A 41,768-nucleotide genomic window follows, 5' to 3' on the forward strand; every position below is an offset into this window, starting at 1 on the left:
GCATATGAATTATCTACTACGTTAAAGATGTCCCTTGTCTATAAGACGCTTGAAAAGTTAAAAACACATCTAGACGGCAATCTCCATCCGGAAGCGATGATTCACTCGGACCAAGGTATTCATTATACACACCCAGAATATCAGCAGCGTGTAAAAGAAATGGGACTTCTCCAGTCAATGTCCCGCAGAGGAAATTGTCTTGATAATGCGCCAATAGAATCGTTCTTCGGTCATTTCAAAGATGAAGTAGATTATAAACAAGCAGAAAGTTTGGCAGAATTACACACAATAGTGATGGATTATATGGACCATTATAATCACACACGAAAGCAATGGACATTAAAAAAGATGGCTCCGGCAACTTACCGAAGCCATCTCATTGCGGCTTAACTTACAACTACATCCCTTTTTATTAAACTGTCTACAAAATAGGGTTCAGTTCAAATTGTCAAAACACACTTTTTTATTTCTTACATATTATAAGTTTTGATGATTCCAATAATAGGATAAAATGAAAGGAAGAGGCATGGATTAGCAAATGGAGGAATGCAATGATGGAAAATGAAAAAAGCTCAATTTGGATTGACGCAAGTATTGCAACAGTTTGGCGGGCTGTTACAGAGGAGGAGCAATTATCGCAATGGTACGCTCCAGATTCAACTTGGGAAATCCTTAAATTAGAGGCTGGAGAAGAGATTGTTTTCACGTTACTGCCGAATGAACAGAATCAGCTTGCAGAGAAATTACCGATGGTGTTGACAATCAAACATGTAACGCCAAATCGAGAGTTTTCGTTTTACTTAGGTATAGAAGAATCACTAATCTCTATTTTATTAGAGGAAGAACAAAATGGCACCACGGTCACTATTAATACGAGCGGTTACGAGGCTTCTCTCGCTAACTTAAAAGCTTTAGTAGAGTGATATCCTTTATCATATAAGTTTCATGAAGAATTTTATTTTTCATGAAACTTTTTTATTGTTCAGCAGTCTAACTGTAAATGCTTTTATGGGGGCGAGCAACATGTTAAAAGAACAGAAGGACGCTCACTTAGCTAGAGCTATGACAATGTACGGAGATTATTTGCTGCGAGTATGCTATACATATGTTCAAGATTGGACAGTGGCAGAGGATTTGGTTCAAGACACATTTGTAAAATATTACGAGAAAATGGAGCAATTTCGTGAAGAAGCTTCCGTCAAAACCTACTTATATCGCATTGCCATTAACAAGTGTCATAGTTATCTTTCAAGCTGGCGCTATAAAAAAATACAAGTTATTGATTATTGGAGCAAATTAAAAAGCCTATCCGAAAATCCTGAAGAGGAAGTATTGATGGGAGAAGCGGATGCACTGCTAGTAGCATCGATTGAAAAACTTCCAACGAAATACAAAGACGTACTACTTCTATTTCATTTTGCAGAGTTTTCCTTAAAGGACGTTGCAGATTTGCTAAAGCTACCAGTAAATACGGTGAAAACCCGATTAAGGCGAGCGCGTCAAATGGTTGGCTTCACGCTATTGGAGGAGGGATTCGAATATGGATCAGATTCGTAATGCCATCAACAAAATGTATAAGGAAGGTAAATTCTCTGACGAAAGCCAAGTAAAAACGTTTCAAAAAATTAATCAAAAAACGACAAAGCGAACACCATTCATTCCGATTATCCTAACAGTAGTCGTAACAGCTTGTCTGATCATTGGCTTAAAGATGATGCTCTTCCAACATGATAGCCAACCAATGACGACGGTGCTTACAGATTCAAATCTTTATCCAGAAAAGTCTGGAAGAGTGAAAGACTATAGCTCATTAGCACGGCCCTGGATGGTAGTAGGATTAGTAAGTGCTGTCTTTTTATTTATTTTCGCCATATTTGCCTTCATGAAAAATTGGTTTTGGCGTGTATTACTATGTATCATCATTATTATTGCTATTTTAGGGAATATGTCTGAACGAATCGGTTATCGTGTTTACGTACAGAATGAAGCAGACATTCAAAATGCTATAAAATGGGGTCCTATTACTAGTATGAAATTAAATGACATATTAACGATCCGTCAATATAGAATGGGCTATTTTTCAAATGAGCATTATCAATGTATTTCAATTTTCAAGAATGATGGAAAAGGCTATGCATTAGAATTCTACTTAATGAGTGAAGAAAATAAAATGAATGATGCTGTTTATTTAAAAGACATTGACCAAATTGTTATTCCATTACTAAACAATCATAACATTGAAAAATTAATAATAGACACTGGAGACGAGCGTATTGAGAAAGCAGTCGATTCGAATGATGCGCAATTAATATCAGTCCCTCTTCAATCAGAAATAGTGGTAATACATGCATTGGATCATGAAGGAAATACGTATATTCTTTATAATGCTTCACAAATTTTTACCTATCCATATTCAAAATACTAGTTCACTTTTTTGGAAAGGTGACATATCCATTATATAAATACTCATCTACGTCTTAGGTCTTAGAGTAATTTAAAGCGGAGGGTCGTTTTTATATATGACAGTTCCTATATAATGAATTTATTGGAATATTATATAGTAGGAGGAAAAACCATTGAAAAAATTTATGGGACTTGGTTTGGTTATAAGCGCCTCATTAATTGCGTTATCGGGGTGTAACTCAGTCGTACCAGGCAAAACCAAAGATGAAACGATCCTAGTGGAAAAGGATAAAGCGGAGAAGTTAGATGTTGATTTACAACTTGGTATTGGAGAAATAACAGTTAAAAAGGGTGCCAACGATTGGGTTGAAGGTACTGCTCAATACAATATTGATAAACTTGCACCAAAAGTAAAATATGATTTACGCGGCCAGACAGGAAAAGTAACGATTGAACATAAAGGTTCTACTAACTTGCGTTTAGGGAAAATAAAAAATATATGGGATATCGAACTGAATGATGATATTCCTATGGATCTCTCAATCGAAACGGGAGCATCGGATGCAGAGCTAGATTTACAAGGGTTGCAGCTGGAAAAATTAAATATTGAAACAGGCGTTGGCGATCTCGATGTGAATTTAGGAGGCGATTGGAAAAAAAGCTTCGAAGCGGATATTGAAACAGGTGTTGGGGACACTACTGTCATATTACCGTCAAAAGTTGGGGTAAAGCTTACGACGGAAAAAGGTATCGGTACATCAAATATAGAAGGTTTCATTTCCAAAGGCAAAGGGGTTTATGTAAACGAAGCGTATGAGAAAGCAGATGTAAAAATAGAAGTTAACTCGGAAATCGGAGTTGGCGACATTACTTTTAAATTGGATAAATAAAGAAAATTTTAGTAGGCTACTTTATATGAAGTAGTCTATTTTTTTTTTTCGTGGATACATAGGGACGGATAGAAAGATTAAAGAGCGAGATGTAAGGGGCAAAGTCGTGGATAGAACGAGCAAAATCGTGGATAGAACAGGCAAAGTCGTGGATAGAGCGATCAAAAACGTAGATAGAGCGGATAAAATGCACGATAGAAGAGCCGAAGTGACGGCGCCCGCTTGGAGTCACTTATTTTATTTAAAAAATTTTATCAAAGTGAAACCTTTTCATAGAGTTATTGACTCTAAGTATTGAAAGGAGGGAGCAGCGTGGAACATGACTTATCAATCGTCAAACAGGCTATTGCAGGGAATAAAGAGGCTTTTGAGCAGCTACTTATTCTAGAGGAAGAAAAATTATTTTATACTGCGCTTTCTTATGCTGGTCAAAAAGAGGATGCTTTGGATGCGATTCAAGAAGCAGCGTGTAAAGCCTTTCTAACAGTTCATCAGCTAAAGCATCCAGAATTTTTTTCTACATGGTTGTTTCGGATTTTAATACATGAGTGCTACCGGTTACTAAAAAAAGGGAATAAAATCATCCCCTATGAAGAAAGTGAATTATTAAATCGTTTACAGGAGCAAGAAAATGTTATTGCGAATCCAATCGATTTATCGGAATCCATACAGCGATTGAAACATTCTCAGCAAATGGCCATCATTTTATTTTATTATCACGATTTACCGATTAAAGAGATAGCAGAAGTAATGGAAAAGCCAGTTAGCACTATTAAAACGTATTTGCATCGCGGAAAAAAACAATTAAAGCGAGAATTAGAAAGGAGTGCAACGTTGAGTGAAAAAGCTATTTAATGAAAACGGTAGCCTTCCGGAATTCCCAAGAGATGAGGTACGAGCAGCAATTAGCAAAGGAATCCAACAAGCAGAGGAGCAAACAAATATGAGTCAAGCCCCTATTCAAATGAAAAGAAAAAGTAAACGTAAACCATTATTATATATAGCAAGTGCGGCAGCGGCGTTAAGTATTATGGTAGGTTCAGCCGCTTATGTATCACCAACATTCGCGAGTACATTATCACAGCTACCAATCGTCGGTTCGGTATTCAGTAACTCTGGCTTTCTTGGGCTAAAACAGGCAAGTGAACAAGGGTTAACAAGCACTATTGGAGAAAAACATACAATTAACGGTATTTCCGTAACGGTAGACGAAGTCCTTTATGACGCGTCTAATATTACAGTAGGACTTACAATTGATTCTGAAAAGGAATTAAGTGCTGAGTACTTCGGGGCAGGGTTTGACTTTACTATTAATGGTGAAAGTCCTGAAACGGGTTCTGGAAGCTATGGAGAAAAAGTTATAAGTCCAACGGTTCGTACAGGTATCGCCAGATTTGATGTGAAGGAGAACATGCCTGATTCTTTTGAACTGGGCTTATCGTTAAATGGTAAAGGAGGGGAAGAGTGGAAATTTGAAGTTCCTGTTAAAAAGATTTCTGATACCATTTATGTTCCTATCAACCATCAGCAACAAGCAGAGGGCATTCAACTAGATGTGTCCAAAATTTCATTCAGCCCATCAGGTATAGCACTAGACTTTAAAGCTACTGAAAAGGGAACAATTGATAATTCTCAAGTAGGCGCATCGTTTATAGAATTCCGTATTACCGATCAGAATGGCAAGGAGATTACATCGCATTCAGGTGGGGGAGAAGGTCATTTCGATAATGGTGTATGGAACTTTAGTAGCATCAAGTCCTTTGACCCGATTTCAGACGGTGTTCAAAAATTAACGATTACCCCTTATTTATCGCTTCCTTCAGGCGGAGGTGGTGTTGAAATTGATAAGGATGGTGCAGAAACAGAAATACCATTTGATCAGTCATCACTAAAAGAAGTGAAGTTCCAACCATTTACCGTAGAAGTACCAAAGGAAACTAAATAAATAGTTAAGCGCCAAATACAACCTTTGTATTTGGCGTTTATTTTATCGGTTTTCCACAAGAAGACTCCTTCCTCAATCACGTGCAGGGCGTAACCCAGTGATAGGTGGGAGATGAATTGTGGTTGGCGTTAGCTAAAAGTATTTAAACACATCATGCCTTATAGTATAATCAGGCGTATCAGAGGAAGGCGTGATTAAACCCAAAGACCATGCTCACATTTTGTTTAAAGCACAACCTAATACAGAATTATCCAAGTTCATCAATGCGTATAAGAGTGCTAGTTCCCGACTGATAAAACGTGACTTCCTATTAGTTGTTTGCCCATTCATGTGGTTAGAAAATACATCGAAAACCAAGGAATGAAGTGAGGTGAAAGCATTGTTAGTTAAAAAAGCTTATAAGTTCAGAATCTACCCAAATAAAGAGCAGGAAATACTGGTTGCGAAAACAATCGGTTGTTCTCGTTTTGTTTTTAATCACTCAAGTGTAATGAAGGAGCGAATATATTGAAGATTTATACATACAAACAACCTGCGGCAATAGAATCAACAGAGTTAGTAGCAATCGTTAATGAAGCGGGGGAAGTATCGTCTACTGTTCAGCGTGTTTATTCCAACGGATTGAAAAAGGCGTTTGACCGCACGATGGACTATCGTTATTTTGTACGTTTTGATGTGAGCGATGTCGCTGGCAAGACTCTTTTTACATGTAAGAAGAGGTCGCGACGTGGGCGAGTTCATTTTCGAGGGAAGGATTTCGTTACAGGCAAAGATTATATGATTGCCTATGATGGCTGGCAAATTATGATTCCTGATTTAATCATCACGGATGGCGCCCAACAAATAAAACTGAACAAGGAAATGGAAGACTGGTCAGTATTTACTGTTGATGATCAACCGATTGCTCGTTGGCAGGCTATTTTTTGTGAGACACATTTTGAGATTACGCTGCAAATTGAAGACAACAGTCCTATACAGCATGAAGCCTTTTTTATTGCGATTGGACAGGCCGTATTGTTTGTAGGAGCGTAATTGTTGATAGATGTCGATAAATTTGAAAAAGTGTCCGATAAACTGAAATAGTTGGGTGATAAAATGAGAAAGTTGGGCGATAAATTCAAAAAGTTAGGCGATAAATCTAAAATATTACGCGATAATTTAAAAAAAGCCCTGAATAAAGTTTGATTAACTTGATATGAGGACATATATAAAGAGCGTGTTTTGATTAATAAAAACACGCTCTTTATTACAGTATGTAGCTCTCAGGTCATTTCGATTTGAAGTGCCAACAGCTGCTCCAGCCCATCTTTTAATGGGGGTAGTGCCTCTCGGGCTGCCTCTTCAAGTTCCGCTATGCTACCGAAAATCCGGCATATTACCATTTCACATTCATAAATCTCTTTGCCTTTCAGCGCCTCGAATAGTGCCTGGGAAAGCTCAAGACTATCAATGGTTAGATTTTTGACTAGCGTAGCTTCATCAATCCCTCCAAGCAAAATGGATACAATTACCGGCATATGCTCCGCCTTTACGCCATGCGCCTCAATAAACGCCTCTGAATAGCCATCATGTGCTAACTGATGCTCTGTATCTACCATTTCCATATAGCGACAGACCAACGGAAAATAAGCCTTGCTGTACAAGCCTAGTCCCAATACCGCATAAGTGCCTGGCATGACCGATTCCTCACTAGGCTCCACATCCCCATACCATGCGAACTCTTCCATAGCAGTTTCCACATATTCTGCAAGCTTCGGAAACAAAGTAGGGTAGCTAAGTGCATTCGCAAAAAATTGATGTAGCTCGGACTTCGCCAGTTCCGTCATAGGAAGGAAGTTCTTTTGGCTACTCTCCAGTTTTAGCAGATAACTTTTGGAAAAACCTTGCTTCAAAAGATTGATAATGTAATCTAGCGCTTCTTTATATGCTAGTTCTTCTTCGGAGAGAATTAGGATTTCGATTGTTTGTGTAATATCGTTGTTTCTGCCTTCTATCAGCTCTCCACGATATGTACGAACAAATTTTCCACTGCCTTCTTTTAAATAAATAGCAGCCTCCTTGGAGCCCAGTTGGACTGCCAATTCCATATATTTTTGCCGAATATCTGGCTCAGTGAAGCCAATCTGTAATGCTGTATAAAGAAAGAACTTCATCTCGCTGATGTCTACGGAAGGACGATCTTCTTTCAAAGTCCAAATCATTCCATAATGACCGGATCGGGTAAAATGCTGCAGTAAAAAGTAATCTAACGCCCAATTTTTTAACGCATAAGTATACCGACTGATCCAGTCATTTTTGAGCTCATGTTCATGATCTAACTTGTCGGATAGACGACGAATTAACGGATCAATTACTTCCACTTCCTGTTTCATCAAATCAGGGTTGAGCAAATGATTGGCGAAAAAGAAAATGTCAATCTTTACAGGCAACACGGGCAGATCAGAAAGAATCATTGTTTGAATAAAATGATCCAGCTTCTTTTGTAGTTGAATCAACTTGGCCTCATTCAACAGCTGTTTGTTAAGCGTTAATTTCGAATTCTCCCATTCAAACTCAAACACAACTTCAAACTTGTAATCAAAGAAATCGTGTCCTTGTTCCTCCGAGCGGAACAATTCGTCTACAAGCCTGCACAAGGCAGGAAAGAACTCCTTAGTTAGAAGTTCATCGGTTAACTCCATGATGTAAGTATCCGCTCTAAATTTATTCGAGCTGGATAAAAATTTGGAGAAATCGATATAAATTTGACCTTTAGACCAAGTAAACTTGCCTTTTCTCCACGCCACCCGGAGGTAGTTGTGAACGCCAGCTTGCAACGTTCTTTGATCATTAAACTCATTGATTCTTTTACTTTCTTGTTTGTACATTGTAGTGATTTCCTGCCATACCTTATTTAGAAAAGCTTCTACAGCCTGATTCAACGGTGTCTCCTCCTAATATTGCAATCTACTTTCTCAGTGAGATAAAAGATGTAATATTTCTTTATAGTATTGCTCTAAAATACATTTTACAAAATTTAACACGGAAAGCGAACATCTTTTTTAATAAATCTACCTTGCTCGTTAGTTGAATTATAAAAATTCCCCGAAAAAAATATCATACCTCTAAGAAATCTATAGAGGTATGATATTTCAAATAGAATCTTTTAAAGAGGGTCTGAAGTCATTCAAATATCAATCATTTCATTCGCTAATTTCTTCCGACTAATCCAGTATCCTTGCAGCGTAAAGACAATGAGTGTCGCGGCTAAAAAGACGATACTCGCCATACTTAATGTGAAGAAGTCATAGTACGTCGGAGCCCCTTCGTCAATAAAGCTCAACATTCTCGTTAACGCTAATCCAAGAATTGTTCCAACTACTAGCCCGTATAACACAAATGATATCACTTGCGTTAAAATCAGCTTCATTAATCCGCTAGGGGAAAGACCAATTAGTCGTTGAATCGCATAATCGCTGCGTTTTGAATAAATGGAGTGAAGCAATGTTTGCAATACGCCAAGGCAAGTAGCGGTAATCAAAATAACGAAGACGCCAACAAAAAGGCTCCAGCGTTGGAAGATCATTTCATCGTTTTGCTCGATAAATGTCTCTTTATCAGTAATTTTTAATGCAGGCCAGCGCTTCTGTAAGAATGCGAGGTCTGCTAATGCCTGCTCTGTATCATCTGTTTCCACCATGATGTCTGTAATTATAGTTGAATCTGATACTATAAAAGAGGACCAATCGACAAACAAATCTATATATTCTTTATAAGAATCAAGGGCTATATCAACGACTATTAATTCACCAATTGGCACTTCTTGCTGAAGTGTTTCATCAAATGTCCCTGCCATTATATAATCACCAACAGCTAATTGATGTTTTTTGGCAAGTCGTTCTGTAATGATCACCCCATTTTTAAAATCTCCTTTAAAAGCATCAAGCTTTTCTAATTGGACGTATTTTTCAACATCAATGGCCTCGAAATTACTACCTTCCCAGCCGTTGTCACCTTCAAGCACAATATAAGGTGCGTTACTTCGTGCATAGGCATAGGACACGCTCGGCAATGCCTCAATTTCTTTAATCAAATCTGTTGTAATAGTTGGATCTTCTAATTCATTATCAATTTTTATAGATGTTTCATATTGAGAGTTTATATATCTATATGAGTTTTCCTGATTCGTTTTAAATAAAGAGCTACCGAATATTAAAATGACCATTAAACCAACAATACTAAGTACAATGGGCATATTTTTTCGCACCTGTGGCATGAGTTGCTGACACGCTAAGTAAGCTTCTTTGCCAAGTACAGCACGAATGGGCTTCAAGGAAATTTTGAATAGTACTGTAAAGAGATACGGCATGATATAGAGTAAAATCCCACAGACGAGTAATGTGCCGATTAAAATCATGAGTGCCCCTTTGCCATTACTTGTCCCGACTTGATAAGCATTCGCAAATAAGAATAGGGATATGAATGCAACGATTCCCATAACAATCGTTTTCCATTTTGTCCAGCGTAAATTTAAATTTTCATTTTCTGTGGCGATTTGTAAAGGTAATAAACTAGCGCTTTTATGAACTTGCCATTGTGTAATTAGTTGCAGCAATAAAAAACTTGCAATAGCAATCACGATAACAAAGATCATTGGTAAGTCAGTTTTTGCGTCGGGCATTTTCATCAAGGTAATTAGCTTTGGTAGCCAACTTTTTATCACTAATAAACTGACCGATGTCCCTAACAATACGCCAAAGCCAATGATGATAGATAATTGCAATTGTACTATGCGTCTTACTTGCTTAGTGGATGCGCCAAGTGCACGTAATACCATAAGCTGTTCTTTAATTTTGTAAAATAATAGCTGGAACGTTGATAGAAGTAAGACACTAGAAATAAGTAAAATAAAGAATGACAATACAATTATAAAAATGATTAATGCTTGTAAATTTCTCTTAATTTCATCGTAGTCGCTCATGATATCGACACGTAATGTGTCATCTAGCTGTTTCAAATCCGCACCAACTGCGGTTGTAATATTGTCGTTTTCCGTTTTAATGAGTGCAAACATCCCTGCAGTTTGTGCATCACTATTATCCATCCACGTTTTCAACACATCATTTTGGATCAGGATTATATTAGGACTATCTGTGCCCTTTAGAGGTGGAAGGATTTCTTGGATTGTAAAGGTACCTGTTTCTGCTTCAGCGGAGTTTCCGACTGTTTTATTGAACGTAACGTTTAATGTATCTCCGACATCCTTGTGGAAGAGACGGGCCATATTTTCAGTAATTACAACATCTTTCGGTTCAAGATTAACATTAAAATGATAGCGGCTTTTCACTAAGTCATCGTTTTCAACACCAACAGTATAAAATGATGTGTTTTTTTCATTTTCAACATTTGTATGAGCTAATGACACACTAGAAACTTTTGTGATTCCAGGCATTGATTCGAAATTTTCGATTTGCTGTGAAGTTAGCAGCCTATGTTGATCAGGTTATACCCTACCAGCAAATCCATTTCGCCATATAATGCTTGTATTTCTTCCTTCATTTGACTATTAGCATTCAATATGTAAACACTCATTGTCATGACAAGGCAAATAGAAATGGTAATAATACTTATACTCGTTAATACATTTGCCCACGCTGCACGAAATAGCTTCAGAGCAATGGTACGCATCGTAAACATTACACATCACCTCTAGTAATCAGCTTGAACTTTGATAAAATGCAATCTAAATCCTCAGCTGTTTGCTTATTTTGATAGGAATCCACAATGGCACCATCGTGGAAAAATAATACACGGTTTGCATAAGTAGCGACATAAGGGTCATGTGTCACGAGTAAAATTGTTTGATTCATATTGTTTTGCAAGTTTACTAACAGCTCTAAAATTTCATCTGTCGTATTCACATCCAATGCACCAGTTGGTTCATCGGCCAGTAAAATTGGCGGGTTTGCAATAATTGCGCGTGCTATAGCTACTCGTTGCTTTTGCCCACCAGAAAGCTCATTCGGTCGATGCTTCGCCCATGCGGCAATATTGAGCTTTTCCATCATTTGCTGTACACGCACTTTAATTTCTTTACTTGGCACATCATTAAGGATAAGGGGGAGCGCAATATTATCTTCAACTGATAAATCCTTCAACAGATGGAATGATTGAAAGATAAAGCCGATATTCTCTTTCCGGAATTTCGATGCTTTTGGCTCTTTATAAATATCATGTGCCTCCTGTCCAAATAAGAATAATGCACCTTCAGTTGGTTCATCGATGGCACTAATCATATTTAGTAGTGTACTTTTACCAGAACCGCTTGTCCCCATAATGGCCACCATTTCACCTTGATAAATCGTACAATGGATATTTTTCAATGCATTGACCGTATGATGCTTTTGTTGAAAGATTTTTGACATCCCTTCAATGCGTAACACTTCTGTTAAACGTCCTTCTGGGATTGGAATCGTATTAATAACTTCTTTCAACGGATTGAACCCATTCATCTATATATGCCCCCTTTAATTGTTGTCGTAAAGCTTGTAAGCCTCGGCGAATATGAGTTTTCACTGTGCCCTCAGGACATTGTAAAATCACGGCAATATCTTTTACCGAGTAGTCTTGATAAAAACGTAATAGTAAAACCGTTTTATATTTTTCCTCTAGCTTGCAGAGTGCATGCCATAAATCTAGTTCTTCTTCGATATATGTAGGTGATGTACTTTTGAGATCCTCTAATGTATGTGGTTCGACAAGCTGTACAGAGTTTTTCTTGGCAAGATAGGTTTTACAGCAATTAATAATAATGCGCGTTAGCCATGTTGAAAAATATTGAGGGTCCTTTAATTGAGGTAGGCCCTCATACGCACGGATAATGGTCTGTTGAAAAACTTCTACGGCGTCATTTTCATTTTGGACATAAACATAAGCCATTCGATATAGCTTATGTTGCTCTTGTTCAATAAGCTGATAGAAAGCTTGCTCATCTCCGTTTTGTGCTAACTGTACTAATGATTGTTGCTTTGTAGTAATGAAAATCGCCTCCTTCCGACTATTAGACTTGGCAAACCATCATTTCGATTCAAGTTTTTTTATTTTATTGGAAATTTAGTAGGTTATCACCATAACGTACGGTTGATTTCCCTTTCTCTAATGCTCATCTCCAAGTCTTGGATGAAGATCAACTTATATACATAGCTTAAGTTATAACCAACGATTCGCTAAATGTCGGTGTTGTTCTAATTGTTATCTAATATCCAATTCGTGGTTAAAAATAGTTTGTCGCTATAATACCATTAATAGGTGGAAATGATGGAGGTTTAATAAGAAGAAAAAAATAACTAGAAGCATTTTAGAATTAAGGTGCAAGATGAAACTTACAAATGTACATAGGATGCGTATTTTCGATCTGCTCTGTTGAGCAACAACAAAATAAACACTTAATAGAAGGAATCTACCTACCTTTACTAGAAGGTCTTATATAAACAATTATAAAGGGGTGATTCGTTGCGATTAACGAAAGGGATTTCAGGTTTTGATGCAGACCATCTAATCGAACAGGATATGCGTACTTTCCAGTCGATGGTTTATCATTTAGTGACAAGCGAACAACGAGCAAAAGCGTTGCAATTTATCGACCAGCCTCAGTTTGTTTATATGCAAGCGGTGATTCAACTGGAGGATGAGCGTTTGACAATTCTCCATCATAGGCTAATGCCTTATATTGCATTGGCTAAGTTTGATGAAGAGCTAAGCTTTCAATTTTTAACAAAAACTCACTTACACAAATATTTTCCGATGCGTAAATGCCTTACAGCTGATACATTAAACACATTGTTGACGCAAGATAAGGATTTGCACAGTTTATCTGAGTTGGAGTGGAACTATATTTCACACTTTGACAGTAAAACTATAGGGGATGTTATTTTTAATTATTGGGATTGATTTTTTAATAGAAGGAATAGCTTGCTTTTTAATGCTGTTCCTTTTTTTGTGTGTTAAAAGTACTGCTTTTGGTGTTCTGGTAGTCCATCTGTTTTATTTTTGGGTTTTATAATCTGCTATAAATTACATAAAAATTAACTAGTTATTTCATTTAATATATAAAAAATTCCTGATTCATCCAAGTTCGTCTTTAAAGTGGTAGATTACTAATGGTATTCAAATTATGATAAAGCACAATTTGCATTGTAAAATAAGGAGAATTTGAAATGAATTTTAAGTCTATTAGTAAAAGAATCGTTTTTTCTTTCAGCATTGTTATAGCAATCGTCATTTTATACATTGTTTACAATAACTTTGCAATAGAACAAAGCAATAGCGCAACGGAAAAAATCGTTGATGAAGAATTGCAATTATTAATTGCAGATTATGAGCAAGCTCAAACGATTTCGCTAAGAATTGCTGCGGCTAGAGGGTATGTACTTTCTGGCGAAGAAAAGTATAAGAAGATTTTTGAAGATACTGTAAAGCATGCTGTTGAGAACGAACAAAAGCGTTTAGAAATTACAGATTCAGGGGATTTCGGCAAAATTGCGGAAATGGCGAAGGAATGGAATAGCTATGTTGAAAAAGAGGTATTTGATGTTTATGATCGAGGTCAGAAGGAACTAGCAACGAAAAATTTAGCTTCTATGAATGAAAAAGTGACGGAAATACGTGAAGGCTATGAAGGATTAGCCGAGCATCGTAAGCAATCGATTAATGCGACTGGCGCAGATATTATCAGTGCAGGAGAGACTAAGCAGCTGACAGGTAGTTTTGTTGGAATTGTCATTGTAATCGTTTCGATTATAATTGCATTGTTAAGTGCTCGACTGATTTCAAGACCAATCATCGCTTTAACAAATCGTATGCAACGAATTACTGAAGGTGACTTAAGTGAACCTGCACTTGCTGTGAAATCCAAAGATGAGATAGGACAGCTTACAGAAGCGACTAATAAGATGTCCGATATATTGAATCGATTATTAAAGCAAATTCAAACAGTTTCTAATGACGTAGCTGCGCATAGTGAAGAGCTTATGCAATCGTCGACAGAAGTGAAAACGGGTACGGAACAAATTGTCGATACAGTTACTGAAATTGCAAGTGGCACAGAAGTGCAGGCGAGTAATGCATCAGACGTAGCGACAACAATGACAGAATTCACCTTAAAGGTGACAGATGTCAATAATAGTAGTACAGATGTTCAGCAATATTCCCAACATGTTATGGCTTTAACGAAAGAGGGCCAAAGTTTAATGGACGCATCAACTGCGCAAATGTCATCCATTCATCATATAGTGAAGGATTCTGTTTATAAGGTAGATGAACTTAGTAAACAAACACAGGAAATTTCAAAACTCGTAGCTGTCATACAAGATATAGCTGCACAAACGAATTTACTTGCTCTTAATGCAGCGATCGAAGCAGCTCGCGCAGGGGAGCATGGTAAAGGATTTGCGGTCGTTGCAGACGAGGTGCGTAAACTCGCTGAACAAGTAGCCGTCTCCGTGGACGATATAACGGGGATTGTTCAAAAAATTCAACAAGATTCTAACACGGTAACATCCTCACTGGAAACTGGCTATCATGAGGTTGAAAAAGGTACGGCTCAAATCGCATCTACAAATGAAACATTCAACCAAATTGCAGAGGCCGTTTACGCCATGTCAACGAATATTGATGGCGTGATGACAAAGCTAGAAGAGGTAGTACAAAATACCGTTACGATTAATAAATCAGTGGACGAAATTGCTGCTGTATCAGAACAATCTGCTGCAGGCATCCAAGAAACTTCAGCAACAATCGAACAAGCCGCAAGCTCCATGGACGAAATCAAAAATAGTTCAGCCAATTTAGCGGGCATGGCAGAAAATTTAAATGACCTTGTTAGGAAGTTTAAATTGTAATTGCATGTATTGTGTTTTGTAGAATTGAATTATGAAAATCGGTTAAACCAGCAATCGACGAGAAATTCGTGTGATTGCTGGTTTTATTTTTATGTGGTTTAGCAAGAAGGGTGAAATCAAAAGAGGAAATACCTTTATCAAATGTAGTTTTGTCGCTCTAAATAAAAGCTGGTTGTAAATTATTTATCCAAAAATTGAATAACAGGAAGTTCAATGAGGCTATAAATAAAATAAAACCGACAATTACTTTCATGTTTGCATGAATAAGCTTCGATAAGGAGTGTGGAGATGGCGACACTTGTTGTAAAGAGAGGTATTATGTACAAATACCAAAGCATTGGGCAGGCGATTCAAGAAGCAAAGCCGGGAGATTTTATTGAAATCCGGGAAGGGATCTATGAAGAAAGCTTTGAAATTTCCCAAAGGCTTACATTGTATGGGGTAGGAAATGTGGTCATTAAAGGTGGCGTGTTTATACGCTATCAGACACTTGTGAATATGCGAAATTTGCGTTTTACGCAAGGGCAGGGTATTTATGTAAAGGGAGATTTACAACTAGAAAACTGTGTCATTGAGCAGCAAATGGTGCAAACACAAGTAACCGTGAGCTTCGGAAGTTTAATGATGAAAAATGTTGATATTTTAGCGAGTCCTATCAATCATGTGGGCTTACGTATTGATAATGGTTCGAGTGTTATTCTTGTGGATACGACTATCCAGCATCATAAGAAGGCTCAAATTATGGTGCAAAATAGTGAAATCACTTTGACGAATTGCATGCTATTGGAAGGGCGAGCAAATGGCATTTATGCAATACGGAATGTGAAAATGGAGATGGTGGATTGTGAAATTCATGGACATCATAAGGCACAAATTGTTGCAGCCTCCAGTTCAATTTCAATGATGAATACCCTTATTCACCAAGGGCAAAGTATAGGGATTCAAGTTTTTGAGAACACGAAGCTATCGATGGATGGCTGTGAAATCAAGCAACATCAAGACACGCATTTAGTTGTTCATCAAAGTGAATTGTTCGTAACGGATTCTATCTTTTCTGATGGGGTGGGAAATGGCCTTTTTCTTGGCGAGAAATCGAAGGCGATATTGTACGATTGTAAGATTTATCGGCATGTGAAATCTCAGTTATTAATTGAAAATAGTAAAGCGGAGTTTCGTACTTGTAGAATAGAAAAGGGAGAGGCAACGGGAGTAACGGTTGTTAATGAAGCAGATGTAACGATGACAGAATGTAATATCCAAGAACACCCGCAATTTCAAATGATTGTTGATGCCAGCGGGCTAATGCTCAATCAGTGCATAATTCAATTTGGGCAGGCAGGTGGTATTTATGGCAATGATCATGCTAAGGTTTCACTCCAGAATACCATAATCCGAGAGCTCGAAAGTCACCATATTTATATTAATAACGCTCGGCTCTTTACTGATAATTGTACTTTCGAACATATTCGTGCGAATGCGATTACTTGTATTGATGCTATTTTTGAAGTAGCAAATAGTAAATTTAAAAACTGTTATGAAGGTCCGTATGCAATCGTTTGGTCTGATCAGTCAATGGGCCGTTTTAAGCATTGTACGATTGATGAAGTCCATCGTCCATTTTTAGCGGTGTCCAACCAATCTTTACTTGAGATGGTGTACACAGATCTAGGTACTGTAAAAATGCCCTCTATTGTACAGGGTAAAAGTCAAATATTTATCGAAGGGTATACGAACAAGGCGTTGTGGAAGAGTGATTCATCGTCGAGAATCGTTTATTTGCAAGCCAATGCTAAAACAAAGCACGATGTAATAAATCAAGCAGAAGCAACCGACATGCAAATACTGGACGAAAGATTACGAATACAAGTCGAAAATTTACAAAAACTTAACATTATTGCCTCGACGAATAATGTTAATAAAACAGTATAGGTAACGAATAAAAAAGTAGGATAAGTAGTTTCAATTATTTTGAAATTACTTTTTTTATGGGGTAAAAGTACTGTTATAACGATGTAAATAAATAGAATGGGTACGTAAAAAGACACTTCTTCATTGTTTATAGCCATTTATATTTGTATGTAAACGGTTTCTTTATAATGATATTTACACTGTAGCGCTGAAATCTAAAATTCGACAAAAGCACTTGTTATTTTTATAATAGAGTTAGTGAATAACAAGTATCGATCTAGGTATTGTATTAAAAGTTATTATTAAATAATAATGTTTTTTTACAGAGGTTAAAATTTTATTACATTTAAGTAGATTTTGGATTGTTTAATTTGTATATGTTATCTTATAATCAGGGGAAAAAAAGTTCATGGAATGCTTTACTAGTTCGTTGTTTTAGTAATATGAAAAATGATTGTAAAATAATAATTGGATGAAGTAGAGGTGAAAAAGGAATGTTTGGGCTGACAAAAGAAGAAATTATGTTAATGCTTGAGAAGGCAGGATTAGAGGAGATACAAAAAAATGCAATTGCGGACATCCTGCATCTTAACAATTTGCGAATCGAGCAACAACTTGCATTTATTATCCATTTAGTAATGGACGAGCGAGAAAGAAGTATTGCCAACAATACATATTTAAATTAGAAAATATTGTAGGATGAGTAGCTATCTTTTTTACATATACCATATTATTTGCGATTAATTGACAAAAAAATAATAACCCTTTAAAACGACTATATTATCCTACTTATAGATGAATAAAATCACAAGTGCTATTTGCTAAAGGCACTTGTGATTTTTTTTGAACATAAACCTCCCTTGTGAATGGTAAAATTTGAAACTTTTTTATTTTTCAGAACGTAGAGAGATAAGATAGAAAAGAACGGGGAGGGGAGTAGTTTGAAGCAAGCGTTAATGATACTTGATATTCAAAATGATTACTTTAGCGATCAAGCGAGAATGCCTGTAGCGAAGCATCAAATTGAGCCAACTTTAAATAGCATAAATGACCTTATAAAAGGCGCTGTAAAATCAAATGTTCCAGTCATCTATATTAGAAATGAGTTTGAGCGAACGCAGGTACTTTCGAATCTTTTACGAAAATTCACAGCTTTAAAAGGAAGTAAGGGTGCTGAATTGGATGAACGATTATTAAGAATTGATAGTGAGTTTTTTTCAAAAAAGAAACCGGATGCATTTAATAATCCCAACTTAGTAACGTATTTAAAAAATAATGACATAAACGAGTTAATAGTAACAGGTGCATTTATTGAAGGTTGTGTCACAGCAACTGTGAAAGGGGCTCTAGCTAGAAGTTTTGCTGTAACAGTTGTGAGAGATGCAGTAGCAGGTGCTACAGATCAAAGTAAGGAAACCGCCTTAACAAAGCTAGCTACACAAGACCTCTTAATCCTTACTTCTCAGCAGGTTTTTAAAAGCGACAATGACAAGGGGGAATTTTGACATGACACTTTTACAGCGATTGATTGAGCAAGCTAAACAACCAAGAGGATTCGTAGGCTCATTGATGTTACGAATTATGAATAAGGCACATAGCGGTATGAATACTTGGCTCATGAAACAGGAAGCTGTAAATGATGGTGATATTGTGTTAGATATTGGATGTGGAGGTGGAAAAACGCTTCAATCCTTATCGAAAATGAATCCAAGTGGTAAAATCTATGGTATAGACTTTTCTGCGCAGGCGGTTAAAGATTCTTCGAAAACCAATCAATTGGATGTGGCGAATGGAAAAGTGATCGTAACGCAAGCAAGTGTTTCAAGCATTCCGCACACGGATAAGTTTTTCGATACGATTACAGCGTTCCAAACGCATTATTTTTGGCCAGATTTAGCAAATGATGTGAAGGAAGTATTTAGAGTGTTGAAGGACGATGGAAAGTTTATCATCATTTCGGAGCTCTATAAAATTAATTATCATATGAAAGCTTATAAAACTAAGTCTGAAATCAAGCAGTTGTTTGAAAGTGTTGGATTTCAAACTGTTACTATACGAGAAAACTCGCAAAAAGGTTGGCTTTGTATTACTGGAATTAAATGAATCATAGTAAATGGAGGATATATCAATGAAAAGATGTGAATGGGTCAAGCAAGATGAGCCTTTATATGTTGAATACCATGATAAAGAATGGGGTATTCCTGTCCATGATGATCAGCATTTATTTGAGATGCTCTGTTTAGAAGGGGCACAGGCTGGTCTTAGCTGGTGGACGATTTTACAAAAGAGAGAGGGCTACCGGGCAGCTTTCGACCAATTTGATGCTTCGAAAATTATTCTCTATACGGAGGACAAGCTACAAGAGCTTAGACAGGATTCTCGCATTGTAAGAAATAAGCTTAAAATTGCTAGTGTTGTAACGAATGCGCAAGCCTTTTTGCGTATACAGGAGCAGTATGGATCCTTCTCTCAATATATTTGGGGCTTTGTCGACCATGAGCCGATCATCAATGAATGGTCGTCCATTGCAGACGTACCTGCTACAACAGAAATTAGTGAACGTATGAGCAAGCAATTAAAAAAAGACGGCTTTAAATTTGTTGGTAGTACGATTTGCTATTCATTTATGCAGGCAACAGGAATGGTAAATGACCATGTCGTCGATTGTTTTTGTCGCAGTAAAGGTGATAGCTGATGAAAGTTGTGGATATTAAGGCTCGATTAGTAAGGCAAGCAACGATCTTTGAAACGGGTGGTATTAGACCTACACATGACCTGCTAGAAAGCTGGATTGGCTTTGTAGGATGGTCATTACCTGCAGAGGGGTGTCCACGAGGGTTTCAGCCACTTGCTACATTATTTTTAAAGGAGCTTCCTTATGTACCGACATCGCTTCAACAAATTGAGCTGCTAACGTTATTTATGAATGAAGAAATATTTGATCACCTAATAGAAGATGATCTTAGCCGTTTTTTTGAAATAAGAGCATATACTTCTTTAGAAGGTTTAGTCCAGCAAAATTGGCAGCATGACCGAATTCGAGCTTTCCCGCTTATTCCGAAAATGGTTGACAATGATTATCCGACATGGGATGGGGGAGGGATTCCGTCTGATGTGGAGGATGAAATTTTGAGGCTAGAGCACGAAGAAGATATTGAGTACTTCGATGATATCGTTGAAGAAATATACGCCGTGCATAAAATTGGTGGCTATCCAGCTTTTTGCCAAAGTGGTCGTGATTACGGTGAGGAATTTCCGTTTGTACTCCAAATTGCGTCAGACGAGAAGGCGTATTTTAATATCGTCGATAATGGGAATTTCTATTTCTTTTTTAATCGGGAGCTAAATGAGTGGCGTGTAGATTGCGATTTTTATTAGCGCTAAAATCATTTCAAACAGTAATGTTACAGTGATGGCATGATGAGGAGGAATAAAGATGAGGAGACATACTTCCGAAGTTAGAAAAGTAAAGAAGGTGAGAAAAATGGAAAACAAAACAGTCATTAAGAGTGGTATTAGTTTTGGCACAGTATTGGCGATTACTATTTCTTGGAGTGTCAATCATTCGATCATCTGGGCCATCATACATGGTTGTTTAAGCTGGTTATATGTCATTTATTACGCAATATTTAAATAGAATCCAATCAAAGAAGCGCAAATTTGGAACGTGACACTGTGCAATTGTTTAGCGATACATAGCATCGTATACATACAATAACGAATGTGTGCCTCTCATAACTTTTGAGCATTTAGCATAAATAACTAAGTGCTCTTTTTTTGATGAAAAGCTCATATTCAGAAAGATTACTAACATCTTTCCATGTATCGTAGAAGAAAGGTTGATAGGATGACACATCAAGTAACCGCCAAAAGCAATTTTGATTTTAATGCTTCAGGCGTTGATGAAATATTACAAAATGTAGCGTATATATTATCTACTTTCGTAATTTCTTGCCCATTGTACAGAGATTTTGGTTTTAGACTAGACACTCTTCCACCTTTCCAGCTTGCCAAAAGACGAAATACTGCACGTCTTTTAGAAAGCATTCAACGTTTCGTGCCACAAGTTATCGTTATAGATGTAGATTATCTTGGAGATGTATATGTAGGAAAATTAGAACCAGTTGTGAAAGTTATCGTTAATAAATGAACTATAAGGTGATTTTTGTCCTTTACAATAATTTTGCCAGGTGAATTAAATGGTAGCCTGGCAAATTGATAAAAATCATTTCGATCATTGCTGTACATTACGGGAAAATGGGATCAATTCATGATTTGAAAAGAGAAGCGTATTCTATTAAAAAGATGGAATGGAGAGAATATATGAGAGGGTTCATGAAAAGCCTTTTTATTTTATTTTCCGTGATCGTAATAGTTGCTGCCTTGATTAAGTTTAATCAACCTTCAATTGAAAGACCCATTCAAAAAAATCCCGATACAAATTATAATGAAGTAATTGGTGAAAAATTACAAAATACGAATTTTACAAAAAAAATTATAGTAGCATTACGAGCAGCAGGCTATTATCCTGATAGTACAATCGGCTACTTAATTGAATCTCCAAACAATCAAGTAATTACTATACAATTACATAATTTAGATACATTAGAAAAGAGTACAGAAAGCGAAATCCAAAAAATCGTCAATAGTATTGCGGAAACAAATGATCTTCAGCTGTTTATCGTTAATGTCAGACTTATTGATTCATTAACAACAAGTAAGAATGGTAAAAGACCTCTAACAAGTTACAGAAAATTTGTGTGCTATAATTAAGAAAAGAGGTGATCATTCTGAGAATTTTAGTTTTAGGCGCCACTGGACGCGTTGGTAGCCACATTGTTTCCCTAGCTTTACAAGATGAACATAGCGTTACTGCTTTAGTTCGTACTCCAAATAAGCTAAACCTAAATGATGAAAAATTACAGATTGTACAAGGAAATGTATTAGAAAAACAAGATATCGAAAATGTCATGGCGAATATTGATATTGTGATCAGTGCATTAAACACGGATGGCACCAATACATTAACGAAAAGTATGCCGCTAATTCTTGAAGTAATGGAAAAACAGCATGTGAAAAGAATTATAACGATTGGAACTGCTGGAATTCTACAAAGTCGTCTGACACCAAGTGTATTGCGTTACCAATCGAGTGAGTCCAAAAGAAAAACAACCTTTGCGGCAGAAGAGCATCATAACGTCTATCAGTTATTGAAGAAATCTGACACTGATTGGACAATCGTCTGTCCTACATACTTACCTGACGGTGAATATACGGGTACCTATCGCATTGAACAGGACTTTTTACCGGAGGGTGGGGGAGAAATATCTGTAGCAGACACGGCAGAGTTCGCCTATCAACAAATTCAGAATAAGGAATATGTGAAATCGCGTGTAGGTATTGCTTATTAGATTTCTAAAAAAGAATAAGAGTGGACAAAATGAGGCTGAAAATAGACGGATGGAAGTGGAAGTTTGGCAAATCTTGTTCAGATAAAGGGAGCGTTAATCAAAGAATGATTAACGCTTTTTTGTTGGATTGAATAGATAAGAGACATTCAATCGGGGGAAACCAACAACTTTTTTCAAATTTACTCATAAGATCAATTATTTGATATGGCATGCAAAGGTGTAATTTAATGAAAGAAGATCTCTTTCTACAATGGGTTCTCCACCTGCTTTTAGACACCTTTCACTAGCCAAATTAATTTCCTGTTGATTAAAATATGATTGCACCCCAGTTAAAAACACTACGCCAAAAACAAGTAATAGACCAAGTTTTAAAAATGGCCTTTTCATTTTATCGCTCCTTCTTTTGAACATGAAGTCCTCTTCATCAATACTAATGAATCCTTAACGCCTAGAAGTCACACAACTATTAATTACCGTTTTATGGTGATGGCTATTATTTACAGTTTAATGGAAGAACAGAGGGAAGTACATATTACATAATTCCTTAAAACGTTTAATGTTTCTGTTGTTAAAGTATGAAATGAGGAAACAGTAAATGAATAGAGAAGGTTAATTGACTAGTTGTATACATTTGTATACACTGTTAATTGTATACAAATGTATATAACTAGAGGAAAATGAAAATGAGAAGTGAAAAAATGAAGGAAATTAGAGAAGAGGGACATCATCGAGGGGGACGTCATAGAGGAAGAGATGACTCTCATCAACGTGGCCCTAAAACTTTCCGTCGTGGAAGAGCTATAGCTTTTTTAGAGATGATGAACTTAAAGCGTGCAACGATTAAGCAACAATTAGAGCAACCAGAGTTTCAATCGATTCAGCCAATATTAGTGGGGGAATTAAAAGCCATTGATATGGTCATCAATGAATTCAGTCAATTATTTGAAATACATGAAAGTGAAACGCTGGATACACCCGACAATCAACAGGATGTAAAATCTATAAACCATGATGAAGAAGGGAATAACGTAAATGAAAATAATTAATTCTTACATTGATTCTGTGTTCCATACGCAAGACTCTATTTTAGAGGACGTTATTACATCCATTGAAGAAAACGGGATGCCTGCCATTTCTGTTTCTGCTTCTTCTGGAAAACTTTTAACAATGCTTGTCTCGATGACTGGCGCTAAAAACATTCTTGAAGTAGGGGCTCTCGGGGGTTATAGTGGCATTTGTCTTGCTAGAGGGTTCGGTAGTGATGGGAAATTAACTTCGCTAGAACTAGAGGAAAAATACGCGCAGTTAGCTTACAGGAATTTATCGAAAGCAGGTTTTGCTGAACAAGTGACCTATATGACAGGACCTGCATTGCAAAGCCTTGAAAAACTGGAGCAGAGTAATGAACGATTCGATTTTTTCTTTATCGATGCTGATAAGGATAATTATGAAAACTATTTAAATTATTGTGTGAAGCTAGCAAATCCAGAAGCTATCATAATTTCTGATAATGTCCTTGCTAATGGGAGTGTGGCGGATCCAAACGCTAAACCAAAGTACTATACGGATGTAATGAAGAAATTTAATGAAGCAGTAGCGAACCATCCTCAATTAGAGTCGATTGTTATTCCAATTGGTGATGGTATGACACTTTCTAAAGTGAAGAAGTAAACGCACTATTTTCTTTCGAAAGCACTGACGGACTACATGTTAGTGCTTTTCTGCTTTACCATTTTTTTAGTCTACAAGTATAAATAATTGAGTATCCATCCGATAATCCCAGCAATGATTCCAACAATAATTAAGAGATGTCCATGCTTTTTCTCATAATAATCATTTCTTAAAACAATGCCCATACAAATGGCCATAATACCACAAAACAATTGAAAAAAGACAAGTGCAAACGAAGCGTTTAACCAACCAATTAGTATGAGTAGGGATTTAAGTGAAGATTTTAACGATATGGCTCCAATCTATATAAAATTTCATTTTTAAATTTCCTCCCAAATTAGGGGATTTGTTCTTATAGTATGTGAGGAAAATTGTAACATATGGTAATAGGTGAAACAAAAAAGGCCACCACAATAGTAGTGACCCTTAGTATCAAGTCAGGAGGTGTAAGGTTAATTAGCTTTACACTACTATTTATATGATGTAGAAGCAATTAAAGTTAGTTTTGTGCCTGCAAACTAGATTTATTTTTATACTTATTACAGCACGTGTTCAAACACCCATTAAAATAGAGGAACTCAGTCAAAGCTCGGCACTTTCTGTGGCATTACCGAAATTGTGTCGGCCTAGCGCAAAGCCAATTCCGGACGCAATTGTGTGAGGCATAATTGCTAGGATACCACTATCAATTAACTAATTTTAGTTCCGTTTGGTACTGATTGGTCAGGCGTTAATAAAATCACATCGCCTTCTACCGGAACGCCACCAATCACTAAAACTTCAGATTTAAAGCCTGCTACACGACGGGGAGGGAAATTAACGATTGCTACTACTTGTTTATTAATAATTCCTTCAGGTGTATAGTGCTTAGTAATTTGAGCAGAAGATTGCTTGATGCCGATTTCTTCCCCAAAATCAATTTTCATTTTAATGGCAGGTACCCTTGCTTTCGGAAGTTCCTCAGCTTGGATCACAGTACCAATTCTAATATCAAGGTTCATGAAGTCTTCTATAGTGGCCATAAAAAATACTCCTTTATTTAATTTTTAATTTGTATAAATTCTTGTAAATTCTTTTCAATGAAATTATTTATTTTTTCTATAGTAGTTGGAAAAATATTTTCGAACATTACATAAAGCGATTCAAATGATGCATGGAGCTCTTTGTTATGATTTAATTCATTACGAGTAATTGAAAAATTCTCTAATGTCATAGGGTGATTATGTCGTTTTAGTTCTTGCTCTATTTTATCAAGTAGTAAAAGAAAGGGTTCATCATCAAAATAATTAAAACATGCTTTGATAGCTTCCCAACTTTTAGGTTGAGCCATGAAATAAGCACTCCACCAATAAAATTCGATAAGAGATTTATTAATATGGGTATAATAAACATTGAACATAAATAATGCTCTTTGACCTTCCGTAAGTTCCTCATAAAAATGTTCTTTCACACCCAACTGCGTTTTTTCGGACATTCTTACCTTATAAATATTAATAAGCGGATCGAAGCACCTTTCAAATAGAGTGGAGCAATTGAAATCAAAATCCTCTACATTTACCTTTATTAACAAAATAATCACACTCCTTCCCAATAATATAACATTATGGCATTGGAATGTGCAGCGTAATTTCCATACATTTTGGATTGGTATTCGTTTTGGATACAGCTAAAAGTGCACCTCAACTAATAATTTGTTGTAAAAAAATGACTTTCATATTTGTCACGTTGTATAATTAAATTCATATTTTTCGAAAAACTAAATAGAACGGAAGTGGGTAGAAATGAAACAAATTATTGCATTAGGAGGAGGAGGCTTTTCTATGGAGCCTCATAATCCTTTATTAGATACATATATTTTACAGCAGTCTAACAAAGCTAATCCTAAAATCTGCTTTGTTCCTACTGCTAGCGGAGACTCAGAAAATTATATTGAAAGATTTTATTCTTTCTTTAATTCACAACCATGCACACCGTCCCACTTATCACTTTTTTCTCCTCCTACGCGTGATTTAGAAAATTTTATTATGGAAAAGGATATCATTTATGTTGGGGGAGGAAATACTAAAAACCTTTTAGCCTTATGGAAGGAATGGTCGTTAGATAGTATTTTTAAAACTGCTTGGCATGAGGGAATCCTTTTAACAGGTATTAGTGCTGGGTCAATTTGTTGGTTTGAGGAAGGAATAACCGATTCATTCGGGGGAGAGTTAGAGCCGATAAATTGTTTAGGGTTTCTTCCAGGTAGTAATTGTCCTCATTATGATGGAGAAATCAATCGAAGACCAGCTTATCAACATTTGGTGAAAGCGAATAAACTCTCATCTGGAATTGCCGTTGATGATGGAGTAGCCGTTCATTTCAACGATCAAGAAATTCATAAAATCGTTAGTTCAAAACCAAATGGGAAAGCATATAAGGTCTCTTTGGAAAATGATATTAAGGAACAAGAGTTAGCTGTGGAGTATTTAGGGAATATATAAATATAGCTAAAAAAGCCTACTCAGTGATTTTTCATGTCCTGAATAGGCTTATACATTTTTAGAAGAAAAACGTCTTTACTTTTTAACGGTTAAAATCATGTACATATGATTCAAAGATGAGGGTTAAGCGTTTTTAAATGTTAATGAAGCAATAGGAATATCTATTTTTTTATGAATAAGAGATTTTCCGCCCTTTACCAAAAGGAATACATAATGGTGTGCCAAAAATAGGATCATTCGTCATTTGACAGTCTAGATCAAAAACATGCTTTACTAATTTCGTCGTCATGATTTCTTCAGGTCTTCCTTGCTGGAAAACACCTTGGTCACGAACTGTTATGATGTGGTCAGCATATCGACATGCTAAGTTAATATCGTGTAAAACCATAATAATTGTTCGTTTTTGTTGTTGATTTAATTCAAATAATAAATCTAAAATTTCTATTTGATGTGTTAAATCTAAGTAAGTAGTTGGTTCGTCTAAGAGTATAATATCTGTATCCTGTGCAAGTGTCATAGCAATCCAGGCACGTTGACGTTGGCCGCCTGAAAGCTCGTCCACCGGTTTATCCTGTAAATGATCAACACCTGTTGCTTTTAAGGCGTTTAACACTATTTCTTCATCTTTTTCTGTCCATTGCTTGCGCCAGCTTTGATGTGGGTAACGACCTTGCTTAACAAGCTGTAGGACTGTTAATCCCTCTGGTGCAACTGGTGATTGCGGAAGAATAGAAAGTTTTTTAGCTACTTGTTTAGTCGATAATTTAAAAATATCTTGACCATCTAATAATACAGAACCGTTTTTAGGCTTTAATAATCGAGCAATGGAGCGTAAAAGTGTAGATTTTCCGCAACCATTGGCGCCAATTAGCACAGTAATTTCATTCATTGGAATAGATAAATTCAGATTTTCAATAATATTGGCATCACCATAATTTAATGTAAGTGATTTAGTTTCTAATGTTATAGACATGAAATTTGACTCCTTTATTTTCTAGGGTTTCTAAATAATAAATAGATGAAATAAGGAGCACCAATGGCAGCCGTAAACACACCCGCTGGTACTTCTAAAGGACTAAATGCTGTACGTCCGATAATGTCTGCAACCATTACAAGTAATGCGCCAATGGCAGCAGATGTAGGGATTAACACACCAAATGAAGGCCCTACAATGCGTCTCGCAATATGCGGTGCCATTAAGCCGACAAATCCTATCGCTCCCGCAAACGCAATCGCACTAGCAACTAGACTTGAGCTCAAAATTATTAGTAAGAGTCGTGCTTTTTGTACAGACTGTCCTAAACTTGCAGCCGTATCATCACCCAATTCTTGGACATTTAACTGTCGGGTAATAAAAAATGTTATAAGTAGTAGAACTAGTATTAAGGGAACTACAATTTGAACTTGATTCCAATCAGCACTTTTGACGCTCCCTGTAATCCACTTATTGGCTTCACTAGCTTGATAGATGGGGCCAATAATCATTAACATTGTCGTAATGGCTTGCATAAATGCAGAGACTCCGATACCGATTAACACAAGGCGGGTAGGTGTCACACCATCTTTCCAAGCAAATACGTAAACAATAAGTCCGACAATGGTTGCTCCGATAAAACCTGCCAGGGGTAACCATTCGATACTAACTGTTAAAGAATGATTAGAATCACTAAACATAGCTAAAAAACCAACGACCGCCGCTCCGCCACCTGCAGAAATACTGATAATATCAGGGGAGGCTAGTGGGTTTTTAATAATCCCTTGTAATATAGCGCCCGCCACTGCTAAAGCCATTCCAGCAAAAGCAGCAAGAAATATTCTAGGCATTCTGAAATCAACAATAATTAATTGATCGAACTCAGAACCTTTGCCGAACAAAGTTTGGATCACCGTAAAAGGATTTATAAACGAATCACCAAATGAGGCACTAAAGAAAAAAACGGCTAGTGTCATGATGCTAATAAACGTAAGTTTTTTAGAAGCTTTAACATCAAGTAAAAACGAGATTTTATTTTGTAGTAAACGTACTGTCTTTAACTGTTTCATTATTTTTTTCCACCTTTTCGCGCAAGGTAAATAAAGAATGGGGTACCAATCATCGCTGTCATTACTCCTACTGGTACTTCTTGAGGCATAATAATATAGCGGGCTGCCACATCGGCTATTAGTAAAAGAATACCACCTAATAGTGCAGCCATTGGAATGAGCCAACGATGATCTGTGCCAACAAACTTCCGCGCAAAATGGGGTACCACAATTCCGACAAACCCAATAGGACCAGCTATCGCAACTGAACCACCTGCTAATAAAATGACAATAATACCTACCATTAACTTCATCAATCCTAAAGGTAATCCAAGGCCTCTCGCTACATCGTCCCCAAGAGCAAGTATATTCATTTTAGATGAGATTAATAGAGCACCAATCCATCCAATTACTAAATAAGGTAATACAGATAATAGAATTTCAAGCTTTCTGCCTTGCACGGAACCAGCTAACCAAAACAATACTTGTTCGAGTGCTGCTTCGTTTGTTGCAAGTAATCCTTGCGTAAAAGAAGCAAATAATGCACTAATAGCGGCACCTGCTAACGTTATTTTGACGGGCGTTACTGCGTCTCGTCCAGCCGAGCTAATAGCATAAACAGATAAAGCGGCTATTGCGGCACCTAAAAAAGCAATCCAGGCAAAGGCTTGTAAACTTGAAACATGGAAGAAAATCATAGCAAAAACAACCGCGAAGCCAGCTCCAGCATTAATTCCTAATATTCCTGGCGAGGCTAAAGGATTTTTCGTTAACGTCTGCATGAGCACGCCTGTAATAGCTAAGGAAGCACCCACACAAGCAGCGATTAGAGCTCTAGGAATACGGACATTTTGAATAATAATATGCTCGTTAGAATGATTAAATTGTGTAAAAGAGTCAATAGTCGTTTGAATGGACGTATTTGCATAGCCGTATACAATACTTATTCCCATACAAAGGAGTAGGAGTAGTGTTCCTACAATTAATGCAATTGTTTTAGAAAAATTATTTTTTAAAATCATATAAAGTTGTACGCTTCCTTCAAATAGAATGTGTTTTCATATTAGTTAAATAAATCATTGACAATAATAGATTCTTACAATATGATTAATTTCGTTCTCAAGCAGTTGAAAGTGATTCTCATTATCATTGAATCTGCTTAAACATTCTATCATATACATTGGGGGAAGAAAAGATGCAAAAGGCATTTCAAAAACTACTAGTTTTGCTTGCTGTTGTCGCTGTGTTTGTTTTAGCTGCATGTGGCAATGACAAGGAAAACACGAAAGAAGAAAGTTCAACTAAGAGTAATGCTTACAGTGTCGAACATGCAATGGGGACAACTGAAGTTAAAGACACACCAAAACGAGTTGTCGTTTTAACAAACGAAGGGACAGAAGCACTTCTTGCTCTAGGTATTAAACCAGTAGGGGCTGTACAAGCATTTTCAGGTAATCCTTGGTATGACCATTTAAAGGATCAGTTGGAAGGCGTAGAAGTAGTTGGGGTTGAGAGTGAAGTTAACATTGAAAAAATTGCTTCTTTAAAACCAGATTTAATCATTGGAAATAAAATAAGACAAGAGAAAGACTATGCAAAATTAAGCAAAATTGCTCCGACAGTTTTCGCAGAGACATTACGCGGTGATTGGCAAGACAACTTTAAACTTTATTCAAAAGCGGTAAATCAAGAACCTAAAGGCGAAGAAGTTTTAAAAGCATATAATGATAAAGTTCAAGCTGTCAAAGAAAAGCTTGGCGATAAAACGAATCAAGAGGTGTCATTCGTACGCTTTATGGCCGATAAATCTCGAATCTACTATACAGATTCATTCTCAGGCGTAATTTTTGATTCATTAGGATTTAAACGTGTACCAGAACAAGCGGAACTATTTAAAGATAATGCGAAATTAGGAAAATTAGCTGTTGAGGTAGGAAAAGAAGTAATTCCTAAAATGGACGGAGATGTACTTTTCTACTTTACTTACATGCCAACAGGTGATGATACAGCATTAGCTACTGAAAAAGAATGGACAGAAGATCCACTTTGGAAAAACTTAAGTGCAGTACAAAAAGGGAATGTCCATAAAGTTGATGATGTAATTTGGAACACAGCTGGCGGCATCCTTGCAGCAGAAATTATGCTGGACCAAATTGAAGAAATTTTTGTTAAATAACAAAGTTGACCTAAATTATAAAACGCTATACTTTCATCGACGAGGATGATTGTATAGTGTTTATTATATGAGCTAACAGGCTCTACCTAAATTTGCAAGTCGCTTTATGTTCTCTAATGATACATAGATCCTAGTCCAATAAAAAATTCACCTTATAGCGAAACAAAAGAGGGGAACTATGCGTAAAATAAAGGTAGGGGGGATTTAGGGTGAAATATTTGTCAATTGGCGTTTTCTTATCACTTTGTAGTGTTTTCATATCAAAGATTTTGTGGGGAATGGAAAAGATTTATGTAGTCCCAGGAACAGTTGGCTGTATTTTTATTGTCATTTCAATGGTTTTTTCAGGGTCCATGGCCAGTGGGGATCGGATGAGGGCAAACTTAGCAACCGAAACTACAGAACATCGAGACGAACGTCATAAAATCACGATAAATTCCTTATACATTGCTTTACCAAATATTATTGTTGCAGTTTTATTTTACTTTTTAAATAAATGATCAAGATTTTTGAGTACCTTAAGTATAATGAAAAAAGCTTCTAATGAAGTTGGAATCAATAATAAAAGGTCACTCGGACAAAAGTGACCTTTTATGATTTAACTGTAGTATGTTAGGCTGGTAAGTTATCCTACTATTACTATTGATGTTATTTAGCAATAGAGAGTATGGAATGATTGAATGTAACAATGATAATTAGCATTAACTTTTTTCATTTAAAATCTGAATAGTAGTAAAAGACTTCATTAATAGTTCATGAATGTTGCACCGACAATAATTAAAAGAATAAAGAGGACTACAATTAGAGCGAATGCTGAGCCGCCGCCGTAGCCGCCGCCACCACCGCAGCCGTAACCGCCGTAACCACCGCCGCCATATCCTCCGTAACAGCCACAGTTACCATAACTTCCACCTTGGTAGTATCCCATAAAATATCCCTCCCTTCTACAATCTATAATATGTACTTGTGTAAAAAGGAGGGGAGGTATTCATCTAGATTTTACACAATTTCGTTTCAGAAATAGGAAAATTTATCATGAGGAATTACTCTAGAAAAAGGAACACATAAGTAAAAAAGTTCCTCGGATTTTTAATGTTTTTTAGAAAGTAAGCACGTTTACAAATGACAATTAAATAAAAAAACATTTTTATAGAATAATAAAATTGAAACCAATACAAATTTCAATCGTATATAATAAGGAAGAATTTCGGAGGTGAATGTACTATGCCATTTATCGGATGGGCCATATTAATTTTTTCAATTGTATGTTACTTACCTTTTTTTATATGGCTTTCCGCTAGTTATCTTAGAAATGGGGATCAATCAAAAAGAAAAAATAACTATTGGTTATTCTTGATGTTAGCTGGATTATTAAATTCATTGAATTTGTTTTTGTTTAAGATGAAAGATACATATTTCTTGGCAGTAATAGTCATTATCATTTTAATATCGAGCTTATACATGTTCTTCATCGTTCGGCAAGATAAAAGAAAAGCGATGGAATGACTAACGAAATGTTTGGAAAATACAAAAAAGTATCCCTTTGAATGTAGACTAATTCAAGGGGATATTTAAAAAATCTAGAAAGTTCTTCGCTATCTAGAGGATTCGATTTTACCTCTGCTTTTTAAAATTTCTTCTGTTCTAATACCCGCATTGAAAACGGACACTACCATAATAAAGAAAAATAGAATTTGAATGAACCTATCTGGTGTCCAATAGCCCAAATAATTCATAAATACAAGAATGACAAATAAAATAGCAGTAACAATGGGGGAATAAAGGCGTAAATTACGAAACATTTTATATCCTCCTTTTTAAGTTAATAAACTATATTATTCTAAGGGTAACATAAAAAGAGCCTAAGAAAGACTCTTTTTAAAGTGGTTTATTCATTATTTGTTTCAAGACCGAAGTCGCTACTGTGCCTAGACATATACAAATGGCATAAATAATACCGCTAATGATACCAAAAAAATCTAAACCAAAAGGTAAAAGAAAAGTAGCAATACCTACTATGTAAGAGAATAGCCCAAATACCCTAGCTAGTTTATCTTTATCCCCCAAAAAACTTTCCTCTTGGTAACCCGCAATAAGCCACAGTTTCTTTTTTATATGGGTAAGATAACCCATGAAAACAAAGATTAAAGCAAGAACTATACATATAATATATCCAGCAATCATTTTCGCCACCTCACTTATTTTAAAACTAATAAATATACGAATAAAACAAAAATGGGTTTTCCAAATTATTACTGAAGGTGATCTATTTCGAAGATATTTCATTATAATATACTGTGCTGACTCCCACTAAATTTGAAAATGCTTATATATTAATCTGAATAAGTATAAAAATATTAGGGGAATTAAAATAACAATGAAAGAGAAGTAAAAAAAGGGTCACTCGAACCAAAGTGACCCTAAACCACAAACTAGGAGGGCAAAGCTAAGTTAGCTTTACACTACTATTAATATGATTTGGTAGCTATGTTTGTATAGTGAAATGCCTCTGAATTAGATTAAAAAATAAAATCTAGGGGTGGTGTTTTAAAATTTTGTTTCTGTCACTTTTTCTACATGTACTTCTTATAGAGATATATGTAACAATCATAGAGATATATCTACAAAAAACAATTAAGAAAGTTTGTTACTTAAAGCTTCTTGTAATATTAATAGAGAAAACTCGTGGTCATTAATAACATAAAGTACTTCGTCCGGCTCAACCCAAATGCGTGAAATCGTTTCATGCTCTCGAAGAAAGGGGAGACAGTCTTGTACTTCCATACAATAAAACATTTGATAACCGATTAACGGGTACTCAGCTTTGAATAGAGGATTCTCTTCGTGGCTGACTTCAATGGCTCCTATATAGTTGACAGGACCTTTTACATAGCCTTCTTCAAATGCCTCTTCAGGTGTTTCTTCATTTTCTATATGACCGCCAGGAAAGTTAAATCCTCGCCCGTCTACATGAACTAGCAAAACATTCTCATTATAAAAACAAACTCCATGTACACTTGTTACTTGGCTGTAATCGTGAATATTTTTATTTGGTAACCACGTCAGTTTAAGATAATGTCCGCTCCAGTCCACGTAGGTTTCGTTGTTGATATGTTGTCTCCTTTTAATTTCGAAAATCAATATATTTCCATTTTAGTTAATAAAAATATATATGTAAAATCTTTTAATAAAGAAATATACAAGTTTTAAGGGGCCAATCTGGAAATAAAGCACAAAAGCCGGCGAGGGATGCTGGGAGTTCATCAACTAAACAAAATACAAAAAGAGTCACATTTAACTAGGTGTGGCTTTTTCTTATGCATCTAATAGCTATAAAAAGAAACAATGGAAGTCATCTTAATGCCAGATCAGTAAGGTGCAGCGATACTTGACATCAACTACACGCAATGAAAGAGGTGGTACTATGCAAATAACAAATGGTAAATGGATTTTTGATTCTGAAGTGATCGATGAAGTTGCGAACAAAATACAACGAGATGAGCAGGAGCGAGAGATGGTAAATGCTTTTGCTCGCTATGCCTACCTTCGATACAAGCAGATTCGAGATAGTGTAAATCCTCGTAAATGTAGATATATGAGGATTGATCAAGTGCGTGAACAATTAAAATCACCAGCGAAGCTACGAATAGTGAGCAGTAGATTTTCTATTTCAGAAGAAGAAGTTGTTTATATCGTAGATTTTGTGAAAAAGTATTTGAAGTATGTTAAATAAATCAAAATCTCCCGGTCATAAAATTTAACCCGGGAGATTTTATTTGTTTGTTGATTTTCTTGAACGAAGTAGGTATCTTGACTTTGAACATGCGCAGCCTGTTAGGTTTGTTAAAAAGGCCGAAAGGATATCATTTCTCATCTCTCCACACTATATAGTATGATAAAGTGTAGAATTAAGGAGCGTGAGAATATGAGATTCATTAAATTCCTTCTAGTTATTGTCATTGTCCTCGGTGCTATTGGTTATGGGGTTTATCATTATGGTGTGAAGTTTGCATCCGAAAAAGTCGCTGATACAATTTCTTCAGAATTAGAGGAAAGAGGTCAAATGGATGAAATTAAAACAACGATTGAAAACGACCCTCAATTAAAATCATTTATGGAAGAGGCCAAAACAGCAGATAGTAGCAAGTTACCGTTTACAACAAAAGAAGAGGCGACTAAAGTAATCATTCAAAAAGTTGGTATTTCGGAGCTTAATAATATAAGAACAAAAGTACAAAATGGTTCAATGACGCAAGAACAAATCATTCAAGAGATGGAAGGTAAATTAACAGACGAAGAAATTTTGGCACTAAAAGTAATCGTCTATAAAGAATTATATAAATAAAACGTTGACAGACCAAAAAAAGTAAAAAAACAGGACATGCCATTGTAGCGTGTCCTATTTTTTTGCTTTCTAAAGCGATGTTAATGAAAATGTTTGTCCCTTATTTTGTGAAAAATCTGTATATAAATGAGTGAGGAATCTAATTTTTTACTCACTCAAAAAATTTACAAGGAGGGGGATCATGGCTATATTTAGGGTTCAAAAAAAGGAGAATTTTGTTGTGTTAGATAAAGGATTTTTGAATGACACCCGTTTAAGCTGGAAAGCAAAGGGTTTGCTTGCTTATATGTTGTCCTTGCCGGATGATTGGTCATTTAGTATTTCTAATTTAGCTTCTCATAGCAAATGCAGTCGTGAATCCACGGCTAACACTATTAAGGAGTTAGCGCAAGCAGGCTATATTCACAAGACGCAGATCAGAACAAACCACGGGAAATTCGGGAAATTAGAGTTGTTCGTATTCGAAACACCACGAGCTGAACCGTATAGTAAAAAGCCGATAACGGTTAATCCGTCACCGGAAAAACCATCACTACTAAGTAATAATAAATCACTAAATAATAATGTACTAAATAAAAATAATGATGATGATAAAAGGGGGCATACCACTGGTGAAAACATTCAAAAAACACAAACAGCATTCGAGTTTTATGAGCAAAATGGCTTTGGTTCTCTAGTCGTTCACGTCACAAATAAAATCAATCATTGGATTGATGTTCTGTCTGAGGACCTTGTTATACATGCTATGAAGTTAGCAGTAGAAAACAATGTGCTGCGTTGGAAATACGTAGAAAAGATTCTTCAAGATTGGCGTAATAAGAAGGTAACATCCATTGAGGAAGTAGAAGCGGACAATCTGCAATTTGAAGCTCAAAAACAACAACGACAAAAGCATACTAATCGATCTACTTACCAAAAATATAAAGAGATTGTCCCTGAATGGTTCCATCAACGACGTCAAAATGACAGTGATATAGAAGATGGGCAAGCTATTGATTTTGAAGCTGAACGTCAAAAAATCTTGGAAACATTAAAGAACTTAACAGCGAGCGCAAAGTAAATAATATAAATCAAAGTTCATCGCTGTAAGATGACAATTTTGTCAATTAACTGTCATGTCCCGAAATTTAAGGTAGTGAAATGATGATCTATACTCTTTAGTAACGATACGATTTCGTTAGCAAAGAGGAGGCAGAAGAAATGAAGAAAATGAAAATCATGGCAATGGCAATTTTATTCGCCACTTTCTTAGTTGGTTGTGGTGAAAAGCGAGCATTGGTGGAAAAAGACTACTATGTCCAAATTAACGAGGAAGAACAAACGTCTAATAGTAATGGGCAATACGTATATACAATAGAAGGGTATGATAAGGATGGATGAAAAGGTTGTAAGTTTTTTTGCTGAAAAACCTTTTGAAAAAGGAACAATCGTCCGTGTCCCTAGAAGCTATGATGGATACACTGGTGATCCTCAAGTAATGAATGTGGATGAGTTACCAAAAACTATTAAGGAGAATTTCAATCAGAGCTAGATCCAGGTTATCAAGCGTCGTGTGAAATGAAGACAATCCTAAAAAGAGGGGCCTTACTCATATCGTATTGAGCAGGTCCTTTAATATATATATGAATACCTGATTTTTCATCATATGGTACTATGAAAAGGGAGTTTACTATATGCAAAGGGGGATACTTATGAACGTACATTTCAACTTTACGGATTTCCCAGTATTAGCAACAAAACGTTTTATATTACGAAAAGCACAGGAAAGTGATTGTTTTGATCTTTTCGAGCTTTATTCAGATGAAAATGTTGTGAAATATATTCCATTGGAACCTTTTAATTCAGTGGAGGATTCAAAAAATGAAATGAATTGGTATGAAAAAATTTACGAAGACCAGAGTGGTTTACGATGGCTTATAGAAGAACCTACAACTCAAAAAGGAATCGGAACATGTGGTTTTTTAAATTATGAAAAGGCTCATAACCGTATAGAGATTGGTTATGATTTAATGCCTTCTTACTGGGGAAAAGGCATAATGAAGGAGACATTAAGTAGTATCATCCATTTTGCTTTTGCTAAGATGAACATGAATAAAATAGAAGCAAAAGTCGACCCTGAAAATAAATCATCCATTAAATTATTGGAAAAGTTAAATTTCTATCAAGAAGGTATATTAAGAGAGCATGAATTTGAAAAAGGAAAGTATGTAGATTTAATTAATTTTTCCATTTTGAGAAGGGACTATTTTTTATAGTTTTGTTGATCTTAATTTTATGGAAATGGGGTACTGGAAATATGTTGAAATTTATTGGCTCTGGAAGTGCGTTTAATACGAAATTAGGTAATAATTCAGCTTATTATAAAGCGGGGAATCAAATGTTGCTAATTGATTGTGGTAGCAATATTTTTCATCGCATTAAGGAAAATAATTTACTGGAAGGTATAGAACATATCCATGTATTGATCACTCATACACATGCAGATCACGTTGGAAGCCTTGCTGATTTTATATTTTATAGCTATTATTGCCATGGCGAAATGGCAAAACCGAATGTTTCTGTTTATGCCGTTCATGATGTGAAAATTGAAGAATTGTTGACCATGAATGGTATTAGCCCAGAAGTTCATTGTTTAACAAAAAAATTTCAATCAGATACACAGTACTCACTAAATTTCTGTAACGTACTATTCGAAAGATCTAGTCATGTTAAAGAGATCCCTTCTTATTCCATTGAATTAAGTATAGATGGCAAACTTATCTATTATACGGGAGATACAAATAACCTAAAAGAATCTTTACGAACTCCACATGAATCGGGTAAGGTTTACGATTTTGTTTACGTCGATACTTGTAAAGCTGATTATGAAGGTAATGTACATTTATCATTACGAAAACTTAGCGAGTTAGTTCGTCCTGATTTACGGCCAATATTTTGGTGTATGCATTTAGATGAAGGCTTTGACCGTCAAGAAGCTGAAATGTTAGGGTTCAATGTTGTAAAGAACGAGATTTAAGAAAAAGGGGGGGAGCGATTTATGGAAATTGATTTACTAGTAAATAAGCCACAGCATATAGAAGATGTTGCTGAAATGGTCTACAAGGAATTTGTTGTACCAATTAGCAGTAAAAAGACATATGAAGAAGTAGTCGAATTTTTTAAAAGAACATATGTAAATGAATTTCCAATTACTTTTATTGCAAATGAAGATGGTCAATATGTAGGAACAGTATCTATATTTGAAAATGATTGGAAAGAAAGATAGTAATTCAAACCTTGGTTAGCCTCTTTATTTGTTGTACCTTCATACCGAAGTCAAAAAATAGGGTATACAAAAGTATTTTTAAAAACAGAAAATGCTGCAGTTTATTATGAAAAAAGAGACTGGGAGCGTATTGAAACAGTGTTAGATGAACAAAGCGACCAAATAATATACTATTGAATGATGAGTACAATTAATAAAGAGCTATCGTATCTTAAACATTCTGCATAATAATTTAAAGCATTCATACTTTTTTTCGTCAATTAAACATAAAAAGCTGTAGCGTATGACAACGCTACAGCACAGAATTGGTCTTGCCCTAATAATGGCTGAGCCATTAACAGCATTATAACACAACGTATGCGTAATCAAAGTTCTAATGAGAATATATTTCAGTGAATTGAATACAACGTTGGATAGTTGACACAATTGTGTTTTAATTAGCTACTCTTTTATTGTTTCAGTAAAATTTTTTCGACCAGGATTCACTTTATTTACGGTAACATTTAATTTACTTATTGTATTTTCTGTTAAAGGGATCTTGCCATCTTTCTGTATCTTTTTCCACATTTTCACGTCTTTTCGATATACATACTCTGATAAACGGAAAACATCAACATCCATGTTTAAGCCCTCTGCATATGATTTTTTTATATCTGCTTTTACCGATCTAATAATACCTTTTCTTATTTCATCAGTATTTATCTTTCCTTTGAAACCATTAATGATTGCATTTAATTTTATATCGACTTCAAATGTTACTTCATTGTTTTTTATAATGGGTTTAATTTCTGTACTTAACTTTTCTAAATCTACTGTTAAGTATTCTTTTTCTTTATTGTCCAATCTAAAGGTTACATCTCCACGAGTTGTTTTAGGAAACATCCATTGGATCCCTCTCGCGTCCCCATCATTTAGAAAACCTTTAAAACCATCCTTTGAAACTACCGCGAAACCTGATAATGCAGTTTCCGTAGTTGGCTCATCGGACGTCTCCCAGTTTTTATTAATTGTAACTAATGGAATATTCACTTCATGACTAGGTTCATTTAATTGGATAATTAGTCTTCGTAAATCTACAGGCTCTACATAAGTTTGTAGCTCTTTTGTATGCAGTGGATTGCTTAGTTTCGAAGCTGTTGGTGCTTTATTTAGTACCGGTGTGATTAAAAGAACATCTTTAATAGGTTCTTTTGTAGTAAAAGCTAATATTTGATATCTTGTTTCCCGATGACGTAAAAAGCTGTCAACAACAGGAATAGAATTTTCATTTTTTAAGGCATCCTCTGAGAACAGAATAAAAGTCATATGACCCCAGAATACTTTTTGGTCGATAGAGCGATATAATTTGAAAAAGGCTTCTTCCATTGTTTTACCTTTAGCAAAGCCAATCTCTGTAGGTGCAGCTTGAGGAGAAGGTCCTTCCGATTTAGCTACATTTGCAAAATTGACAATTTGCATAAATATTTCATATTGACCATCTTTAAAATCGATACCAATTCCGTCAACATAATACATTCTTTGCGGTTCTTTAATATCCCAACATCCAGAAAGCAATAGTACCGTTGCTAAACTTATGAGTAACGTAATTTTTTTTCTCATTTTTTAATCCCTACTTTTAGAAATTCCTGTGTAATTTTGAGGACTTAAGAAGTTGTGTTTATAGTTTGGACAAAAAATAAGAGGATTATAAGCTGTGAAAAACTTAGGGTAGCTGTAATTATTCATTAAAATAAAAGAGCCAGGACTCATATCTATAATGAGACCTGGGCGTGTGTGGAAAATTTTTCATCGAGCAATAACGTAAAAAAGTAAAGCGGGAGTTTATACTCCTTTATTGTCGCGAATTTCAATAATGGTTCCTTCGGGTGCTCTTAATTTACAAAGCTGACCATTTTCAACTTTATAAATAATTTCACCATTTTTACGTATAAAATGAACGTTCATTTCCTTTAATCGTTCTACTTCTTGAAGAAGATTATCAACCCATAAACAAAAATGTACAATACCTTGAACATTTGAATTACATGCTTCAAGATCTTTATCAAATTTGCCAGTTTGGAGTTCTATATAAAAGGTTCCAAGCTTTAACCATGTATTAAAATGTCTATCGTGGAAATTCGGCGACTCCTGTACTACTTCAAAACCTACTACTTCTGTGTAAAAATTTAAAGATTCTGCATATGTATTCGTTTGGACGCAAATGTGATGCACATATTTTTCAACCATAAAGTATTTCTCCTTTTATTGAAGCTGCTCTATCAATTAATTATTGCTAAATGATACCAAAATTACTTATTGCTGAGGAAATAGCGTAACATTAAGCTTTCCTTCGCACAAGTATAATTTACGACAAAATGGATAATTTATATATCGGAGGTGATAATTTTGACAAACAAAAAGCGCAATACAAGTGAAGAACAAGTAGAATTTGGAGCAGATTTAAGCCCTGACGATTTAGATGTGCGTGAAGAAAATGAACTAACTAAAGAGCAAATGAACAATGCAAATCATGAAAAACAACAAAGCGAAAACACTTCTTCAAGACGTAATAAGTAATTAAGGAAGAACTCATTATATTTTTCTACCACAATCTTTCGGTTGTGGTAATTTGATTTTCATATACATATAAAGGCAAAGGCTTATTATATACATTATAATAGAGTAAGATTGGATGTTTGGTTTTGAATGAAAAAATATGTTGAGAGCATGAGAAAGGACAAAGAGAATGACGACTAAATTTAAAATTGAACGACCGCTTATTCCAAATGATTTGCCTCAAGGAACTTTTGAAGACGTTTTTTATGATGACGAATCTTATCTATCGCATCAATTGATTACGAATACAAGTAGAGAGAATGATCGTATTGACCGATTAATTGTATCTATAAATGCTAATTTAAATATGTACATTCCTGCTTGAATAACAATGTACAAAAATGCTCATTCATTTCATACTAATACCGAGGTGTTAGTATGCATATTCAACTAGAGATTGAGACAGAATTTAAAATTAATAGTCTTTCAGATTTAGCAAATTTTAAACAAGTAATGGAGCATTTAAACATGAAAATTAATAAAAGTAAATTAGCAAGGGATATGGGAGTAGATCGACGAACAATCGATAAATATCTAAATGGCTTTATACCAAAAACAAAGCGTAATAAGCCATCTAAAATTGATGAGTTCTACCCGATTATTGCCAGCCTCTTATCAGAAGATTCTAAGCAGGTATTTTATTATCGACGCAATCTTTGGCAGTATTTAAAAGACAACCATGGTTTAGATTGTGGACAATCTACATTCCGTACCTATATTGCTAATACGCCAGAATTTAAGGCTTACTTTGAGAAAGCTGAGCGCGTATCTTCTTTGAA

At 35.6% G+C, this 41,768-nt stretch carries 52 protein-coding genes and 3 pseudogenes; 38 read left to right on the forward strand and 17 right to left on the reverse strand.

The window, feature by feature from the left end; genetic code table 11:
- The 10 genes and pseudogenes from ABE34_RS10515 to ABE34_RS10560 all read left to right on the forward strand — a co-directional run.
- The coding region (locus ABE34_RS10515) for an IS3 family transposase (RefSeq protein ID WP_197141389.1) at positions 1-390 on the forward strand (390 nt) is incomplete at its 5' end.
- Positions 391-551: 161 nt separating this feature from the next.
- Entirely contained in the window at positions 552-923 is a 372-nt protein-coding gene (locus ABE34_RS10520; RefSeq protein WP_241747049.1) for an SRPBCC family protein, read from the forward strand.
- A gap of 100 nt (positions 924-1,023) precedes the next feature.
- The gene (locus ABE34_RS10525; RefSeq protein WP_197142346.1) at positions 1,024-1,557 is read left to right on the forward strand and encodes a sigma-70 family RNA polymerase sigma factor; all 534 of its coding nucleotides are present in this window, start codon (positions 1,024-1,026) and stop codon (positions 1,555-1,557) included.
- A complete protein-coding gene (locus tag ABE34_RS10530) occupies positions 1,541-2,425 on the forward strand; it encodes a hypothetical protein (protein WP_197142347.1) in 885 nt (294 codons plus the stop codon). Before ABE34_RS10525 ends, ABE34_RS10530 begins: the two co-directional genes overlap by 17 nt.
- A 151-nt stretch (positions 2,426-2,576) precedes the next feature.
- On the forward strand, positions 2,577-3,293 hold the full coding sequence (locus ABE34_RS10535) for a toast rack family protein (protein ID WP_197142349.1): 717 nt from the start codon (positions 2,577-2,579) through the stop codon (positions 3,291-3,293).
- Between the two features lie 312 nt (positions 3,294-3,605).
- Entirely contained in the window at positions 3,606-4,148 is a 543-nt protein-coding gene (locus ABE34_RS10540; RefSeq protein WP_197142351.1) for a sigma-70 family RNA polymerase sigma factor, read from the forward strand.
- Positions 4,132-5,238: a DUF4179 domain-containing protein gene (locus tag ABE34_RS10545; RefSeq protein WP_346655549.1), complete on the forward strand. Its 1,107-nt coding sequence runs from the start codon at positions 4,132-4,134 to the stop codon at positions 5,236-5,238. Before ABE34_RS10540 ends, ABE34_RS10545 begins: the two co-directional genes overlap by 17 nt.
- 205 nt (positions 5,239-5,443) lie before the next feature.
- A pseudogene (locus ABE34_RS25825) lies at positions 5,444-5,545 on the forward strand (transposase); the annotation flags it as partial.
- A gap of 72 nt (positions 5,546-5,617) precedes the next feature.
- A pseudogene (locus ABE34_RS10555) lies at positions 5,618-5,719 on the forward strand (helix-turn-helix domain-containing protein); the annotation flags it as partial.
- 26 nt (positions 5,720-5,745) lie between these two features.
- On the forward strand, positions 5,746-6,270 hold the full coding sequence (locus tag ABE34_RS10560; RefSeq protein ID WP_197142353.1) for a tubby C-terminal domain-like protein: 525 nt from the start codon (positions 5,746-5,748) through the stop codon (positions 6,268-6,270).
- A 230-nt stretch (positions 6,271-6,500) separates the two neighbouring features.
- Here ABE34_RS10560 and ABE34_RS10565 read toward each other — a convergent pair whose 3' ends face one another.
- From ABE34_RS10565 to ABE34_RS10585, 5 genes are all read right to left on the reverse strand, one after another.
- Complete coding sequence (locus ABE34_RS10565) at positions 6,501-8,159, reverse strand: DUF6138 family protein (RefSeq protein ID WP_197142355.1); 1,659 nt, start codon at positions 8,157-8,159, stop codon at positions 6,501-6,503.
- Between the two features lie 245 nt (positions 8,160-8,404).
- Positions 8,405-10,642, reverse strand: coding sequence for an FtsX-like permease family protein (locus tag ABE34_RS10570; protein WP_197229821.1), 2,238 nt, complete (start codon positions 10,640-10,642; stop codon positions 8,405-8,407).
- 56 nt (positions 10,643-10,698) lie between these two features.
- A complete protein-coding gene (locus ABE34_RS10575) occupies positions 10,699-10,914 on the reverse strand; it encodes a hypothetical protein (RefSeq protein ID WP_197142359.1) in 216 nt (71 codons plus the stop codon).
- The gene (locus ABE34_RS10580; RefSeq protein WP_430982162.1) at positions 10,914-11,642 is read right to left on the reverse strand and encodes an ABC transporter ATP-binding protein; all 729 of its coding nucleotides are present in this window, start codon (positions 11,640-11,642) and stop codon (positions 10,914-10,916) included. The genes ABE34_RS10575 and ABE34_RS10580 overlap by 1 nt, the downstream gene beginning before the upstream one ends.
- A 52-nt stretch (positions 11,643-11,694) precedes the next feature.
- The gene (locus tag ABE34_RS10585; protein WP_346655550.1) at positions 11,695-12,261 is read right to left on the reverse strand and encodes a sigma-70 family RNA polymerase sigma factor; all 567 of its coding nucleotides are present in this window, start codon (positions 12,259-12,261) and stop codon (positions 11,695-11,697) included.
- A gap of 468 nt (positions 12,262-12,729) precedes the next feature.
- Here ABE34_RS10585 and ABE34_RS10590 point away from each other — a divergent pair, with 468 nt between their 5' ends.
- From ABE34_RS10590 to ABE34_RS10645, 12 genes are all read left to right on the forward strand, one after another.
- Positions 12,730-13,167: a hypothetical protein gene (locus tag ABE34_RS10590; RefSeq protein ID WP_197142363.1), complete on the forward strand. Its 438-nt coding sequence runs from the start codon at positions 12,730-12,732 to the stop codon at positions 13,165-13,167.
- Between the two features lie 266 nt (positions 13,168-13,433).
- The gene (locus tag ABE34_RS10595) at positions 13,434-15,116 is read left to right on the forward strand and encodes a methyl-accepting chemotaxis protein (protein WP_197142365.1); all 1,683 of its coding nucleotides are present in this window, start codon (positions 13,434-13,436) and stop codon (positions 15,114-15,116) included.
- 288 nt (positions 15,117-15,404) lie between these two features.
- A complete protein-coding gene (locus tag ABE34_RS10600) occupies positions 15,405-17,045 on the forward strand; it encodes a right-handed parallel beta-helix repeat-containing protein (RefSeq protein ID WP_197142367.1) in 1,641 nt (546 codons plus the stop codon).
- Positions 17,046-17,518: 473 nt separating this feature from the next.
- The gene (locus ABE34_RS10605) at positions 17,519-17,710 is read left to right on the forward strand and encodes a hypothetical protein (RefSeq protein ID WP_079560942.1); all 192 of its coding nucleotides are present in this window, start codon (positions 17,519-17,521) and stop codon (positions 17,708-17,710) included.
- 255 nt (positions 17,711-17,965) lie between these two features.
- Positions 17,966-18,529: a cysteine hydrolase family protein gene (locus ABE34_RS10610; RefSeq protein ID WP_197142369.1), complete on the forward strand. Its 564-nt coding sequence runs from the start codon at positions 17,966-17,968 to the stop codon at positions 18,527-18,529.
- 1 nt (position 18,530) lies between these two features.
- On the forward strand, positions 18,531-19,127 hold the full coding sequence (locus ABE34_RS10615) for a class I SAM-dependent methyltransferase (RefSeq protein WP_197142371.1): 597 nt from the start codon (positions 18,531-18,533) through the stop codon (positions 19,125-19,127).
- A 25-nt stretch (positions 19,128-19,152) separates the two neighbouring features.
- A complete protein-coding gene (locus ABE34_RS10620) occupies positions 19,153-19,719 on the forward strand; it encodes a DNA-3-methyladenine glycosylase I (protein ID WP_197142373.1) in 567 nt (188 codons plus the stop codon).
- Positions 19,719-20,402, forward strand: coding sequence for a DUF1963 domain-containing protein (locus tag ABE34_RS10625; protein WP_197142375.1), 684 nt, complete (start codon positions 19,719-19,721; stop codon positions 20,400-20,402). Before ABE34_RS10620 ends, ABE34_RS10625 begins: the two co-directional genes overlap by 1 nt.
- A gap of 58 nt (positions 20,403-20,460) precedes the next feature.
- Positions 20,461-20,661 (forward strand): hypothetical protein, encoded by a 201-nt coding sequence (locus tag ABE34_RS10630; protein ID WP_197142440.1) that lies wholly within the window; start codon positions 20,461-20,463, stop codon positions 20,659-20,661.
- 210 nt (positions 20,662-20,871) lie between these two features.
- Positions 20,872-21,174 (forward strand): hypothetical protein, encoded by a 303-nt coding sequence (locus ABE34_RS10635; protein ID WP_197142377.1) that lies wholly within the window; start codon positions 20,872-20,874, stop codon positions 21,172-21,174.
- A 65-nt stretch (positions 21,175-21,239) separates the two neighbouring features.
- Complete coding sequence (locus tag ABE34_RS10640; protein ID WP_197229822.1) at positions 21,240-21,797, forward strand: hypothetical protein; 558 nt, start codon at positions 21,240-21,242, stop codon at positions 21,795-21,797.
- A 17-nt stretch (positions 21,798-21,814) separates the two neighbouring features.
- A complete protein-coding gene (locus ABE34_RS10645) occupies positions 21,815-22,435 on the forward strand; it encodes an NAD(P)-dependent oxidoreductase (protein ID WP_197142432.1) in 621 nt (206 codons plus the stop codon).
- 195 nt (positions 22,436-22,630) lie between these two features.
- Here the strand turns inward: ABE34_RS10645 and ABE34_RS10650 are convergent, their stop codons facing one another.
- Positions 22,631-22,822: a hypothetical protein gene (locus tag ABE34_RS10650; protein ID WP_197142381.1), complete on the reverse strand. Its 192-nt coding sequence runs from the start codon at positions 22,820-22,822 to the stop codon at positions 22,631-22,633.
- A 296-nt stretch (positions 22,823-23,118) separates the two neighbouring features.
- On the opposite strand from ABE34_RS10650, the gene ABE34_RS10655 reads away from it, so the two are divergent.
- A complete protein-coding gene (locus tag ABE34_RS10655; protein ID WP_197142383.1) occupies positions 23,119-23,481 on the forward strand; it encodes a hypothetical protein in 363 nt (120 codons plus the stop codon).
- Positions 23,468-24,106: an O-methyltransferase gene (locus tag ABE34_RS10660; protein ID WP_197142385.1), complete on the forward strand. Its 639-nt coding sequence runs from the start codon at positions 23,468-23,470 to the stop codon at positions 24,104-24,106. Before ABE34_RS10655 ends, ABE34_RS10660 begins: the two co-directional genes overlap by 14 nt.
- A gap of 689 nt (positions 24,107-24,795) precedes the next feature.
- Here the strand turns inward: ABE34_RS10660 and csaA are convergent.
- Positions 24,796-25,128 (reverse strand): chaperone CsaA, encoded by a 333-nt coding sequence (gene csaA, locus ABE34_RS10665; protein WP_197142387.1) that lies wholly within the window; start codon positions 25,126-25,128, stop codon positions 24,796-24,798.
- A 17-nt stretch (positions 25,129-25,145) separates the two neighbouring features.
- Entirely contained in the window at positions 25,146-25,676 is a 531-nt protein-coding gene (locus ABE34_RS10670) for a hypothetical protein (RefSeq protein ID WP_197142389.1), read from the reverse strand.
- A 211-nt stretch (positions 25,677-25,887) separates the two neighbouring features.
- On the opposite strand from ABE34_RS10670, the gene ABE34_RS10675 reads away from it, so the two are divergent.
- On the forward strand, positions 25,888-26,586 hold the full coding sequence (locus ABE34_RS10675; protein ID WP_197142391.1) for a peptidase E: 699 nt from the start codon (positions 25,888-25,890) through the stop codon (positions 26,584-26,586).
- 169 nt (positions 26,587-26,755) lie between these two features.
- Here ABE34_RS10675 and ABE34_RS10680 read toward each other — a convergent pair whose 3' ends face one another.
- The 3 genes from ABE34_RS10680 to ABE34_RS10690 are packed head-to-tail and all read right to left on the reverse strand — an operon-like array spanning position 26,756 to position 29,630.
- Positions 26,756-27,559, reverse strand: a complete 804-nt coding sequence (locus tag ABE34_RS10680) for an ABC transporter ATP-binding protein (RefSeq protein ID WP_197142393.1) — start codon at positions 27,557-27,559, stop codon at positions 26,756-26,758.
- A gap of 14 nt (positions 27,560-27,573) precedes the next feature.
- Entirely contained in the window at positions 27,574-28,629 is a 1,056-nt protein-coding gene (locus ABE34_RS10685) for a FecCD family ABC transporter permease (protein ID WP_197142395.1), read from the reverse strand.
- On the reverse strand, positions 28,629-29,630 hold the full coding sequence (locus ABE34_RS10690; RefSeq protein ID WP_197142397.1) for a FecCD family ABC transporter permease: 1,002 nt from the start codon (positions 29,628-29,630) through the stop codon (positions 28,629-28,631). Before ABE34_RS10690 ends, ABE34_RS10685 begins: the two co-directional genes overlap by 1 nt.
- Positions 29,631-29,803: 173 nt before the next feature.
- Here ABE34_RS10690 and ABE34_RS10695 point away from each other — a divergent pair, with 173 nt between their 5' ends.
- Positions 29,804-30,784, forward strand: coding sequence for an ABC transporter substrate-binding protein (locus ABE34_RS10695; protein WP_197142399.1), 981 nt, complete (start codon positions 29,804-29,806; stop codon positions 30,782-30,784).
- Between the two features lie 209 nt (positions 30,785-30,993).
- On the forward strand, positions 30,994-31,284 hold the full coding sequence (locus ABE34_RS10700; protein WP_197142401.1) for a DUF5316 family protein: 291 nt from the start codon (positions 30,994-30,996) through the stop codon (positions 31,282-31,284).
- A 245-nt stretch (positions 31,285-31,529) separates the two neighbouring features.
- Here ABE34_RS10700 and yjcZ read toward each other — a convergent pair whose 3' ends face one another.
- The 4 genes from yjcZ to ABE34_RS10720 all read right to left on the reverse strand — a co-directional run bounded on the left by yjcZ (position 31,530) and on the right by ABE34_RS10720 (position 33,877).
- A complete protein-coding gene (gene yjcZ, locus ABE34_RS25425) occupies positions 31,530-31,712 on the reverse strand; it encodes a sporulation protein YjcZ (RefSeq protein ID WP_197142403.1) in 183 nt (60 codons plus the stop codon).
- Between the two features lie 667 nt (positions 31,713-32,379).
- Positions 32,380-32,586, reverse strand: coding sequence for a hypothetical protein (locus ABE34_RS10710; protein WP_197142441.1), 207 nt, complete (start codon positions 32,584-32,586; stop codon positions 32,380-32,382).
- 76 nt (positions 32,587-32,662) lie between these two features.
- Positions 32,663-32,968: a DUF3784 domain-containing protein gene (locus ABE34_RS10715; protein WP_197142434.1), complete on the reverse strand. Its 306-nt coding sequence runs from the start codon at positions 32,966-32,968 to the stop codon at positions 32,663-32,665.
- A gap of 450 nt (positions 32,969-33,418) precedes the next feature.
- The gene (locus ABE34_RS10720; protein ID WP_346655551.1) at positions 33,419-33,877 is read right to left on the reverse strand and encodes an NUDIX domain-containing protein; all 459 of its coding nucleotides are present in this window, start codon (positions 33,875-33,877) and stop codon (positions 33,419-33,421) included.
- Positions 33,878-34,172: 295 nt separating this feature from the next.
- Here ABE34_RS10720 and ABE34_RS10725 point away from each other — a divergent pair, with 295 nt between their 5' ends.
- The 8 genes from ABE34_RS10725 to ABE34_RS25070 all read left to right on the forward strand — a co-directional run bounded on the left by ABE34_RS10725 (position 34,173) and on the right by ABE34_RS25070 (position 38,394).
- On the forward strand, positions 34,173-34,517 hold the full coding sequence (locus ABE34_RS10725) for a hypothetical protein (protein WP_241747051.1): 345 nt from the start codon (positions 34,173-34,175) through the stop codon (positions 34,515-34,517).
- 192 nt (positions 34,518-34,709) lie between these two features.
- Positions 34,710-35,129 carry a hypothetical protein gene (locus tag ABE34_RS10730; RefSeq protein ID WP_197142405.1) on the forward strand — a complete coding sequence of 140 codons (420 nt, stop codon included), beginning with the start codon at positions 34,710-34,712 and terminating at the stop codon, positions 35,127-35,129.
- Positions 35,130-35,310: 181 nt separating this feature from the next.
- Positions 35,311-36,189 (forward strand): DnaD domain protein, encoded by an 879-nt coding sequence (locus ABE34_RS10735; RefSeq protein WP_197142414.1) that lies wholly within the window; start codon positions 35,311-35,313, stop codon positions 36,187-36,189.
- 140 nt (positions 36,190-36,329) lie between these two features.
- On the forward strand, positions 36,330-36,509 hold the full coding sequence (locus ABE34_RS25060) for a hypothetical protein (protein WP_241747052.1): 180 nt from the start codon (positions 36,330-36,332) through the stop codon (positions 36,507-36,509).
- Entirely contained in the window at positions 36,502-36,660 is a 159-nt protein-coding gene (locus ABE34_RS25065; RefSeq protein WP_241747053.1) for a hypothetical protein, read from the forward strand. Before ABE34_RS25060 ends, ABE34_RS25065 begins: the two co-directional genes overlap by 8 nt.
- 160 nt (positions 36,661-36,820) lie before the next feature.
- Positions 36,821-37,384, forward strand: a complete 564-nt coding sequence (locus ABE34_RS10745) for a GNAT family N-acetyltransferase (RefSeq protein ID WP_197142416.1) — start codon at positions 36,821-36,823, stop codon at positions 37,382-37,384.
- Between the two features lie 41 nt (positions 37,385-37,425).
- Positions 37,426-38,145 carry an MBL fold metallo-hydrolase gene (locus ABE34_RS10750; protein ID WP_197142418.1) on the forward strand — a complete coding sequence of 240 codons (720 nt, stop codon included), beginning with the start codon at positions 37,426-37,428 and terminating at the stop codon, positions 38,143-38,145.
- Between the two features lie 21 nt (positions 38,146-38,166).
- Positions 38,167-38,394, forward strand: coding sequence for a hypothetical protein (locus ABE34_RS25070; RefSeq protein WP_241747054.1), 228 nt, complete (start codon positions 38,167-38,169; stop codon positions 38,392-38,394).
- A gap of 441 nt (positions 38,395-38,835) precedes the next feature.
- Here ABE34_RS25070 and ABE34_RS10760 read toward each other — a convergent pair whose 3' ends face one another.
- The gene (locus ABE34_RS10760; protein ID WP_197142420.1) at positions 38,836-39,993 is read right to left on the reverse strand and encodes a Ger(x)C family spore germination protein; all 1,158 of its coding nucleotides are present in this window, start codon (positions 39,991-39,993) and stop codon (positions 38,836-38,838) included.
- 222 nt (positions 39,994-40,215) lie between these two features.
- On the reverse strand, positions 40,216-40,620 hold the full coding sequence (locus ABE34_RS10765) for a VOC family protein (protein ID WP_197142422.1): 405 nt from the start codon (positions 40,618-40,620) through the stop codon (positions 40,216-40,218).
- A gap of 150 nt (positions 40,621-40,770) precedes the next feature.
- On the opposite strand from ABE34_RS10765, the gene ABE34_RS10770 reads away from it, so the two are divergent.
- The 3 genes and pseudogenes from ABE34_RS10770 to ABE34_RS10780 form a co-directional block, all read left to right on the forward strand.
- Positions 40,771-40,950: a hypothetical protein gene (locus ABE34_RS10770; RefSeq protein ID WP_430982161.1), complete on the forward strand. Its 180-nt coding sequence runs from the start codon at positions 40,771-40,773 to the stop codon at positions 40,948-40,950.
- 169 nt (positions 40,951-41,119) lie between these two features.
- Entirely contained in the window at positions 41,120-41,314 is a 195-nt protein-coding gene (locus tag ABE34_RS10775; protein WP_197142424.1) for a hypothetical protein, read from the forward strand.
- A 53-nt stretch (positions 41,315-41,367) separates the two neighbouring features.
- A pseudogene (locus ABE34_RS10780) lies at positions 41,368-41,768 on the forward strand (IS21 family transposase); the annotation flags it as partial.

The sequence above is a fragment of the Lysinibacillus sphaericus genome, from assembly GCF_015844675.1.
Classification (GTDB): Bacteria; Bacillota; Bacilli; order Bacillales_A; family Planococcaceae; genus Lysinibacillus; species Lysinibacillus sphaericus_E.

Excerpts from the sequence above, each read along its gene's own strand:
- ABE34_RS10520 (WP_241747049.1), top strand. The coding sequence starts at position 552 with ATGATGGAAAATGAAAAAAGCTCAATTTGGATTGACGCAAGTATTGCA.
- ABE34_RS10525 (WP_197142346.1), top strand. The coding sequence starts at position 1,024 with ATGTTAAAAGAACAGAAGGACGCTCACTTAGCTAGAGCTATGACAATG.
- ABE34_RS10530 (WP_197142347.1), top strand. The coding sequence starts at position 1,541 with ATGGATCAGATTCGTAATGCCATCAACAAAATGTATAAGGAAGGTAAA.
- ABE34_RS10575 (WP_197142359.1), bottom strand. The coding sequence starts at position 10,914 with ATGTTTACGATGCGTACCATTGCTCTGAAGCTATTTCGTGCAGCGTGG.
- ABE34_RS10580 (WP_430982162.1), bottom strand. The coding sequence starts at position 11,642 with ATGTCAAAAATCTTTCAACAAAAGCATCATACGGTCAATGCATTGAAA.
- ABE34_RS10595 (WP_197142365.1), top strand. The coding sequence starts at position 13,434 with ATGAATTTTAAGTCTATTAGTAAAAGAATCGTTTTTTCTTTCAGCATT.
- ABE34_RS10600 (WP_197142367.1), top strand. The coding sequence starts at position 15,405 with ATGGCGACACTTGTTGTAAAGAGAGGTATTATGTACAAATACCAAAGC.
- ABE34_RS10605 (WP_079560942.1), top strand. The coding sequence starts at position 17,519 with ATGTTTGGGCTGACAAAAGAAGAAATTATGTTAATGCTTGAGAAGGCA.
- ABE34_RS10615 (WP_197142371.1), top strand. The coding sequence starts at position 18,531 with ATGACACTTTTACAGCGATTGATTGAGCAAGCTAAACAACCAAGAGGA.
- ABE34_RS10620 (WP_197142373.1), top strand. The coding sequence starts at position 19,153 with ATGAAAAGATGTGAATGGGTCAAGCAAGATGAGCCTTTATATGTTGAA.
- ABE34_RS10625 (WP_197142375.1), top strand. The coding sequence starts at position 19,719 with ATGAAAGTTGTGGATATTAAGGCTCGATTAGTAAGGCAAGCAACGATC.
- ABE34_RS10630 (WP_197142440.1), top strand. The coding sequence starts at position 20,461 with ATGAGGAGACATACTTCCGAAGTTAGAAAAGTAAAGAAGGTGAGAAAA.
- ABE34_RS10635 (WP_197142377.1), top strand. The coding sequence starts at position 20,872 with ATGACACATCAAGTAACCGCCAAAAGCAATTTTGATTTTAATGCTTCA.
- ABE34_RS10650 (WP_197142381.1), bottom strand. The coding sequence starts at position 22,822 with ATGAAAAGGCCATTTTTAAAACTTGGTCTATTACTTGTTTTTGGCGTA.
- ABE34_RS10655 (WP_197142383.1), top strand. The coding sequence starts at position 23,119 with ATGAGAAGTGAAAAAATGAAGGAAATTAGAGAAGAGGGACATCATCGA.
- ABE34_RS10660 (WP_197142385.1), top strand. The coding sequence starts at position 23,468 with ATGAAAATAATTAATTCTTACATTGATTCTGTGTTCCATACGCAAGAC.
- csaA (WP_197142387.1), bottom strand. The coding sequence starts at position 25,128 with ATGGCCACTATAGAAGACTTCATGAACCTTGATATTAGAATTGGTACT.
- ABE34_RS10675 (WP_197142391.1), top strand. The coding sequence starts at position 25,888 with ATGAAACAAATTATTGCATTAGGAGGAGGAGGCTTTTCTATGGAGCCT.
- ABE34_RS10680 (WP_197142393.1), bottom strand. The coding sequence starts at position 27,559 with ATGTCTATAACATTAGAAACTAAATCACTTACATTAAATTATGGTGAT.
- ABE34_RS10685 (WP_197142395.1), bottom strand. The coding sequence starts at position 28,629 with ATGAAACAGTTAAAGACAGTACGTTTACTACAAAATAAAATCTCGTTT.
- ABE34_RS10690 (WP_197142397.1), bottom strand. The coding sequence starts at position 29,630 with ATGATTTTAAAAAATAATTTTTCTAAAACAATTGCATTAATTGTAGGA.
- ABE34_RS10695 (WP_197142399.1), top strand. The coding sequence starts at position 29,804 with ATGCAAAAGGCATTTCAAAAACTACTAGTTTTGCTTGCTGTTGTCGCT.
- yjcZ (WP_197142403.1), bottom strand. The coding sequence starts at position 31,712 with ATGGGATACTACCAAGGTGGAAGTTATGGTAACTGTGGCTGTTACGGA.
- ABE34_RS10710 (WP_197142441.1), bottom strand. The coding sequence starts at position 32,586 with ATGTTTCGTAATTTACGCCTTTATTCCCCCATTGTTACTGCTATTTTA.
- ABE34_RS10715 (WP_197142434.1), bottom strand. The coding sequence starts at position 32,968 with ATGATTGCTGGATATATTATATGTATAGTTCTTGCTTTAATCTTTGTT.
- ABE34_RS10730 (WP_197142405.1), top strand. The coding sequence starts at position 34,710 with ATGAGATTCATTAAATTCCTTCTAGTTATTGTCATTGTCCTCGGTGCT.
- ABE34_RS10735 (WP_197142414.1), top strand. The coding sequence starts at position 35,311 with ATGGCTATATTTAGGGTTCAAAAAAAGGAGAATTTTGTTGTGTTAGAT.
- ABE34_RS25060 (WP_241747052.1), top strand. The coding sequence starts at position 36,330 with ATGAAGAAAATGAAAATCATGGCAATGGCAATTTTATTCGCCACTTTC.
- ABE34_RS25065 (WP_241747053.1), top strand. The coding sequence starts at position 36,502 with ATGGATGAAAAGGTTGTAAGTTTTTTTGCTGAAAAACCTTTTGAAAAA.
- ABE34_RS10745 (WP_197142416.1), top strand. The coding sequence starts at position 36,821 with ATGAACGTACATTTCAACTTTACGGATTTCCCAGTATTAGCAACAAAA.
- ABE34_RS10750 (WP_197142418.1), top strand. The coding sequence starts at position 37,426 with ATGTTGAAATTTATTGGCTCTGGAAGTGCGTTTAATACGAAATTAGGT.
- ABE34_RS25070 (WP_241747054.1), top strand. The coding sequence starts at position 38,167 with ATGGAAATTGATTTACTAGTAAATAAGCCACAGCATATAGAAGATGTT.
- ABE34_RS10760 (WP_197142420.1), bottom strand. The coding sequence starts at position 39,993 with ATGAGAAAAAAAATTACGTTACTCATAAGTTTAGCAACGGTACTATTG.
- ABE34_RS10765 (WP_197142422.1), bottom strand. The coding sequence starts at position 40,620 with ATGGTTGAAAAATATGTGCATCACATTTGCGTCCAAACGAATACATAT.
- ABE34_RS10775 (WP_197142424.1), top strand. The coding sequence starts at position 41,120 with ATGACGACTAAATTTAAAATTGAACGACCGCTTATTCCAAATGATTTG.